The following is a 55,729-nucleotide window of genomic DNA, read 5'->3' as shown; positions in this document are numbered from 1 at the left end:
CACCTCCGCCGGTGGCGGCATGCCCGTGTCTGCGATGACCGTCACCCCGCCCATCGAAAGCCGCTCGTAGCCTGAATAAGGCGCATGCAACAACGGCGCGCCGGCGGTATCGTCGTGGTGGAGGATCGCCGCGACCCGGTCGTGGCTGGTGGCGCCCATGCCGTTGAAGCGCGCGAGCGTGCCGTCCTGATGGCGATAGAAGCGCAGGGCCGGCAGCATGCGCTCGACCGCGCCGATCAGCGCTTCGGGCGGCGCCTCGGCCTGATTGGAATAGGTCTGGCGCAGTGGCAGCAAGTCCGCCAGCAATTCGAGGATGGCTTCCGGATTGCGCGAGATGTGGCCGCCGTCCGGTAGGATCTGCCGCTCCAGTTCGGCTGACAGCAGGCGCGACGCATTGCGCAGGGCCGAAGGCGGGGCAGGCAGCGAGAGGGCCGCGAAGGCAAGCGCGATGCGGGCGCGCAGCTTGTCCTCTCCGTCCGGCATTTCCGGCGCGGTTGCACGCAGATAGCGGATCTGGACGGCAAGCGACTTGAGGAAGGCGCGATAGAACGGAAACTCCGCACCCTGCAGAACGACCGCGGAATGCTGCAGCCATGCGATCACGCGGCGGGCGGTGATGGCGGGGGTCCACGCGACACCACCGATCCGACGGCCGTGCAGGGCGATCCAGTCGCTCACCAGAGCGCGGGCATTGGCGGCCGCAAGTTCCGTTTCGGCAGCGCGCATGTGGCGCAGCCAGCGAAAGCCGTGCAGCGAGGCAAGCCAGGCGGCGCTCGGTATTTCGGCGGCGAAGGGCGATGCTCCGTCCGTTTCGACCATGTAGCCCGCGAACGGGAAGCGACCGTGATAGATCTCGTGGGCGATCTGCGGGTCGGCGAGCCGCAGGTCCGGCGGTGCGATCAATACGCGCTCGGGGGTGCGGCCGGTGAACCGCCATCGGTAAACCGGGCCGACGCGCAACCTGCCGCGCAGCCTTCGCCACATCGTCGATGCGACAAGTGCCCATATTTGCGGGGAATTACCCCTCGCAACCGCCAAGTTGTCCAACCTCCGAATCGCAGCCCCGGACCGCCGAAGTTGCCAATACACTAGATGATTCAAGAATTTATGCGAAGGCTGAAATTCTCTTGGAGATCACCCGCGACGGCGCAGGCGCGCTGCGAAAAAGCCGTCTAGGCCTGACAGGGCCGGCTCGCCGAGATCGAGACCCGCCGGCGTCGTGCGCACGGTTCCATCATCGCCTAGAAACGGGTCGGCAAAGCCAAATTCGCCGGGCTTCACGGGTTCGGGCACGGTGTCCGGGTGCGTTGCAACGAAGTCTCGAAAGAGCGCCTCGCCTTCCAGCGGGTCGAGCGAGCAGTTCGAAAAGACGATGAGCCCGCCTGGCTTCACCATTTCCACCGCGCGCGCGAGCATACGCGCCTGCAGCGCGGCCAGTTTTGCCACATCCTCGGGGCCTTTGGTCCATGGCACGTCGGGATGGCGGCGAACCGTACCGGTCGAAGAGCAGGGCGCATCCAGCAGCACGGCATCGAACGCGGTCGCGGGCTCGAATGCGAAGAGGTCCGAAACGACGATCTCTGCCTCCATCCCTAGCCGCTCCAGATTGGCCGACAGACGGCGAGCGCGGTTGGGCGAGATTTCAAGCGCCGTCACATCGGCGCCGGCGAGCGCGAGCTGCGCGGTCTTGCCGCCAGGCGCGGCGCATAAATCCGCGACCCGAAGGCCGGCGATGTCGCCAAGAAGCTGCGCGGGGATGGCGGCTGCGGCGTCCTGGACCCACCATTCGCCTTCGGCAAAGCCGGGAAGCTCGGTGATGGCCCCCTCGACCTTCCCGAGCCGTATGCCGCCTGTCGGCAAGACGATCCCGTTCAGCCGCTCGGCCCAGTTTCCGGGGTTCGACTTGATCGTCAGGTCGATCGGCGCTTCGAGCCGATGGGCAGCGAGGATCGCTGCCGCCTGCGTCTTGCCATAGGCGGTTTCCAGCCGTTCGACGAACCATGCCGGTGCGTCGACTGCCTTGGCCAGGGCTGCCGGCAGCGCGCGCTCCTTGCGTCGGGCGATCTCGCGCAGCACGCCGTTGACGAGCGCCGCGAAGCGGCTGGTGCGGGGATCGGATTTCGCCTGCGTGACGGCGATGTCGACGGCAGCCGAATCCGGCACGTCGAGAAACAGCATCTGGGCGGCTGCGACGTGAAGCACGTGCGAAAGCGTATGCGCGTTGGCCGGCAGTGGCCGGTCGAGGCGCGCGTCGATCAGGGCCTGGATGGTGCCGCGAAAGCGCAGTGCCGTCGTCAGGATCGCCCGGACCAGCGCGCGGTCGCGCATGTCGAGCGCCAGGAACTGCGGATGGCCGTTCTCGTGATCCGTCAGTCCGTCGAGCGAAGTCCGCGCGTCGACTATCGCTGCCAGCAGGCGGGCAGCCGCCTTGCGCGAAGCAAGGCCGGGCGTGTCGGCGAAGGGGTCTGGCTTGCGGGCCGGGCCGCCGTGAGCGCGGCGACGACCATCCGTCACGACCTGCGGCTCCGCGGGCCCGTCGGATTGCGGCCCCACGGATTTGACTGCGGTTTTTCAGGCGCGGCAGGCGGCGGTGCCGGCGTAGGCCTGCCGCCCCATGGGCCGGCCTGGGTTTCATCACGCGTCGGCCGCGGCTGCTCCTGGGCAGGTTGTGCCGGCTGGCCGCCGCCACCGAACTCCTGGGCCATTGCGCGCAGCGCGGCAATACGGTTCTCGGTATTCGGGTGGGTCGAGAAGAGATTGTCCATCCGCTCACCCGAGAGCGGATTGATGATGAACATGTGGGCCGTGGCCGGATTGCGCTCGGCATCCTGATTGTGGATCGCCTTGGCGTTGCGGGCGATCTTGTCGAGCGCGGAGGCCAGCCATATCGGCTGTCCGCAGATTTCGGCGCCGCGCCTGTCGGCGGCGTATTCACGCGTGCGGCTGATCGCCATCTGCACGATCATCGCGGCAATCGGCGCCACGATGATCGCCAGCAGCACGCCGATAATGCCGAACGGATTGTTGTTGTCGCGGCTGCCGCCCATGAAGAAGGCGAAGTTGCCGAGCATCGAGATGGCGCCGGCCAGCGTTGCCGTTATCGTCATGGTCAGCGTGTCGCGGTTCTGCACATGCGCCAACTCATGCGCCATGACGCCGGCCACTTCCTCGCGGCTCAACCGCTGCAGCAGGCCGGTGGTGGCGGCCACCGCCGCGTTCTGCGGATTGCGGCCGGTGGCAAAGGCGTTGGGCTGTGCGTTGTCGATCAGGTAGACCTTCGGCATCGGCAATTCGGCGCGTGCGGCCAGCTCACGCACGATGCCGTAATATTCGGGTGCGTTGCGCTCGTCGACCTCGACGGCATGATGCATCCGCAGGACCATCTTATCGGCGTTCCAGTAGCTGAACAGGTTCATGCCGGCAGCGATGACGAATGCGATCATCATGCCGCCCGAGCCGCCGATCATGTAGCCGATGCCCATGAAGAGCGCCGTCATCAGGGCAAGGAGCATCGCTGTGCGGATCACGTTCATGCAGAACTCCGGTTTCAGAAACAGGCCATCCCGGGTCGATCCCGCCCGGCGAACCGTCTATATGATGGGCAGCGATCAAAGGAAATTCAATGTTTCGAGGGAAAGCCGCATGCGTGACGCGCCCGTGACCGAACCATCGGAAACCCGGGACGAAACCGCGCCCAGGCCGCTAAGCGATGCCGCGCGCCGTGCACTCGCCGAGGCAGAGGCCCGCCGCGCGCAGTCACTGAAGCGCGAAGCCGAAAGACCGAAGGAGCTCGGTGGACGCGACGGGCTCGATCCCGCCCGCTACGGCGACTGGGAGGTCAAGGGAATGGCCAGCGACTTCTAGGCTCGGGTAACAACCTTGCAGGGGTGCTTGCGCACAGATCATGATAGGAATATGATCCTAAAATGACCTATGCGCGGCTCATATCGATAGCCATTTGTGTTTTCTGGTTGCTCCCAGCGTCAGCTTCCGAACTCGTGGACGGGCCGGTCAAGGCACGCGTGCTGCGCGTCATCGACGGAGACACCTTCGAGGCAGAAGCGCTTGTGTGGCCGGGGCACAGGGTACGGGTTGCCGTGCGTATCCGAGGCATAGACGCGCCTGAGCTGCGCAGCCGCTGCCGCGCGGAAAGGCAAGCGGCCATGGAGGCGAAGGTCGCACTTGAGCGGCTGATCGAGGGGCGGCAGGTGGTGATCTCGCATGTCGGCGGCGGCAAATATTACGGCAGGGTCCTTGCCGATGCGGCAATCGCGGCAGGCCCGTCGATCGCGGAAACCTTGATTACCCAAGGTGTGGTGCGTCATTATGGGAATGGGCGCCGTGTTCCATTTTGCGACAATCGCGATGCCAACAGTGCAAGTTGATCTGAAATGAAACACAAAAATCCCGGATAGCCGACGAGCCGGTTTTCTTTTGTCTCAACGCGTTAACCTGTCACCAACCACGCCGACAGCTTCAGCCAGTAAAAAACAGGACCTTAACGTATTTCGCGCCTTATCGACCGTGATTTCGCCCGCACCGGCCCATCGGATGCAGGGCTATGGCGAACGATGTCACTTGTTGTGAACGGAGACAGGCGATGCGGAAGGTCGGGGGTTTTGGGCGGCTCGGAGCGCGCTTCAGGCGCAATCGAGGCGGTAATTTCGGGTTGATGATGGCTGTGACAGCACCGCTGCTGGTGCTGGCATCGGGCTACGGCCTCAACGTTGCGCAGATATCGATTACGAAGTCGAACCTGCTCGCGGCGCTGGACTCGGCGGTGACATCCACGGCCCGCGATCTGACGACGGGCGTCATCACCAAGGATGAGGCGCGGGGCGTTGTCGAAGCCTTCCTCCTTGCCAACGGACAGCGCGCCTATGCCGAAGAAGGCCGGCTGACGCTGGACAGCATCGTTATCGATCCCGTGGCCCGAACGGTGGAAGCAAAGGCAAGCGTGGAACTCGACCTTGCCTTCGCCCTGTTCGGCACCGCGAACCATCAGAAAGTTACAGCCGAATCCGCAGCGATCTACTCCGACCGCAAGATCGAGATCGCCATGGCGCTCGACTTGACGGGCTCGATGAAAAAGGCCGGATCGGACGACAAGCTCGGCGACCTCCAGGATGCAGCCAAGAATGCGGTCAATCTGCTGTTGAGCGGTAAGAACCTGGACGATCGTGTTCGGATCGCGCTCGTTCCCTACGCCAACTCTGTCAATGTCGGGCCGACCATAGCCTACAAGTCGGTCTACATCGAAAAGAGCAAGTCGGATCGTGGCAGGACCGTTTCCAACACCAATCTGGTCAATCTCGTTTCGGGTTTGCTGCGCCCTGACAACTGCGCGACAGAGCGCAAGGGCATCCATCAATATGAGGATGTCGGCCCGGATGTCGTCATGGTCAACAGGGATTATCTGCTGACCGATTTCGCCAAAGGTTACTACGATCCCAACCTGCGCAAGAACTTTGGGGCAAGCCGCTCGTGTCCGAGCGCGACGATCGTGCCGCTGACAAGCAACGCCAAGACGTTGACCGACGCTATCGGTAAGTTTGCTGCGGAAGGGGGAACCGGGGGCCATATTGGGATCCAATGGGTGTGGTACATGCTTTCAGATAAATGGAAGGACGTCGTCGGAAGCGCGGCCGAGGCCGGACCTTATGATGCCGAGAAAGTCGGCAAGTTTGCGATCCTGATGACGGATGGAGAGTTCAATCTTGGTTTCGATGGGGCCAACGAGGTTTACGAGGCCTATGGTTCGGTCGCCGCCGCGCGATCTATTCCCCACGCCAAGAGACTATGTGCTGAAATGCGCAAGGCGGGAATCAACGTCTTCACCATCGGGTTTAAGTTGCCCAACAATGCTGCGCGCGATTTGATGAAGGATTGTGCGTCGCCCGCGACCAGTGGCGTTACCTTCTTCTACGACACGTCGTCGGGTTCAGAACTCGACCAGGCCTTCAAGGCTATCGTCAAGAACATCGAGAGCCTGGCTCTCACCAAGTAACCGACTTCCTCAAAGGCAAGAAAAAGGGCCGCTCGAAAGAGCGGCCCTCGTGTTTCCGTTCCGTGGCGCGACCCGTGGCGACAACCTTAGCCGAAGCTCAGGTCGCCGGCCGCGCTTCACGCGCCTGTCAGGAAGACTGCTTCCCGAAAGGACGATCCGCCGGGACCACGCTACGGAACATGGAATCACTCGACATTGGATCACCTCCTTTCAGTTCGTTGAACACATGCCCAATGTGGGACAGTCAGGACGTTTTCGCAAGTCCGCGCTTACGCGACGTCACTTCTTCTTGTTTTGTCGGTTCTCGACCAGATCGTCCACCACACCGGGATCGGCGAGCGTCGAAGTGTCGCCCAGCGCACCGAAATCGTCCTCGGCGATCTTGCGCAGAATGCGCCGCATGATCTTGCCGGAGCGGGTCTTGGGCAGGCCGGGTGAGAACTGGATCAGGTCGGGTGAGGCGATCGGGCCGATCTCCTTGCGCACATGGGCGACCAGTTCCTTGCGCAACGCGTCGGAGCCCTGCTCACCGGCCATCAGGGTAACGTAGCAGTAGATGCCCTGGCCCTTGATGTCGTGCGGATAGCCGACGACGGCGGCCTCGGACACCTTGTCGTGGCTGACCAGTGCCGATTCCACCTCGGCCGTGCCCATGCGGTGGCCCGACACGTTGAGCACGTCGTCGACGCGGCCGGTGATCCAGTAGTATCCGTCCGCGTCGCGCCGGCAGCCATCGCCGGTGAAATACTTGCCCTTGTAGGTGGCGAAATAGGTCTGGATGAAACGGTCATGGTCGCCATAAACCGTGCGCATCTGGCCGGGCCAGGAATCGACGATGCAGAGATTGCCGTCGGCGGCACCCTCGAGCACGTTGCCCTCATTGTCGACGAGCTGCGGCTGGACCCCGAAGAAGGGCCGCGTCGCGGAGCCTGCCTTGAGGTCGGTCGCGCCGGGAAGCGGCGTGATCAGGATGCCGCCGGTCTCGGTCTGCCACCATGTGTCGACGATCGGCACCTTCTTCTCGCCGACGACATTGAAATACCATTCCCAGGCTTCCGGGTTGATCGGCTCGCCGACCGAGCCCAGCACCTTCAGCGTCTTGCGCGAAGATTTCTTCACATGGTCGTCGCCAGCGCCCATCAGCGCGCGGATGGCGGTGGGCGCGGTGTAGAAGATGTTGACCTTGTGCTTGTCGACCACCTCCCAGAACCGGCCGGCGGTGGGATAGTTGGGCACGCCCTCGAACATCAGCGTCGTCGCGCCGTTGGCGAGCGGACCGTAGACGATGTAGGAATGGCCGGTCACCCAGCCCACGTCGGCTGTGCACCAGTAGATGTCACCGTCATGGTAGTCGAAGACGTATTGATGCGTCATCGAGGCGTAGACGAGATAGCCGCCGGTGGTGTGCAGCACGCCCTTCGGCTTGCCGGTCGAGCCGGAGGTGTAGAGGATGAACAGCGGGTCCTCGGCCTTCATCTTCTCTGGCTTGCACTCAGGCTTAACCGAGCGCACCTCGTCGTGATACCAGAGGTCGCGGTCGCTCTCCCAGCCGACCTTGCCGCCCGTGCGCCGCACCACCAGCACGTTCTTCACCTTGACCTTTTGCCTTGTGGCGATGTCGATCGCCTTGTCGGTGTTTTCCTTGAGCGGAATGCTACGGCCGCCGCGCAGACCCTCGTCGGCGGTGATGACGAAGGTCGATTCGCAATCGACGATGCGGCCTGCCAGCGCGTCGGGCGAGAAGCCGCCGAAGACGACCGAGTGCACCGCGCCGATGCGGGCGCAGGCGAGCATCGCGTATGTCGCCTCGGGGATCATCGGCATGTAGATGGTGACCCGGTCGCCCTTCTTGACGCCGTGCTTCTTCATCACGTTGGCCAGCCGGCAGACGTGTTCGTAGAGCTCGTTATAGGTGATCTTCTTGTCGTCGTAGGGGTTGTCGCCTTCCCAGATGATCGCAACCTGATCGCCGCGCTTCTTCAGGTGGCGGTCGATGCAGTTGTAGGCGACGTTGGTCTGGCCGTCCTCGAACCACTTGATCGAGACCTTGCCGGAAAACGAGGTGTTCTTGACCTTCGTATAGGGCTTGAACCAATCGATGCGCTTGCCATGCTTGCCCCAGAACTTCTCCGGGTTCTTCACGCTGTCCCGATACCATTTCAGATAGGTGTCGTTATCGATCAGCGCGCCTTTCTTCCACGCCGGCTGGACGCGATGAAGCTTGACGTCGGACATGTTTTTTTCTCCCCGGATTGTTCAGCCCTCCCGCGTGCGCGGGCCGGCAGGCGAAGGATGGTCGCCATTCGCGGCGCATTATTACCAATTCGCGCCGGGCCACAACATTAGACCTTGTGGTCAGGGCATGCACGCGCCACCGTCTATGCCAGACGAGCCCGAGACGCGCTGTCAGCACTCGCGCATCGATGCTGCTAAATTGTTGGAATCGCGTGATAAAACTGTCGTGATCGCGGGTGAATGCGTAGACGGTTAACCAGTTTCCGGGCACACTCCGCACGTGGAGGAGATAACGGCGACGGGAAATCCATCATGTCCGACAACGCGGAAATGGAACTGATGCTCAAGGGCTACGGGCTGACGACGGCTGAAATCCTCTACCACATGCCCGACCACCCCGGCCTGTTGCAGACCTTCATCTGGCAGCACTACGACATCGCGCCGAAATTCCCGGCACTCTACCGGTTCATCGACTTCTGGCAGGAAAAGATAGAGGGTGCGCTGCATTCGGTGGCCTACACCCACCGAAAGCTGATCGCGCCGAACGAATGGCGCAACGTCGCCGGCCAGTTGCAACTGCACTGACCGGCGACGCGTGGGGCCTGATTTCTAGACTGCGGGTGGGTTCAGGCGGGCGAAACCTTCCTGGCGGCGATAGGGGAAATGCGGGTAGGGGGCGGTGACCTCGCTTGCGGCGTCGAGCCTGGCGACCTGCTCCGGTGTCAGCGACCAGCCAACCGCGCCGAGATTCTGCCTAAGCTGCTCCTCGTTACGCGCGCCGATGATGACGGACGAGACGGTCGGGCGCCGCAGCAGCCAGTTGATCGCGACCTGCGGCACGGTCTTGCCCGCCTCGCCGGCCACCTCTTCCAGGGTGTCCACGACGCGGAAGAGATGCTCGTCCTCGACGGGCGGGCCGAAGCTTGCCGTGTCGTGCAGCCTGCTGCCTTCAGGCAGTGGCTGGCCGCGCCTGATCTTGCCGGTCAGGCGGCCCCATCCGAGCGGGCTCCAGACCAACGCGCCGACGCCCTCGTCCCGGCCAAGCGGCATCAGATCCCACTCATAGTCGCGGCCGACAAGGGAATAATAGACTTGGTGAGCCACGTAACGCGGCCAGCCATGCCGGTCGGCGGCGGCCAGCGCCTTCATGATCTGCCATCCGGAGAAGTTGGAAACGCCGACGTAACGGAGCTTGCCGTCGCGAACCAGGGTGTCCAGCGTCGACAGGACTTCCTCGACCGGCGTGCCCGCATCGAAGGCATGAAGCTGGAAAATATCGATCCGGTCGGTGCCGAGCCGGCGCAAGGCGTCCTCGACGCCCTTGATCAGCTTTGACCGCGACGAACCGCCGTCGTTGGGGCCATCGCCCATCGGCAGCGACATCTTGGTCGAGATCAGCACGTCGTCGCGCAATCCCTTGAGAGCTGCGCCAAGCACCTCCTCGGAGGCTCCGTTCGAGTAGACATCGGCCGTGTCGAAGAGGTTCACGCCCGCTTCGAGGCAGATTTCGACAAGCCGGCGCGCTTCGGTGGCATCGGTGTTGCCCCAGGCGCCGAACAGCGGGCCGGCGCCACCGAAGGTGCCTGCGCCGAAGCTGAGGGCCGGTACCTTGAGGCCGGAGGCTCCGAGACGTCGATATTCCATAGTTCGAACTCCTTGCTGGGTCGTTTGTTGGGGAGGGTTTATTCTGCCGCGTCCGGGCAGGCCGGCGCCGGTGGGAGAGGTGCGTCGAGCCGCTGCAGTCGCAGGGCGGCGAGGGCGACGAGCAGCGCTGCCAGCGGCACGAGACCGGCGATCCAAGGGATCGCGCCGAGGCCGGGACCGTGGGCGATTATGAGACCGCCCAGACCGGCGCCGATTGCGTTGCCGAGGTTGAAGGCGGCAATGTTGAAGCTTGATGCCAGGCCCTGACCCGCACCCTCGGCCTTCTCCAGCACCCACATCTGCAACGGCGCGATGGTGGCGAAGGCGGCGGCACCGAGCAGCCCCACGGCGATAACGGCAAGGATGCGGTTGTGGATCGCGAAGGTCATGGCGAGCAGCACCAGCGACAGGACCACGAGGCTGCCAAGCATGGTCGGCACAAGGCGCCTGTCTGCAAGGCGGCCGCCGAGCAGGTTGCCGACTACGAGGCCGCCGCCAAAGACGAGCAGGATCGGCGAGACGGCGGCATCCGAAAAGCCGGTGATCTGCGTCAGGATCGGCGCGATGTAGGTGAAGGCAGCGAAGACGCCGACCCAGCTCAGAACCGTGGTGAGCAGGCCGAGCAGCACAGGGCCGCGACCGAGCACGGCAAGTGCGCCGCCGGTATCTGCTTCGTCCTCCGTTCGCTCGTCGGACGGCACCAGAAAGGCGATCACCGCCAGCGCCGCGATGCCGACCAGCGTCACGGCCCAAAAGGTCGCCCGCCATCCGTAAGCCTGACCGAGCCAGGTGCCGAAGGGGACGCCGAGGATATTCGCGACGGTCAGGCCGGTGAACATGATCGCGATCGCCGACGCCTTCCGGTCGGTCGCGACGAGGTTCGTTGCAACCACAGAGCCGACGCCGAAGAAGGACGCGTGGGCAAAAGCCGTCAGCACTCGCGCGGCCATCAGAGACCAGTAGTCGGGGGCCAGCGCGCAGGCGAGATTGCCGAGTGTGAAGACCACCATCAGGCTCATCAGCAGCGTCTTGCGCGGCCATTTGCCAGTGAAGGCGCCGAGCAACGGCGCGCCGGCCACCACGCCGAGCGCGTAGCCGGAAATGAGCAGGCCGGCCGATGAGATTGTCACGCCGAGATCGGCGCTGACCTCGATAAGCAGGCCCATGATGACGAATTCGGTGACGCCGATGCCGAAAGCGCCGGCGGTGAGTGCATAGAGTGCCAGGGGCATCGGAGGCTCCGTTCGAGACAGGGAATGCGCCTGGGCGGGCGCTTGACCAGAAGATCGTGACCGCGCGCCCTGTGAACCAGCCTTGATGTCGGCATATTTTCTGTGAAATAGATTCCACAATGGCCAGACCCGAGAACAATCGCTCCGGCGAAATGGAAGTGTTCGCGCGCGTTGTGGAGGCGGGCAGCTTCTCCGCTGCCGCCCGCCAGCTCCGCATGACGCCATCGGCCGTCAGCAAGCTGATCGCACGGCTGGAGGCGCGCCTCGGCGCGCGTCTCGTCAGCCGCTCGACGCGCAAGCTGCAACTGACGCCGGAGGGGGCCGGATTCTACGAGAGCGCAACGCGCATTCTGGCCGAAATGCTCTCAGCCGAACGCGAGGCCGCGGCGGGTTCCGCACCGCGCGGGCGGTTGCGCGTCAACAGCTACGTACCCTTCGGCCAGCTCAAGCTGATACCGCTGCTGCCGCGCTTTCTGGAGCGCTTCCCGGAGGTGAGCGTCGACGTCGTGCTGACCGACAATGTGATCGACCTGATGGAGGAGCGCGCCGACGTTGCGATCCGCGCCGGGCCGCTCGGCGAATCAAGCCTGATCGCGCGCAAACTCGGCCAGAGCCCGATGGTGCTGGTGGCGGCTCCCTCCTATCTGGAAAAGCGCGGCGTGCCACAAACGCCGGACGATCTTGCCAGACACAACCTGCTCGCGTTCTGTTTCGTGCGCCATATCAGCGGCTGGCCGTTCGTCGGCGCGCGGGGTGAGACTACGGTGGTCAATCTCTCCGGCAATGCGCTGGTGAGTGATGGCGAGGCGATGCGGCATATGGTGCTTGCAGGCGCCGGAATCGCGCGGCTCGCGCGCTGGCATGTGGGGCCGGACATCGAGGCCGGGCGGCTGGTGGCGCTGCTCGAACCGTTCAACCCGGGCGACACGGAAGTCACCCATGCGGTCTATGTCGGTCAGGGCAAGCACCTGCCGGCGCGCGTACGGGCGTTCCTCGATTTTCTGGTGGAGACGGTGCGGATGACGTGAAGGTGCGGGCCTTCAGCGCGCACCGAAGATGGCCGAGCCGACCCTCACGCTGGTCGCGCCGAAGCGAACCGCCGCCTCGTAGTCGCCGGACATGCCCATGGAGAGCTTTTCCACGCCGGCCTCGCGCGCGAGCTTTTCCAGCAACGCGAAATGCGGTCCCGGATTCTCGTCGAAAGGCGGGATCGCCATCAGCCCCTCGATCGCGAGGCCATGGACGTCGCGACAGCGCTTGACGAAAGCAACCGCCTCCCGCGGGTCGATGCCGGCCTTCTGCTCTTCCAGCCCGGTATTGACCTGAACGTAGAGGCGCGGCGCCTTGCCCTGCTTGTCTATCTCCCTGGCCAACTCGGCGGCGATCTTCTCGCGGTCGACGGTCTCGATGACATCGAAAAGGGCAACAGCTTCCTTCGCCTTGTTGGATTGCAGCGGGCCGATCAGGTGTAGTTCCAGATCGGGGAAGTGCTCGCGCAGCGCCGGCCATTTCGACTGCGCCTCCTGCACCCGGTTTTCGCCGAAGACGCGTTGTCCCGCCTCGATCACGGGTCGGATGTCGTCGGCATCAAAGGTCTTGGACACGGCGACGAGCGTCACCACGCCGGCAGTACGGCCGGCCTCCTGTTCGGCTACCGCGATGCTGGCCTTTACCGTCTCAAGCCGTGAAACCGCCTCGTTCATGGTCCAAATCCGCTGTTTTCATTGCCTGCGCGCCCGCCACGGTTGACGGGTCCGGGAAACCGTGGTGAAGGCATGGCACTTCTTTCAAGCGACCTTCACTTTGAGAAGTGTGAATCCCAGCGTCTTTTAGGTGAAATTCCGGACATGGCAACCGAACGATACAATCCCCGCGCATCCGAACCCAAATGGCAGAAGGCTTGGGACGATGCGAAGCTCTTCGAGACGAAGAACGACGCGCCGGGCGAGAAGTATTACGTGCTCGAGATGTTCCCGTACCCGTCGGGTCGCATTCACATGGGCCATGTGCGCAACTATGCCATGGGCGACGTGGTCGCACGCTACAAGCGCGCGACGGGCTTCAACGTGCTGCATCCGATGGGCTGGGACGCATTCGGCCTGCCGGCGGAAAACGCGGCGCGCGACAACAAGGTCAATCCGCGCGACTGGACCTACGCCAACATCGAGACGATGAAGGGCCAGTTGAAGACGATGGGCCTGTCGCTCGATTGGGCGCGTGAGTTCGCGACCTGCGACCCGTCCTACTACCGCCACCAGCAGAAGATGTTCCTGGACTTCTGGAAGGCCGGGCTGGTCGAGCGCCGCAACGCCAAGGTCAACTGGGACCCGGTCGACATGACCGTGCTCGCCAACGAGCAGGTGATCGACGGCCGGGGCTGGCGCTCGGGCGCGCCCGTGGAGCAGCGCGACCTGACGCAATGGTTCTTCAAGATCACCTCGATGGCGCAGGAGCTGCTCGACGGGCTTGAGACGCTGCCGCGCTGGCCCGAGAAGGTGAAGCTGATGCAGTCCAACTGGATCGGCCGCTCCGAAGGCCTGCAGATCCGGTGGAAGCTGGACCCTGCCTCGGCGCCTGCGGGCGAGAGCGAACTGGAAGTCTACACGACCCGCCCGGACACGATCTTCGGGGCCTCGTTCATGGCGATCGCCGCGGACCATCCGCTGGCGAAGAAGGCAGCCGAGAACAATCCCAAGCTGGCCTCGTTCATCGAGGAGATCAAGCGTGGCGGGACCTCGGCGGCGGAGATCGAGACCGCGGATAAGAAGGGTTTCGACACCGGCATCCGAGTCGTCCATCCGTTCGACGAGAGCTGGACGCTGCCGGTCTATGTCGCCAATTTCGTACTGATGGACTACGGCACCGGGGCGATCTTCGGTTGCCCCTCGGGCGACCAGCGCGACCTCGACTTCGCCAACAAATACGGCTTGCCCGTGGTGCCTGTCGTGATGCCGGAAGGCGCCGACGCGGCGACATTCCAGATCACCGAGGAAGCCTTCACCGACGACGGCGTGATGATCAACTCGCGCTTCCTCGATGGCATGAAGCCGGCAGAAGCCTTCGACGAGGTCGCGCAACGTCTGTCGGGCGTGACCATTGGCGGGCGGCCACAGGGCGAGCGCAAGGTTCAGTTCCGCCTGCGCGACTGGCTGATTTCGCGGCAGCGCTACTGGGGCTGCCCGATCCCGGTTGTCCACTGCGACGATTGCGGTGCGGTGCCAGTGCCTGCCGACCGGTTGCCGGTGCGGTTGCCGGACGACGTTTCGTTCGACAAGCCTGGCAATCCGCTCGACCATCATCCGACCTGGAAGCATGTCGCCTGTCCGAACTGCGGCAAGGATGCCCGGCGCGACACCGATACGATGGACACGTTTGTCGACTCGTCGTGGTATTTCGCCCGGTTCACTGACCCGTGGGACGAGGCCCAGCCGACGGACCTCGCCTATGTGGACGGGCCGAACGGGTGGCTGCCGGTCAACCAGTATATCGGCGGCATCGAGCACGCGATCCTGCACCTGCTCTATTCGCGCTTCTTCGCGCGGGCGATGAAGGTTACCGGCCACCTCAACAGCGTCGAGGAGCCGTTTCAGGGCCTGTTCACACAAGGCATGGTGGTTCACGAGACCTATAGGCTGGGCGGCGGCGCCAACGGAACCTGGGTGACGCCGGCAGAGGTCAAGGTCGAGGAGACCGATGGGACGCGGCGTGCCAGCATGATCGCCTCCGGTGAGGACGTCACGATCGGGCCGATCGAGAAGATGTCGAAGTCGAAGAAGAATGTCGTCGATCCGGACGACATCATCGCCGGCTACGGAGCCGATACGGCGCGCTGGTTCATGCTGTCGGATTCGCCGCCCGAGCGCGATGTGATCTGGACGGAAGCGGGCGTCGAAGGCGCGCACCGCTTCGTGCAGCGTGTGTGGCGACTGATTTCCGAGATCGCGCCCGCGATGGCCGGTGTGGCGCCTGCGCCCTCGCGGGAGGGCAATGCCGCTCCCACCTCGAAGGCCGTCCACAAGACGGTGAAGGCTGTCGGCGAGGACATCGAGAAGCTCGGCTTCAACAAGGCGGTCGCGCGGCTTTACGAGCTGGTCAATGTGCTTTCGCCGCAGGTTGCGGGCGCAGGCGCAGCCGACGCGACCACCAAGGCGGCGCTACGCGAGGCGGTCGAGGCGCTGGTGCGGATGATCGCGCCGATGATGCCGCACCTGGCCGAGGAGTGCTGGGCGGCGCTGGGCGGCGAGGGTCTGGCGGCGAATCAGCCATGGCCGGAATTCGACGCGGCGCTGGTCGTCGACGACGAAATCGTGCTGCCCGTTCAGATCAACGGCAAGAAGCGCGGCGATTTGACAATCGCGCGAAACGCGGATCAATCTGCCGTCGAGGAAGCAGCGCTTGCGCTGGATGTGGTGCGTGCTGCGCTCGAGGGAAAGCAGCCGCGCAAGGTGATCGTTGTGCCGCAGAGGATCGTCAATGTCGTCATCTGATCTGGGACACGCGCACCGCAAGCCCGGTCTGCACAAGCGGTTTGTGACTCTGATTTCCGTCGTGGGGCTGGCGGTTGTCGCCGGCTGCACGGTCCGCCCGCTTTATGGCGATGTGACGTCGGCGACCGGGCCACAGGCTTTCGCATCCGCACGGCTCGAATCGATCGAGATCGCGCCGGTGGACGACCGCGTCGGCCAGGAAGTGCGCAACCACCTCATCTTCCTGCTCGGCGGCGGCAAGGGCCAGCCGGCATCGCCCGCCTACAAGGTGCAGCTTTCCGTACGCGTGACCGACGCGCGCGCGAGTTCGATCAACACGAGCCGCGTGAACCTCGACCCGACATCGGGCATCGTCACCGTTCAGGGCTCGTATGTGCTAACCGATGCCAGCAATGGCGAACGTATTTCAGCCGGTACGCGCTCCGTTCAGGCGCCGTACGATATTCCGCGGCAGGAATTCGCAGCACTCAGGGCCGTCCGCAACGCCGAAGACAGGGCATCGCGCGAGCTTGCCGAAGTGCTGCGTCTGGCGCTTGCCCAGGAGCTGGAGCAATCCACCTCCAAGGTTGCGCCGGCAGACGTTCCCGTAAGTCCCGAGGAAGCCCAGAAGCTGGGGCAGGACGAATCCGAGGAATTGTAGGGCCAGCCGTGAACGGGCTTCAAAACGAGATGGAACCTTTCCCGATGCGTGGCGTTTCAACTTGTGGGAGAGTTCGGCCTGTCACTGCGCTGTCACTTTCCTAAGCCAGTCATGGCCCGACGGAGTGGTTGCCAATGGAATTCAGGTCGATGCCCGGTTCAGTGGTCTCAGCGCTTGAGAACGAACGAGCCGGTTCGGAAGTGAAGCATATCGTCGATCAGCTTATCGCCGAGCGCGCGACCCGGCTTTCCCGCAGTCCACTCTGGCCGGTCCTGCGGCCGATCATCTATCGCACCTTTCACTACCGGCAGGCCGTGTCCATGGCGAACGACATCGGTCCGATGTCCGGCTGGGACGCGTTCGACTATCTGAGTCGCCTGCTTTCGCTGGACGTTACGGCGACGGGGACCGAGAACCTTCCGAAAGAGGGCGCGTTCATTCTTGCGCCTAGCCATCCGACCGGCATTGCCGACGGCATCGCGGTCTTCGACCTGCTCAAGGGATGCCGGCCCGATATGGCGATTTTCGCCAACCGCGATGCGCTGCGCGTGGCGGCGGGTTTCCGCGACCTGATCATCCCGGTGGAATGGCGCCAGGGGGAGAAGTCGCACTCCAAGAGCCGCGACACGCTCGCAATGACCGCGCGCGCTTTCGGCGACGGCAAGGCGGTGGTGCTGTTCCCTTCCGGGCGTATTGCCTACTGGAACGAAGGCAAGCTGACCGAACGGCCGTGGCAGGGATCGGTGGTCGCACTTGCCCGGCGGTTCGGCGTCCCGGTCGTCCCGGCCCGTCTCACGGCGCGCAATTCCGGCCTGTTCTACCTTCTGTCGAAATATTCGACCGAACTGCGCGACATGACCGTCTTTCATGAACTTTTGAACAAGAAGAAGGACGCTTTCCGCATCACCATCGGAAAGCCGATCGCGCCTGACCTTCTCGACGGCGAGCCGGGCGAGGTCGCCGCGCTCCTGCAGCAGCACACGGTCGAAAAAATGGCGGCCGACCCGGCCGCCATCTTCACGCGATCATAATCCGCAGCGAACCGGCTCAGCCGATCTTCTGGCCGGTCTTTGCCCAGTCGGCGAGGAAGGCTTCCAGGCCCTTGTCGGTCAGCGGGTGCTTGACCAGCGCCTTCAGCGTTGCCGGCGGCACGGTGGCGACGTCGGCGCCGATCAGAGCGGCCTGCTTGACGTGGTTCACGGTGCGGATGGAGGCGGCGAGGATCTCGGTGTTGAAGCCGTAATTGTCGTAGATGGTGCGGATCTCGGAGATCAGCTCCATGCCGTCGACGCCCATGTCGTCGATGCGGCCGATGAAGGGCGAGATGAAGGTCGCGCCGGCCTTGGCGGCCAGCAGCGCCTGATTGGCCGAGAAGCACAGCGTGACGTTGACGAGGCGGCCGCCGGAGGTGATCGCCTTGCAGGCCTTCAGCCCGTCGAGCGTCAGGGGCACCTTGATGCAGATGTTGTCGGCGATTTTCGACAGCACGTCGGCTTCGCGCATCATCTCGTTGTATTCGGTCGCCACAACCTCAGCCGAGACGGGGCCTTCGACGATCGAGCAGATTTCTTTGGTAACTTCCGTGATGTTGCCGCCCGATTTGAGGATGAGCGAAGGGTTGGTGGTCACGCCATCCAGAAGGCCCAAATCGTTGAGCTCGCGGATTTCCTTCACATCGGCGGTATCGACGAAGAACTTCATGGTCTCTTTCCCTGACAGTCTGGCGACGGTGGCGCCGTCGCTTCGCATTGGCCCTTGCTCTAACGCACGAAGCGGGCAAGGTCACGTCCGATGAGCGAAGATTCGTCCAGAAACAGAATCGTTCCCGTGCTGGTGCCGATGCCGGCGGAGCGGCCCTATTCCTATGCGGTGCCCGATGGCATGGTTGTCGGCCCGGGGTCTATCGTGCGCGTGCCGCTTGGTCCGCGCGAGGTGGCGGGCATCGTCTGGGACACGCCGACCGACAGGGTCGACGCGAAGAAGCTGCGGCCGATCAGCGAGGTGTTCGACTGTCCGCCGCTGGCCGACGCCGACTGCCGGTTCGTCGATTGGGTTGCGGCCTACACGCTGTCGCCGCCAGGCATGGTCGCGCGCATGTTCCTGCGCGCGCCAGCCGCATTCGACCCCGAGCCGCCGCTGGAAGGGCTGGTCTTTGCCGGCGGCGAACCCGAGCGGGCGACGGCGGCGCGGGCTCGCGTGCTGGAACTGGCGCGCGACGGCATGGCGTGGACGCGTTCAGGCCTGGCGCATGCGGCGGGCGTCTCACTCACGGTTGTCGATGGCCTCAAGGCACAGGGTCTGTTCGAAACCGTCAAGATTCCTCCACCGCCGGTCGTCGCCGCGCCCGACCCAGCCTATGGTGCGGCCGACCTGACGCCCGACCAGCGGGATGCGGCGGGCACGTTGCGCGACAAGGCGCGTGGCGGCTTTTCCGTCACGCTGCTCGACGGCGTGACCGGTTCGGGCAAGACGGAGGTCTATTTCGAGGCGATCGCGGCGGCTGTGGAAGCCGGCCGGCAGGTGCTGGTGCTGGTGCCCGAAATTGCGCTGACGGCGGCCTTCCTCGATCGCTTTCACGATCGCTTCGGCGCCAAGCCTGCCGAATGGCATTCCGATCTGTCGCCAAGGATGCGGGAGCGCGTCTGGCGGCAGGTTGCGGAAGGCCGGGTACGGGTGGTGGCCGGCGCGCGCTCTGCACTTTTCCTGCCGTTCAACGATCTCGGGCTGATCGTCGTCGACGAGGAACACGACCCTGCCTACAAGCAGGAGGACCGTGTCTATTACTCGGCGCGCGACATGGCCGTGGTGCGCGGTCATATCGGCGGCTTTCCCGTGGTGCTGGCATCCGCAACGCCGGCCGTGGAGAGCCGCGTCAACGCCGATCAGGGGCGATACGAGCGCGTCGTCTTGCCGGCCCGTTTCGCGGAAGCCGCGATGCCGGACCTACGCGCCATCGACATGCGCCGCAGCCCGCCGGCGCGCGGCGGCTTCCTGTCGCCGGTCCTGCTGGAACAGGTGGAAAAGACGGTCGCGCGCGGCGAACAGGCGCTGCTCTTCCTCAACCGCCGCGGCTATGCGCCGTTGACGCTGTGCCGCGTCTGCGGCCATCGCTTCCAGTGCCCGAGCTGTTCGAGCTGGCTGGTCGAACACCGGTTTCGCGGGCAGCTCGTCTGCCACCATTGCGCCCATACCGAGCCGCGTCCGGAAGCCTGTCCCTCATGCGGTGCGCTCGACCATCTGGTCGCCTGCGGGCCGGGCGTGGAGCGGATCGCCGAGGAGGTGGTGGGACGCTTCCCCGACGCGCGCACCATCGTCCTGTCCTCGGACATGCTGGGCGGCGTGAAGCGGCTGCGGCTGGAGCTTGACGCGATCGCCAAGGGCGAGGCCGACATCGTCATCGGCACCCAGCTTGTCGCCAAGGGGCACAATTTCCCGAATATGACGCTGGTGGGCGTGGTGGATGCCGATCTCGGCCTGGCAAACGGGGACCCGCGCGCCGCCGAGCGCACCTTCCAGCTCCTGAGCCAGGTGACCGGCCGCGCCGGCCGCACCGGGCGCAAGAGCCTCGGCCTGATCCAGACCTACCAGCCCGCGCATCCGGTGATGCAGGCGCTCGTCTCAGGCGATGCCGAATCGTTCTACGAACGCGAGATCGCCGAGCGCGAACGCGCCGGGCTGCCGCCATTCGGCCGGCTCGCGGCGATCATCATCAGCGCTGCGACCCGCGCCGAGGCCGAAGGTCACGGTCGGGCGCTACGCCGCGCGGCGCCTGCTGCCGCCGACATCTCGGTGCTGGGACCGGCCGAGGCGCCGCTGGCGCTGGTGGCCGGCCGCCACCGTTTCCGCCTGCTGATCCACGGCGAAAGGCGCTCCGACATGCAGGGCTTCGTCCGTGCGATGGTGGCGGCGGCGGAAAGGCCGCGCGGTTCGGTGCGCGTGTCGGTCGACATCGATCCGCAGAGCTTCTTGTGAGGAGGGTGCTAGGACATGCGCGCCGGCATCGTGCACTCCTGCGCGACAGCACCTCCGGCATTCGCTAATGTCGCGTCGCGATTCGATTTGAGGGGATGATCATGGAATTCGCGTTTCCGTGGCCGGTGAGCCAGGGCGAGTGGCTGGCCTGGTCGGCGGCCGCCGTCACTTTGGTGTTCGGTCTGTTGATGCTGTTCGCACCCGGTCTCACGCTCAAGGCGCTGCGCTTGCAGACCATTCCAGAGCATCCGGAGGCCGTATCCGAGGCACGTGCGACGATGTCGGGCTTTTATGTCGGCAGCGGGCTTGCCTGCATCCTGCTCGCCCAGCCGCTGCTGTACCTGTCGCTTGGCCTGTGCTGGGGGCTGACGGCATTCGGCCGCATCATCTCGATGCTCTCCGACGACGGCAACACGATCTATAACTGGCTGTGGCTTGTGATCGAAATCGCGCTCGCGGGGCTGGCTCTGTCGTTTGCGGTGGGCTTCATCGCCTGATTCAGCGCCAGGCTCGCACCTTCGCGCGCTGACTGCGACAAAACTGCCGCAAATCCTTACCTTTCGCCTTGTTGCGAGTCGGGAAAGCCTGTGCTAGACGGCAAGCGACTTTCGGCAGGGGGATGCGGCAAGCCCATAGTTCCGGCTGAGAAATTTCAACAAGGTCAAAGATTTAGCCAGAGTCCGATGCTCCAGCGGGAAATCTTCTGATCTGTCAGGCAGAGAGAAAAGACGGTCCGTGGCACAGTCTGGCTCGATGATCTCCGGAGTGGCCGAACGCTATGCGGGTTCGCTCCATGAACTGGCTTCACAAGCCAACTCCGTGGCCAAGGTCGAATCCGAGCTTTCGCGCTTCGAAACGCTGATCGAAGGCAGCGCCGATATGCGGCGACTGATCGAGAGCCCGGTGTTCTCTGCCGATGACCAGTTCAAGGCGATCTCCGCCATTGTGGACAAGGCCAAGATCACCGGCCTCACCGGCAATTTCCTGCGCGTGGTTGCGCGCAACCGCCGTCTCTTCGCCGTTCCCGGCATGATCCGCGCCTTCCGTCGCATCGCGGCCGAGGCGCGCGGCGAGGTCGCCGCCGAGGTTTCCTCGGCGCACGAACTCACCGCCGCACAGCGCTCCGAACTGACTGCCGCGCTCAAGACGGTGGCCGGCAAGGATGTTGCGGTGAACCTGACGGTGGATCCCACCCTTCTCGGCGGCATGGTGGTCAAGATGGGCTCGCGCCAGATCGACACGTCGCTCAAAACCAAACTCGCTTCGCTTAAGCTCGCACTGAAAGAGGTCGGCTGATGGATATCCGCGCCGCGGAAATTTCCGCAATTCTCAAGGACCAGATCAAGAATTTCGGCAAAGAGGCCGAGGTTTCCGAGGTTGGTCAGGTTCTCTCCGTCGGTGACGGCATCGCCCGCGTCTACGGCCTCGACAATGTCCAGGCCGGCGAAATGGTCGAGTTCCCCGGCGGCATCCGTGGCATGGCGCTGAACCTCGAAGCCGACAATGTCGGCGTCGTTATCTTCGGCAACGACCGTGACATCAAGGAAGGCGACACCGTCAAGCGCACCGGCGCCATCGTGGACGTCCCTGTCGGTCCCGAGCTACTCGGCCGCGTGGTCGACGCCCTCGGCAACCCGATCGACGGCAAGGGCCCGATCAAGGCCAAGGAGCGCCGCCGCGTCGACGTCAAGGCGCCCGGCATCATTCCGCGCAAGTCGGTGCACGAGCCGATGTCGACCGGCCTCAAAGCCATCGACGCCCTGATCCCGGTCGGTCGTGGCCAGCGCGAACTCGTCATCGGCGACCGCCAGACCGGCAAGACCGCGATCATTCTCGACACCTTCCTCAATCAGAAGCCGCTCAACGATGGCGACGACGAGAGCCAGAAGCTCTACTGCGTCTACGTCGCGGTCGGCCAGAAGCGCTCTACCGTCGCGCAGCTCGTGAAGGTGCTCGAAGAGCGCGGCGCGCTGGAATATTCGATCATCATCGCCGCGACCGCTTCGGATCCGGCGCCGCTGCAGTACATCGCGCCGTTCTCCGGCTGCGCCATGGGCGAATATTTCCGCGACAACGGCAAGCATGCGCTGATCGCCTATGACGATCTGTCCAAGCAGGCCGTGGCTTACCGCCAGATGTCGCTGCTGCTGCGCCGTCCGCCCGGCCGTGAAGCCTATCCGGGCGACGTCTTCTACCTGCACTCCCGCCTGCTCGAGCGCGCGGCGAAGATGAACGACGACATGGGTGCTGGCTCGCTGACCGCGCTTCCGGTCATCGAGACGCAGGCCAACGACGTTTCGGCCTACATCCCGACCAACGTGATCTCGATCACCGACGGCCAGATCTTCCTCGAGACCAACCTGTTCTTCCAGGGCATTCGCCCGGCGGTGAATGTTGGTCTCTCGGTGTCCCGCGTCGGCTCGGCCGCGCAAATCAAGGCGATGAAGCAGGTTGCCGGCTCGATCAAGGGCGAGCTCGCGCAGTATCGCGAGATGGCCGCCTTCGCGCAGTTCGGCTCCGATCTCGACGCCGCCACGCAGCGTCTGCTCAACCGCGGTGCGCGCCTGACCGAGCTGCTCAAGCAGCCGCAGTTCTCGCCGCTGAAGACGGAAGAGCAGGTCGCGGTGATCTTCGCCGGCGTCAATGGCTACCTCGACAACCTCGCCATCAACCAGGTGTCGAAGTTCGAGCAGGGCCTGCTGTCGCACATGCGTTCTGACGGTAAGGCGGTGCTCGACGCGATCCGCAAGGAGAAGGCGCTGTCGGACGACCTGCGCGCTAAGCTCAAGGCCGAGATCGACGCCTTCGCAAAGAACTTCGTCTGAGGCTTGCCGGACAAGGGGATAGGGTAGCCTCATGGCTTCACTGAAAGACCTTCGAAACCGCATCGCCTCGGTCAAGGCGACGCAAAAGATCACCAAGGCGATGCAGATGGTCGCCGCGGCGAAGCTGCGCCGTGCTCAGGAGGCGGCTGAGGCCGCGCGCCCCTATTCGGAGCGCATGGCAGCGGTGATGGCCAATATCGGTCAGGCGGTTTCGGCGTCGGATGCGCCGCCGCTGATGGCCGGTACAGGCAAGGACGACGTGCACCTTCTGGTCGTCGCGACTGCCGAGCGCGGTCTGTGCGGCGGCTTCAACTCGCAGATCGCCCGCCTTGCCCGCGATCACGCCCGCAAGCTGCTCGGCGAGGGCAGGACGGTGAAGATCATCACCGTCGGCAAGAAGGGCTACGACATCCTGCGCCGCGACTTCGCCGACAAGATCATCGACCGGGTCGAGCTGCGTGACGCCAAGCAGGTCGGCTTCGTGCATGCAGACGGCATCGCCAAGAAGGTGATCTCGCTCTTCAACGAAGGCGGGTTCGACGTCGCGACCCTGTTCTACTCGCAGTTCAAGTCGGTCATCAGCCAGGTGCCCACCGCGCAGCAGATCATTCCCGCCTCCGCTCCGGCGGTCGAGGGTGAGGCCAACGGCGGCGCCGTCTACGAGTACGAGCCGGAAGCCAGCGATATTCTGGCCGACCTGATCCCGCGCAACATCTCGGTGCAGGTCTTCCGTGCGCTGCTTGAGAACGCGGCCGGCGAGATGGGTGCCAAGATGACGGCGATGGACAACGCCACGCGCAACGCAGGCGACATGATCAACAAGCTTTCGATCACCTATAACCGCCAGCGCCAGGCGCAGATCACCAAGGAACTGATCGAGATCATTTCGGGCGCGGAAGCGCTCTAGCCGCCGACAGGCGCGGGGCCGGGCGGCCCCCGCGGCGACCGACGGACAACAGGAACACGAAAGAGGGTATTCACGATGGCTAAAGCAGCTACCCCCAAGAAGGCCCCGGCGACCACCGCCAAGGCCGCAGCAGCGCCGAAGGCGGCTGCCACCAAAGCGGCTGCGCCCAAGGCGGCTGCTGCAAAGGCTCCGGCCGCTCGCAAGGCCGCTCCGGCCAAGGCGGCAGCAACCAAGACCAGCGCTGCACCGCGCGTCAAGGCAACCGGTGCTACCGGCAAGGTCCGCCAGGTCATCGGCGCCGTCGTCGACGTATCATTCGAAGGCGATCTGCCTCCGATCCTGAACGCGTTGGAGACCGACAACCAGGGCAACCGCCTTGTGCTCGAAGTCGCCCAGCACCTGGGTGAGAACACGGTGCGCTGCATCGCCATGGACTCCACCGAGGGTCTCGTGCGCGGCCAGGCGGTTACCGATACCGGTGCCGCGATCTCCGTTCCGGTCGGCCCCGAAATGCTCGGCCGCATCATCAACGTGATCGGTGAGGCGATCGACGAGGAAGGGCCGCTCAACGCGACCGAGATGCGTCCGATCCACGCGCCCGCACCCGAATATATCGAGCAGTCGACGGAAGCCGCGATCCTCGTGACCGGCATCAAGGTCATCGACCTTCTCGCTCCTTACGCCAAGGGCGGCAAGATCGGCCTGTTCGGCGGCGCCGGCGTGGGCAAGACCGTTCTGATCCAGGAACTGATCAACAACATCGCCAAGGCGCATGGCGGCTACTCGGTGTTCGCCGGCGTCGGCGAGCGCACTCGCGAGGGCAACGATCTCTATCACGAGTTCATCGAGTCTGGCGTGAACAAGAAGGGCGGCGGCGAAGGCTCGAAGGCCGCGCTCGTCTACGGCCAGATGAACGAGCCGCCCGGTGCGCGTGCGCGCGTCGGCCTCACCGGCCTGACGGTCGCCGAGTACTTCCGCGACCAGGGCCAGGACGTGCTGTTCTTCGTCGACAACATCTTCCGCTTCACGCAGGCGGGTTCGGAAGTGTCGGCGCTTCTCGGCCGTATCCCTTCGGCCGTGGGCTACCAGCCGACGCTTGCAACCGACATGGGCGCGCTGCAGGAACGCATCACCACCACGCAGAAGGGCTCGATCACCTCGGTGCAGGCCATCTACGTGCCGGCCGATGACTTGACCGACCCCGCGCCGGCGACCTCGTTCGCGCACCTTGACGCGACGACGACGCTGAACCGCTCGATCGCGGAAAAGGGCATCTACCCGGCTGTGGATCCGCTCGACTCGACCTCGCGCATGCTCGACCCGCAGATCGTCGGCGAAGAGCACTATGCGGTGGCCCGCGACGTGCAGCAGACGCTGCAGCGCTACAAGTCGCTGCAGGACATCATCGCGATCCTGGGCATGGACGAGCTTTCCGAAGAGGACAAGCTGACCGTTGCCCGCGCCCGCAAGATCGAGCGCTTCCTGTCGCAGCCGTTCTTCGTGGCCGAGGTGTTTACGGGCGCCCCGGGCAAGCTGGTCGACCTCGCCGACACCATCAAGGGCTTCAAGGGCCTGGTTGCCGGCGAATACGACCACCTGCCGGAAGCAGCCTTCTACATGGTCGGTTCCATCGAGGAAGCGGTCGAGAAGGCACAGAAGCTGGCTGCGGAAGCGGCTTAAGCTGGGCAATAGCGAATAGGGAGTAGTGAATAGGGAACAGGCTTCTGGTGGATTGGTTCTGAAAACCATTCCCTGTTCGTCTTTCCCTGCTCGCTAATGAGACATGGCTGAACCCTACAAATTCGAACTGGTCTCGCCCGAGCGGCTTCTGATCTCGGAGCAGGTCGAGTCGGTCGTGATTCCGGGGACGGAAGGCGAGATGACGGTCATGGCCAAGCACGCGCCGGTGATGACCACGGTCAAGCCGGGCGTCGTCACCGTCAAGCCGGTTTCCGGCGCCGAGCAGCGCTATGTGGTGTTTGGCGGCTTCGCCGACATCCTGCCGGAAGGCTGCACGTTGCTGGCCGAATCGGCCGTCGCCGTGAAAGACATCGACCGCGCGGACCTGGCACGCCGTATCCAGGAAGCGAAGGAAGACGTTTCCGACGCCAGGGACGACGAGAGCCGTACCAAGGCCGAGCAGTTTCTCGCTCAGCTCACCACGCTCGAAGGCGCTATCCTGCCCGCCTGATTGCTGGCAGCTCCGCCCAAGTTTTGAAAAGGCCGGCTTTGCCGGCCTTTTTTGTTCGACGGACGGTTCGGCTTTGGTGGAGGCGTGCGATCTCATCGACATACGGCGTTCCTCCGGGCCAAGGCCGAGGGCAGGAGTCGAGGCAATGCCGGTTCACGCTTCCTGCGCTTCGCTGGCCTTGCGGGCCATGACGCCCTGATAGGCCGCCTGCAGTTCCTCGCGCACGGTTGGTGAGGCCGGAGGCTGCTCGCCCGGTGCGAGGCCGATATGCTCGGCGCGCAGCTCCTGCATGAAGCGTTCCCACATGACCGGTCCGCCTTCCTCCAGAAGTTGCGCCCGGATGCTCAGTTCCTCGCTGACGGGCAGGTAGCGTCGGCCCCAGGCGCCGATATGCGCGAAGATCGGCAGCAACTCCACGCCGCGCTCCGTCAGGCTGTAGATCGCCTTCTGCTTGTGGCTGGGGTCGTCACGTTTCGAGATCACACCTTGCGCCAGCAGGCGCTTCAGCCGGTCGGCCAGGATGTTCGAGGCGATGCCCTCCTCGGAACCATGCAGCAGCTCACGGAAATGGCGGCGATTGCCGAACATCATGTCGCGAATGATCAGCAGGCTCCATTTGTCGCCGAGGATCTCGAGCGTGAGGTTGATCGGGCAACCCGACCGATGCCGTTCGTTCATGCCAGTCTCCAAAACCGATTGCAATATCGCATCAGTTATGAAATAAGACAACCGATTGCGATATGCAACTGCTTAGACAAGTGGACTGGCGGCGGACATTACGCTGGAGGTTATTGAGGCCTGTCGGCAGGCCGACAAAGGTGCGGTGCCGTCGCTTTCACTTGCAATGGGTCGATCGGACATGCGGGCAGGGACCCAACGGAGGAGGCGAAGGCAATGACGAAGATGATCCCTAGTAGCGATGCGGAACTCGCGACTGAAGCTTTCGGTGACCCGGCGGACCCGCCCGTGCTGCTCATCATGGGCGCCATGGCGTCCATGCTGTGGTGGCCGGAGGCGTTCTGCCGGGCTCTTGCAGCGCGCGGCCGTTACGTCATCCGCTACGACAACCGCGATACAGGACTTTCGACCGGATATGAGCCGGGAAGTGTGTCCTATTCGATGGAAGACATGGCCGACGACGCGTTTGCCGTGCTCGATGCATACGGAATCGACGAGGCCCACGTCGTTGGCATGTCACTCGGCGGTATGATCGCCCAGCTTGCCGCGTTCGGCACCCCTGATAGGGTCAGCACCCTCACGCTTATCAGCACATCGCCGATGGGTGTCGATACGGCCCGCCTGCCGGGCATGAGCGAAGCATACAAACAGCACGGCGCCGACGGCGAGAAGGTGGACTGGTCCGACCTTGGCCAGGTCATCGACTATGTCGTCAAGGATACGCGCATGATCGCCAGCACGAGGCATCCTTACGATGCTGCCGCTGCGCGCCAGTTCGTCGAGCAGGATGTCGCCCGTGCGCGAAACTTTCTCAGCACGACCAATCATTTCCTGGTCGAGGCCAAGCGCGACTGGTCCGGTAGCCTGGCACGGCTGCGCGTGCCGCTGCTCGTGATCCACGGTACGTCCGACCCGCTGTTTCCGGTCGAGCATGGCCGCGAGATCGCGCGGATCGCGCCGCTGTCCCGTTTCGTCGCGATCGAGGGCGGCGGGCACGAGCTCCATCCGCTGGACTGGGCACGGATGATCGACGAAATCGCAGCGCACAGCGCCGCCGAATAAACCGGAAATATGGAGTTGCACCATGACCAGCATAGATCGTCGCAACATGTTCAAGGCCGCAGCCGCCGGCGCCTTTCTGTCCGCCCCTGCACTTGCCGCCAGTGCCGGCGAGCCGGATCGGCAGATAGGCGCGTGGCCAGCTGGCAAGGGCGCTGCGGGGTCTCCAAAGGCATCAAGCGGCAATCTTTCTGCGGAGAGGCTGGAACGAATGCAGGCCAATCTCATGGGCCATGTCGAGCGTGGCGACCTTCCGGGCTTCGTCGCGCTGGTTCACCGCAACGGCGAAACGCATGTTCTTACGGGCGGCAGGCAGGCGCTCGGCGGTACGCCGATGCGGCGCGACACGATCTTCCGCATCGCATCGATCACCAAGCCAATCACGGCCGCGGCAGCCATGATACTGGTGGAAGAGGGAGTTCTGCGGCTCGACGATCCGGTCGATGGGTTGCTGCCGGAGCTTGCGAACAGGCAGGTGTTGCGCAGCCTGGAAAGCGATCTCGCCGACACCGTTCCGGCCAATCGCCCGATTACGCTGCGGGACCTCCTGACACTGCGCTTCGGGCTCGGGGCGATCATGGTCTGGCCGAGCGCATACCCGATCCAGTTCGCCATGGAGGAGCGCGGTGTGGCTCCGGGCGCCGACCTCTTCGACGGCTCGCCGGAAGAATACATGAAACGCCTTGGCGAACTGCCGCTCGCGCATCAGCCGGGCGATGGCTGGCTCTACGATACCGGCATGCATGTCGCCGGCATCCTGTTGTCGCGCGCAAGCGGAAAGCCGCTGGGTGACCTGCTGCGTGAGCGCATCTTCGGCCCGCTCGGCATGAAGGATACCGGCTTCTTCGTACCTGCCGACAAGCTCGACAGGTTCGCCACCTTCTACTACAAGGACCATCAGTCGGGCCGACTGGTCGTGCACGAGGAGCCGGTGGCTGGAGGTTTTGCAAGCCAGCCGGCTTTCGAATCGGGTAGCGGGGGGCTGGTATCCACCGCCGACGACTATCTCGCTTTCAGCCGCATGATGCTTGCCGGCGGCATATATGAGGGCCGACGGCTGCTGTCACGGCCAGCCGTCGCGCTGATGACGCGGGACCATCTGAGCGAGCAACAGAAGTCCAGTCCGCACGGGGCAATATTCTTCAATGGCAATCGTGGATGGGGTTTCGGCATGGCGGTCGATCTGCGCCGCGACGAGATCGAGATGTCGCCCGGGCGCTTCGGCTGGGATGGCGGCTACGGCACCTCGGCCTATGCCGATCCTACCGAAGGCCTGATCGGCATATTGATGACGCAGCGGATGATGGATTCGCCGACGATGCCGCTGCATTTCCGCGATTTCTGGACAGGCGCCTACGCCGCGGTAGACGACTGACGGGGCCTATGCGGCGAGGTGCCGGAAGGCTGCTATGACCTCGTCATAGACCTTGCGCTTGAAGGGCACGATAAGTTCGGGCAGTTCGGCCATCGGCTTCCAGGCCCATGCGTCGAACTCGGCCTCGTGCCCTCCGGGAGGCGGGTTGATGGCGATCTCGCTCTCGTCGCCGTCGAAGCGGAAGGCGAACCATTTCTGTGTCTGGCCGCGATATTTGCCCTTGAGCGCGATGCCTACGAGATCGCGCGGCAGCTCGTAGTTGATCCAGTCGGGCGTTTCCGCCAGCAAGGTGACGCTACGCATGCCGGTCTCCTCGTAGAGCTCGCGAATGGCTGCCGGGAGCGGGTCCTCGCCCTTGTCGATGCCGCCCTGCGGCATCTGCCAGAGCCGGTCGGTTCCCGCCATTTCGCTGTCGCTTAAGGCGATGCGGCGGCCCGCCCACACGAGCCCCTCGCGGTTCAGCGCCATGATGCCGACGCAAGGCCGGTAGGGCAGGCTCTCGGGGTCGACCGTCTTGTTCTTCGTCATGAAAATCAGCCTCTCTCGGGATCTTCCGCGATTGCCGAGATCGGCACGATCTCGATGCCCCGTCGTTTCGCTTCCTCGGCCCACGTGGCAACCGCGTCCACGGTAACCTCGAAAGCCGAGCCGGTCGCGACCGCGAAACCCTTGGCGCGCGCGGTGCGCTCTGCTTCGTCAAGCTTCTTGAGGATAGCGCCGCGGTCCCGTTCGCCGTCGATGGCGATGTCGACGGCGGCAAAGGGAACGCCCTGTCGCCGCGCGGTGTCCGGTGCGATGCTGCGCGCAGAGGAACCGTCGTCGAGATACATCAGGCCGCGCTTGGCAAGCTCGCCGAAGAAGGGCGTCATCGCCGGCTCGCTGGTGACGAAGCGTCCGCCCATATAGTTCATCACGCCGGTGTAGTTGGTGATGCGCGAAAGCGCCCAATGCAGCCGGTCGCGGTTCTCGACCGGATCGGCCTCCACCGTCAGCGTGTTGCGGCCCGGATCCACCGACGGGTAATCGAAGGGCTCCAGCGGCACCTGCATGACGATTTCGTGGCCTTCGCGACGGGCTGACTGCATCCAGCGGTCGAGGCTGTTGCCGCCGCTGGCGAAAGCGAGCGTCACCTCAGGCGGCAGCTTGGCGATCGCCTCCTGCGTGCCGGTCTGGGAGACGCCGAGCCCCCCGATGACGATCGCCACACGGGCGCCACGGGTTCCGGACCACGGGCGCGCATAGACGTCGAAGGCCCTGCGTCCGTCGGCCGCTCTTATCGGCAGCGGGCCAATGTCCGTGTCCTCTATCAGCGCCCTGTCGGGCAGATGTGCGGTGCGCGGATTCTGGCTGAGCGAGGACGGGTCGCGAATGATCACGACGTTGCTGCTCTCGTCAGAATCCGACGGCTCGACCCTGATGATCGAAGGGCCATCCGCAGCCGAACGTTCGGGGTATGCGGCGGCGGTTTCGCTGGCTGTCGCTGTCCCAGCTTCCGGCGTTTGCTCAGGCGTCGATACGACGACCTGCTGCGGTGTGCGGAAAGGATCGTCACCCAGGGCGATAAAGCCGGCAGCTCCGAACAGGCAGAGACCGGCGAGTGCCAGGACGACCCGACTGGCGCGCAGGCGACGGGGGGTTTTCCGGCCGATATCGCGTCTCCCGCCACCCAGGCCCAGCGGCTTGTCGATGTCTTTTTCGGGAGAGGCTTTGTTCACGGGCAGCGAACGTCCTTGCGCGGGTCGATTCGTAAAACCGCGCCGGCGTTCGAGGTGGAACGCCGACGCGGATAACTGGCCAGGACCGGCGGGAAGCCGGAACCGGGATACGCTACTGGTTCAGTACTGCCTGATCGGGATCCGGCGGGAACGCAGGGTCGGTCTTGACGCCGCGCAGCAGGTCGAGCGCGTAGCCAAGCTGTATGTCGTCCTTGGGGTCCGGCGGGACATAAGCGACCGAGCCCGAGCCGGTCTCGTCCTCCTCAGTACCCTTGATGTGGCCCCTCAGATCGGACTCACCGCGCGAGACGTCGCGTCCCTGAAGCTCTTCCGGCAGCGGCTGCTCGACCTTGATGTCGGGCGTGATGCCCTTGCCCTGGATCGACGTTCCGGCCGGCGTGTAATAGAGCGCCGTGGTGAGCCGCAGCGCGCCGTTTTCCGCCAGCGGGATGATGGTCTGCACCGATCCCTTGCCGAAGGACTGCGTGCCCAGGACGGTGGCGCGGCGGTGATCCTGCAGGGCGCCGGCCACAATTTCCGAGGCGCTGGCCGAGCCACCATTGATGAGAATCACCAGCGGCTTGCCGTCGATCTCGTCGCCGGCGCGCGAATCGAAGCGGGTGATGTTCTTAGGGTCGCGGCCGCGCGTCGATACGATCTCGCCACGGTCCAGGAAGGTATCGGTCACGCTGACGGCCTGATCGAGCAGACCGCCCGGGTTGAGGCGAAGGTCGAGCACGTAACCGCGCAGATCTTCCGCCGGCACCTGGCTCTTGATGTCCTCGATTGCCGCCTGAAGGTCGTCGAAGGTCTTTTCCGTAAAGGAATTGATCTTCAGATAGCCGACATTCTCCTCGACGCGATGGCGTACCGCGCGCACCTTGATGATGTCGCGGACGATGCTGATCTTGATCGGTTCTGCCGCGCCCTCGCGCAGGATCGTCAACTCGATCGCGGTGTCGACGGCGCCACGCATCTTGTCGACGGCATCGCTGAGCGACATGCCGCGGACTTCCGTGCCGTCGATCTCCGAGATGAGGTCGCCGGCCAGAACACCCGCGCGTTCCGCCGGGGTGCCTTCGATCGGCGCGATCACCTTGACCAGCTCGCTTTCCATCGTGACTTCGATGCCGAGCCCGCCGAATTCTCCGCGCGTCTGCACGCGCATGTCCTGCGCTGCTTCCGGGTTGAGATAGGAGGAATGCGGATCGAGCGAGGTCAGCATGCCATTGATGGCGCTTTCGACCAGCTTCTTTTCTTCCGGCGGCGTGACGTATTGCGCCCGCACACGCTCGAAGATGTCGCCGAAGATTGCCAACTGGCGATAGGTTTCCGACCCGGCCGCATTCGCCGTCGTTCCGCCGGCGCCGTAGACTACGCTCATGGCGGACGCGCCCATCAGTGCGCCGGCAAGCAGAAGCGACAACTTACGTATCATTTCCTGTCCTTCCAGAATCGCGCTCCGCCCACCATGGGGCCGGATCGACGGGTTTTCCTTCCTTGCGGAACTCTACGTAGAGTTCCGGGCCGGCGCTTGCCTCGGCGAAGGCGACGGCGCTCACCACTCTTGTCTCGCCCATGAGGCCGACCGGCTCTCCAGCGAGGACGGATTGGCCCGGTGAAACGCTAATTCTGCCCATGCCCGCCAGAACGATATGATAGCCGTCTCCCGCATTGAGGATCAAGAGTTGGCCGTAAGAGCGGAACGGACCGGCATAGAGCACCGAACCGTTGACCGGTGCGGTCACGATTGCGGCTGAATGTGTCGCAACCATGTCCCCCTGCAATGTTGAGCCGCTATCGTCGCTTTCGCCGAATCGTTTCGCGACGCGGCCGGCGACCGGCAGGACCACACGCCCCTGCATCTGCGAAAACGGCTCGGTACTGGCCTCAAAAGCCTGGCGTGCGCCGGTTCCGTTCGGCGTATCGGTCGATTCTTCGCGCAGGGAGGCCATGCGGTTCTCTTCGGCGGCCTGTCGGGCGGCGATTTCGATCTCGCCTTCAAGGGCGTCGATCAGTTCGCGCAGAGAGCTGGCCTGTCCCGCCAGCTCTTCGGCGCGCTTCTTTTCGGCGGCCAGCATTTCTTCCGATGTCGCCTGCAGCCGCTGCTTCTCCTCAAGAAGAAGTGATAGCCGTCGCTGCTCGGAGGCCTGCTCCTCTATCGTTGCCAGCAGGCGCGCCTGCTCGCTCTTGATGGTCGCGACAATGCGTGAAAGCTCCCTGAGGTCGCCGATCAGCACCTCGGTCTCGCCGCGCAGCTCGGGCACCACGGCAGCCAGCAGGATGGAACTGCGCACCGAGGCGAGCGCGTCTTCCGGGCGCACCAGGATCGCAGGCGGCGGGTTCAGCCCCATGCGTTGCAGGGCACCCAGAACCTCGGCGAGCACGCCACGCCGCTCGGCAAGCGATTCACGCAAGCCGTTTTCCTGAAGCTGAAGCGTTTCCAGGCGCGCGGCGATGTCGGCAACGTCCTGGCTGAGCTTGCGCTCGGTCTTGGCGGCCTGCACGAGGGCGGCCGAAAGGGACGCGTTGTCCTTGCGTATGGATGCTATCTCGGCTGCGATCTCCGCGGCGCGTTCCTCAGAAAGCGTCAGTGCCTGCGATATGCGCTCGTGTTCGAGGACGCTCGCTGCGCGGCGGGTCTCCAGTTCGGCTGAATCCTGCGCACGCGCGGCTCCTGCCGCTGCGAAGAAGAGCGTCAGCGCCATTGCAAGGATAAGCTGTGTGGTCCTGCCCGTCATGTCTCGCATGTCGATCAAAGTTCGAAGGCTAGCGGGGCTTCGTTAACGAACCATCAACCATGTGATGGCGGATGGCTATCCACCGACGCCGTTCAGCTTCGGTGATAGGGATGACCCGCAAGGATCGTCGCCACGCGATAGAGCTGTTCGGCCAGCATGACGCGTACGAGCTGATGCGGCCAAGTCTGTGCGCCGAACGAGATGACCATGTCGGCAGCAGCGCGCGAGGCGGCATCGTGGCCGTCAGGTCCGCCGATTGCGAACACAGCCTGCCGCCTGCCGTCATCCCGTATTCGCGCGATGCGTTGGGCCAGATCCTCCGAGGTGGGGTTCTTGCCGCGTTCGTCGAGCAGGAACAAAGCTGCGTCGCCGCGATAGGTCTCGAGCAAGGCGGCTTCCTCGCGTCGCCGCTCGTCCACACTTCTGGCGCGGCTTTCGGCAATTTCCGAGATGCCCGAAAATTCCAGTCCGATCGACGGGCCTGCCTTGGCGAAACGCCCGAAATAGCGGTCGACCAACTCCCTCTCGGGGCCGGCTTTCATTCGACCCACGGCGTGAACGCCTATACGCATGCCTGCCTTCCCGCAGGCCCCGCCCTAAGCGGACGGGGACGGCTAGTGGAGCGTCTCGTCCTCCAGGTCGGGAGCCTGCCACATCTTTTCGATGTTGTAGAATTCCCGGACCTCCGGACGGAAGACGTGGACGATAACGTCGCCCGAATCGATTAGGACCCAATCTGCATTGGTGAGGCCTTCGACGCGGGGGAGGCCGAGACCGGCATCCTTCAGCGCCTTGATCAGGTGATCGGCCACCGCCGAAACGTGGCGGTTGGATCGTCCCGACGCGACGACCATGTAGTCGCCGAGGCTGGACTTGCCCTGTATGTCGATTGAGATGATGTTTTCGGCCTTTGAGTCGTCCAGACTGGCAAGGACCGTTTCGAGGGCGCGGGAGGCATCGGCGTTGCCGCTGATCCCGGCCGGCGAAGGCTGGATTTCCGCCTTCTTCCGCAGTGCTGTTCTCAGTGTCTTTCCTTTCCGACAAGAACAAGCTCGCCGCATGCATTCGTGCACCCGGCACCCCTTAGATAGGCAGAGTCGAACAACAGTTTCAAGACATCGGGCGATTAGGGGCTTCGGTATCCGGTGCGACTGTGTCTTCGGTGTCGAAACCGAGTTCGACAGGCAGGGGGACCTGCGCCGTCATCGGCGCGAAACTTCCGGTCTCTTCGGCCGGTACCGCGGGGTTCCGCGCGATACGGACGACCACGAACACGCTGAAGGCAGCACCTATGACGATGGCGATGGCCATGAAGGCGGCCGTGCCGAAGACCGCGGTCAGGGCGGTGCCGAGTGCGGGCACGATGAAACCCGAGACCGACCACGCAAAGAGCATGGTGCTCGAGAGCGCAACGAGATCGTCCTTGGTGGCGCGGTCGTTGGCGTGGGCTGACGAAAGCGAGTAGATCGATTCCGACGCGCCGCTCCAGACCATGTAGATGACGATCATGAGCGGCAGCGCGCTGCCGTCGAAAATGCCGGCCGCGATGCCGGCCACGACAACCAGCAGCGAGGCCGCGACCAGCACATAGCGCCGGTCGATGCGGTCGGACACCCAGCCGAAGGGAAGCTGGAATATCAGCGTTCCGAGCGGCATGGCGAACATCAGCGTTGCAACCTGGCTCTGGCTGAATCCGCTTGCCGTGGCATGAATCGGCGCGAAACCGGCAATCATCATCGAAAGCCCGCCGACGGCCAGCATGCCGGCGACGCCGACCGGCGAGATCGCCCAGGCGCGTGCGAAAGCGACGGAGGCGCGCTCCGGCGGCGGGGGCGGCGGCAATCGCGTCAGGCCCACGGGCAGGATCGACAGCGCGGTGAAGGCGATGCCGATCAGCGGTATCGATGCGCCGGAAATGTCCAGCAGTCCCATGAGCCACGAGCCGACGCCGAGCCCGACGATGTAGCTGACATAGAATATCGCCATCACACGGCCACGAACGCTGTTGGCCACGGCGTCGTTCAGCCAGCTCTGGCCGACGATGAACATGCCGCAGATCGCGAAGCCGTAGAGTGCACGCGCCGCGATCCACAGGACAGGATGGACGCCGGCGCCGATCGAGGCGTTGGACAGCACGATCAGCGCCGAGAAGATCATGAAGGCACGGGCATGGCCGACGCGGCGGACGAGCAGGCCGGTCAGCAGGCAGCCGGCGATGCCTCCGGCCGAAAGACCGGTGAGGATCAGGCCTGCCCAGGTGGGATCGAAGCCAGAAAGGCCGAGGCGCACCGGAATGTAGGCGAACATCAGCCCGTTGCCGACGGCCGCGCAGGCCATGGACATGATGACGCTCGCCACGGCGACGAGCGTCGCCGCGCGGGGAGCTTCGGTGCTGGTTGCGACTGCATCGACCATGCGGCGAAACCTGCACCCGCTTGCGGGCGCTGCGCCGCAGTAAATGCGACACAAAAGGTCTGGTCCGAGACTTCGCCGGTTCTGGATCAGCCCTTTCGGGCGGCGCGGATCGCAGTCGATGACAACAGGGAGCGCGGACCGTGGATGAACGTCCATGCAGGCGGGCGCATGCGTGCCAGCGTCCCGGCCAGCCGCTCCGGTACGCGCGCATGGTCGAAGGTCTTGGCCATCACCGACGACATGAAGGACAGCGTCGAACCGGGGCGGTCGATCACCGCTATCGGCATTGTCAGCGCGATTTCACGCCAGCGCTGCCAGCGGTGGAAATCGGCGAGGTTGTCGGCGCCCATGATCCAGACGAAATCGACCCCCGGATTGCGCGCCCGTACCAGCGCCAGCGTGTCGGCGGTGTAGCGCACGCTATAGGCGGCCTCGAACGCTGTGACCTTGATGCGCGGGTCGGTGGCGATTGCCTCCGACAGCGCGATGCGCTCGGCGAGCGGCGCGATCTCGCGACCCGCCTTCAGCGGGTTGCCGGGTGTCACGATCCACCAGAGCTGGTCGAGGCGCAGGCTTCGCAGCGCAATCTCGGCCACGAGCGAATGGCCGGCATGAGGCGGATTGAACGAGCCGCCGAACAGCCCCACCTGCATGCGCTTCTCGACATGAGGCATGCGCAGGTAGTGGGGAGAAACGCCGTCCAGCAATTACGGCCTTACCTGACCGTTGCCGCGCACGCGGTATTTGAAAGAGGTGAGCTGCTCGACGCCGACGGGGCCGCGCGCGTGCATCCGTCCGGTGGCGATGCCGATCTCCGCGCCCATGCCGAACTCGCCGCCATCGGCGAACTGGGTCGAAGCGTTGTGCAGCAGGATCGCCGAATCGATCTCGTTGAAGAAGCGCTCGACCGTTGCGGGGTCCTCGGCGACGATCGCCTCGGTATGGTGCGATGAGTATGTCTCGACATGGTCGATCGCACCGGTGATCCCGTCGACCAGCTTCACCGAAATGATCGCATCGAGATATTCCGTCGACCAGTCTGCTTCGGCCGCGGGCACGGCCGCGGAAAATGCCGCGCGGACCTCATCTGTCGCACGGATCTCGCAGCCGGCATTGGCCAGCGCCTGCAGGATCGGCACAAGGTGCGTCTGGGCGACCGCGCGGTCGACCAGCAACGTCTCGGCGGCGCCGCAGATGCCAGTGCGCCGCATCTTGGCGTTAACTGCGAGCGGCACCGCCATGTCGAGCTTGGCCGAGCCGTCGATATAGAGGTGGCAGATGCCTTCGAGATGCGCGAAGACGGGCACGCGGGCCTCGTTCTGCACGCGTTCGACAAGGCTGCGCCCGCCGCGCGGCACGATCACGTCGACATTGCCGCCCAGCCCCTTGAGCATCTCGCCAACTGCCGCGCGGTCCGTGGTCGGCACGAGCTGAATGGCATCCTGTGGAAGGCCCGCGGCCTTGAGGCCCTGGACCAGGCAGGCGTGGATCGCGGAGGACGAATTGATCGAGTCCGAGCCGCCGCGCAGGATGACGGCATTGCCGGCCATGAGGCATAGCGCGCCGGCATCGGCCGTCACGTTCGGCCGGCTTTCATAGATCACGCCGATGACGCCGAGCGGCGTCCTGACGCGCTCGATGTGGAGGCCGTTGGGGCGGTCCCACTCGGCGATCACGTCGCCGACCGGATCGCGCAACTCGGCAATGGTGCGGATGCCATCCGAAAGGGCGCGGATGCGGTCGGGCGTCAATTTCAGTCGGTCCATCATCGCAGGCGAAAGCCCAGCTTCCTCACCATTGGCGAGGTCGATGGCGTTGGCTTGCAGCATGGCATCCTCGCCGTGCCGGATCGCTTCGACCATGGCGACGAGTGCGGCATGCTTGCGCTCGGCGGTCGCCAGCGCAAGCGGTCGGGAGGCCGCGCGGGCCCTGCGCCCGATCTCCGCCATCAGGGCGGTGACGTCCTCGCTCTTTGCCTCAGGCACGTTCAGCATGGTCAACCTCCACTTCGGATGCCCGCGCCATGACCATGTCGTCGCGGTGCACCATGGCGGAACGGGCCTCGTAACCCAGTACCGCCTCTATCTCGGCCGTCTTCAGGCCCGCGATCCTTACGGCATCCGGTGCATCGTAGGCAACAAGGCCGCGCGCAATCTCGTGCCCGCCGGGGTCGAGGATCGCCACGGTGTCGCCGCGCGCAAAGCTGCCGGAAACGAGCGTGACGCCCGCCGGCAGCAGCGATTTACCGGATTTCAGCGCCCTGACGGCGCCGGCATCGACGGTGACGCGGCCGGCCGGCTCGAGATTGCCGGCAATCCACGTCTTGTAGCCGCGCACCGGCACGGGCGCGGCGTCGAACCAGGTCGCCCGCTCGCCGGCGTCGATCGCCGCCAGAGGGTGGAGCCTGTCGCCCGCGGTAATCACCATCGTCGAACCGGCAATGGTCGCGATCTTGCCGGCGTCGAGCTTGGTGCGCATGCCGCCGCGGGAAAATTCGGACGCCGCCGCACCGGCCATCGCCTCGATCTCCGGCGTGATGCGCTCGACGCGGGGAATGAAGCGCGCATTTGGGTCGAGCGCGGGCGGAGCGGTGTAGAGCCCGTCAATGTCGGACAGGAGCACGAGCAGGTCCGCGCCCATCATGGTCGCAACGCGGGCGGCGAGGCGATCGTTGTCGCCGTAGCGGATCTCGCTGGTCGCCACCGTGTCGTTTTCGTTGATGACGGGCACCGCGCCCAGCTTGAGCAGCGTCGAGATGGTGGCGCGCGCATTGAGGTAGCGGCGTCGCTCCTCGGTGTCGCCGAGTGTGACAAGGACCTGGCCGGATTTCAGGTTCCTGCGGGCGAGTGCTTCCGCCCAGGCGCCTGCGAGCTCGATCTGGCCAACGGCCGCCGCCGCCTGGCTTTCCTCCAGCCGCAAGGTGCGCGACTGCAGGCCGAGCACGGTCCGCCCCAGCGCGATGGCGCCGGACGATACGACCAACACCTCGGCCCCTGCCGCGGACAGCGTGCCGATGTCATCGGCAAGCGAGGCGAGCCAATCGCGCTTCAATCCTTTCGCGCGGTCTACGAGCAGGGCCGAGCCGATCTTGACGGTGATGCGGCGGAAGGAAGACAGTTTTTTCATTGGACCAACCTGACAGGCCGTGTTCCTTCGCGCCCCCCTCCGTCCTGCCGGACATCTCCCCCACAAGGGGGGAGATCAGCCGGCCGCCAAGCTTTTGCCAAGCGCCACCGTTCCAGCAGACGCAGTGAGGGCACCGAGAGCCGATCTCCCTCCTTGTGGGGGAGATGTCCGGCAGGACAGAGGGGGGCAACGTAGAGCGCAAACATTTCCGGCGCTACTTAATCCAGCGGGTGTCTTCGGCGGGCGCTTCTTCTGAGCGGGCTTCCTCGACGACGGCGATGAGCGCGCGGAGCGTCTCTTCAACGCCTTCGCGGGTGACGGCGGAGAGCAGGATCGGCGCGTGCCCGCAGGCGCGTTTCAAGGCAGCGATCTTCTTCTTGCGCGCGTCGGGGTCCAGCGTGTCGACCTGGCTGAGCGCGACGATTTCCGGCTTCTCCGCGAGCCCGTGGCCGTAGGCCTCGAGCTCTGCACGCACGGTCTTGTAGACCTTGCCCGGATGCTCTTCCTGCGCCGAGACCAGATGAAGGAGAACGCGCGTGCGCTCGACATGGCCGAGGAAGCGGTCGCCGATGCCGATGCCCTCGTGCGCGCCTTCGATGAGGCCTGGAATGTCGGCAATGACGAATTCGCGCGCGTCCACCCGCGCGACACCGAGGCCCGGATGCAGCGTTGTGAAGGGATAGTCGGCGATCTTCGGCTTGGCCGCCGTGACGGTCGCCAGGAAGGTCGACTTGCCAGCGTTGGGCAGGCCGACCAGCCCGGCATCCGCGATCAGCTTGAGGCGCAGCCAGATCGCGCGTTCCTCGCCGGGCAGGCCGGGATTGGCCCGCCGCGGGGCCTGATTGGTCGAGGTCTTGAAATGCTGGTTGCCGAAGCCGCCATTGCCGCCCTTGGCGAGCAGGAAGCGCTGGCCGACCTCGGTCAGGTCGCAGATCAGCGTCTCGTTGTCCTCCTCGAAGACCTGGGTGCCAGCGGGCACCTTCAACGTCACATCCGTGCCCTTGGCGCCGGTGCGGTTGCGGCCCATGCCGTGGGTGCCGGTCTTCGCCTTGAAGTGCTGCTGGTAGCGATAGTCGATCAGCGTATTGAGGCCGTCGACGGCCTCGGCCCAGACATCGCCGCCACGCCCGCCGTCGCCGCCGTCCGGACCGCCGAACTCGATGAACTTCTCGCGCCGGAACGACACCGAGCCGGCCCCGCCGTCGCCGGAGCGGATATAGACCTTCGCCTGATCGAGAAATTTCATCGGATTGACAGTCTGCTTCTTCTTCTGTTCTGGAACGGACCACTAGCGCATGTAATGCGCGGAATCACGCGCGAAAACCAGAAGAGGGGGTCGAAACGGCATGAAATGCGTCAGCTACAACATCCAGTTCGGCTTCGGCCAGGACGCCCGGTTCGATCTGGAGCGCATCATCGGTGCCGTGCGCGGGGCCGATGTGATCTGCCTGCAGGAGGTGACGCGCAACAGCCCGATGAACGAAGGGCGCGACCTCGTCGCCGAAATACGCAGCCTGCTGCCGGACTATTTTGCCGCCTACGGTCCCAATTTCGAGGCCGAGATCGCCAGCCACGTCAAGGATGGCAAGGCTGTCGACGTGCGGCTTCAGTTCGGCAACATGATCCTGTCCAAGACGCCGATCCTGTTGTCGCGCAACCTGCTTCTGCCGCGCACCCGCAGCTACGACAAGGTCAATCTCCAGCGCGGCGCGCTCGAGGCCATGATCGATACGCCGTTCGGCCCGGTGCGGTTCTATTCGCTGCATCTCGACCATCGCGGCGCCGATGAGCGTGCTGCGCAGCTTCGTTTCCTGATGGAGCGCATGCTGTCCTATACGCTGGAAGGTGGGGCGATCAGCGGCATCTCGGAGATGGGCTTCCCCGAACCGCCGACGCCCGAGGCCTATGTGCTGATGGGCGATTTCAACATGCTCGAAGGCTCGCCCGAATATCATATCGTTGCCGGCATGCCCGACCACGAATTCGGCACCCCGCTGGTGGCCCGTTATGCCGTCGATGCCGCGCTGTGCGAGGGCGGAGACAAGCGGCCGACCTGCGTCAATCTCGAAGACCCGGCTGACACCAGCATGCACAAGCGCATCGACTACTGCTTCGTGCATCCGCTGCTGGCGTCGAAGGTGCGTTCCTGCCGGGTCGACACGGAAGCGGTCGGGTCCGACCACCGTCCACTGTGGGTAGAACTGGGCTAGCGCATCGTCTGCGGCAGCCACGTGGCGAGCTGCGGAAAGAACACCAGCAGGACCACGACTGCGAGCGAGGCGGCCACGAAAGGCCAGACGCCTGCGAAGATGCGGCTTGCCGGCACGCCGGTGGCACGCTCGAGCACGAAGACGTTGAGCCCGATCGGTGGCGTGAGCATGGCGATCTCCATCAGGATCGTCAGATAGATGCCGGTCCAGATCGGGTCGTATCCGAGTGCAACGGTGATGGGGAGCACGAGCGGCAGCGTTAGGATCAGCATGCCGAACGTGTCCATAATGGCGCCGAGCAGCAGGTAGACAAGCGCCAGCGCCAAAAGGATCACCTGCGGCGACGCGTCCAGGTCGGAGACGAGGCCGACCACAGCATCCGTCAGTCGGGTCTGGACGAGAAAGCGCGACAGGATGATGCCACCGGTGAGGATCAGGAAGATCGCAGCCGAGGTGCGGATCGTTTCCTTCAGCGCATCGCGCATCATCGCCAGCCCGAGCCGGCGGCTGACAAGCGCGATGACGAGCACGCTCAGAACGCCCACGCCCGAGGCTTCCGTGGGGGTGAAGACGCCGGCATAGATGCCGCCGATGACGATCACGAAAATGACGACCACCGAAACCAGTCCCACGGCATGAGCCGAAAGCGGACGGTCGGCGACACTGGGCTCTGCCTGGGTTGCGGCGGCATATTGGCGACGCTGCAGCATCACGGTCGCGACGAAGGCGGACATAAGGAGGAGGCCCGGTACGATGCCGGCGATGAAGAGCGAGCCGATCGAGGTCTCGCTCCAGACGCCGTAGATGACCAGTGGTACGCTCGGTGGGATGATGATGGCGAGCGTGGCGGCGCTGGCCACCGTCGCCGTCGAAAGCTTGTCGCTGTAGCCGCGCTTGATCATCTGGGGCACGGCGATGTTGCCCATCGTCGCCACGGCCGCGACGCTGGAGCCAGTGACGGCGCCGAAGCCCGCCGAGGCGAGCACCGTCGAGACGCCAAGTCCGCCAGGCAGCCGCCGCAAGGCGCGCTGGGCAAGCGAGAATATGTCTTCGGCCAGCCCGGCGTGGAAGATGAGCTGACCCATCAGGATGAAGAGCGGCACGGCGATGAACAGGAAGTTGGTGCCGTTGTCCCACAGCGCCAGGCCGACCTGCGTGAGGGCCTGGGAGGGGCCGGAAAGCACCGCGTAGCCGATGGTGCCCGCGCCGAGCAGGGCATAGCCGACCGGCAGACCAAGCAGGACGACGACGAGCATGGCGGCAAGCACGACGATGCCGAGTGTCAACGGGTCCATCAGCGGTTCTCTTTGAGCGCGCGGACCGCGCGGACAACCTCGGCCAGCGCCGAAAGGGCGGCTGCCAGCGCGACGAAGGCGGCGAACGGCCAGAAGCTGATGGCGATCATCTCGGCGCGATCGCCATAGCGGTGCATGTCGAGCGCCATCAGCAGCACCGCATAGGCAATCGCAACGGCGACCAACCCGGTCAGCAGGTGGCGCAGCGCGACCCAGAGCCGGCCTGCCTGGTTGCGGAACAGCCGGTCGAGCAAGCCGACGCGGATGTGCTGGTCGGCGAGGCTGACGCCCGGCAGGGCGCCAACGACGACAAGCAGCAGCAACAGCTCCTTGACGTCGTTGCCCCATCGCAACGGCAGGTTCAGCACGTAGCGCAACACCACGTCGGCTCCCACCAGCAAGGCCAGCCCGGGCAGAAGCAGATAGGCGACCCAGCCTTCCAGGAAGTCGACGATGCGTTGCATTTACCGGGCCGCGGGCAGCAGCCCTTCGACGGGCGTGTTGACGGTCATCTCGAAGATTTCCTCCGCGCTCGCATCACCATATTCCGCGCCAAGGCGGCGGATGTCTTCGACCAGTTCGCGGGCCGGCAGACCCTCCGCCTCGCGCGCTTCGATCCAGGTGTCGAGAACCGGCTGCAGAGCATCCTGCCAGGTCTTCTTCTCCTCGTCGGAAAGCTCGATCAGCTCGACGCCGTTGTCGGCATAGGTCTTGAGTGCCTGTTCGCGGAACTCGACGCCGAGGCGCTGGCTCACCGCATGGGCGATATTCTGCTGGAACTGGCCGAAGACCGGCTTCAGCGCATCGGGCAGCTCTGAATAGGCGTCACGGTTGATGCAGGTGTCGATGTGCTGGGCGGTGAGGCCGAGGCTGGTGTGATATTTCGCCAGTTCGTAGATCTTGAACGGCACGAAACCGGGATCGACCCAGATCACCGCGTCGGCGATGCCCTGCTGGAAGGCCGTGTAGATTTCCGGGAAAGGGATGTTCAGCGTGGTGATGCCGAGGGCCTCGGCCGCCTCCGGGGGGAAGCCCTGGGCGATGACGCGCAGGCCCTTCATGTCATCCGGCGTACGGATCGGCTTGTTGCTCATGATATCGGAGACGCCGGCGACAACGGTGTAGCCGTAGAGCACGCCGCGGCCTTCCCATTCTGGCACGAAATATTTCGGCGCCAGCTCCTGGATGATGCGGGTGGCCGCCACCGGATTGGACGGCGTCACGAAGGGCATCTCGATCGCCTTGTGCAGCGGGAAGCCGCTGCCTTCATAGGAGGTGTAGCAGGCCGCATAGTCGCTGACCCTGTTGCGCACGGCGCGCCAGCCGTCCGCAGCGGCATGCAGGGTTCCGCCGTGATATTCCTCGATCGTCAGCTTGCCGTCGGTCGCCTCGTTCAGCCACTTGAAGCCCTTGGTCCAGACTTCCGGCACCAGCGATGCGGCCGGGTTCGGCGAGGAGAATTTCATCGTCACCGGATCGCCGTCATAGGCGATTTCTGGCTCGGCGGCCGGCACCTCGTGCGCCAGCCAGTCGGCGACGGTGAACGCATGGGCGGGCGCGACCGACAACGCCAGCGCGAGGGACAATAAGAGACGACGCATGGGGAACTCTCCTGTAATGGCGTGCTGCCTATGCCCGGTGGCCGGCTACGACAGTGTCGCCGGCGCGGAGCGTGTTGCTGATGGTGCAGATGTCTTCGGCCGCGTGGATCAGGCGATCCTGAACGTCGGTGTCGAGCGGATCGGAGAAGGAGACGGAAGCCTCGAAGCGGCCGAGCCGGCTCGGCTCGTCCTCGGCCTTGATCGCCTCGACCTCGACGTCGATCTCGCCCAGTTGGCCCATATCCATGGCGCGGGCGGCGATGCGGATGCTTGCCGTGATGCAGGCGGCCAGTGCAGCGGCCTGAATTTCGAGCGGCGTGAAACCTTCGGCCTTGGGCGAGAAGACCGCCTCGATCACCTTGTCGCGATCGTTGGTGACGGTGCAGGACGCGGCCGTGGCGCTGTGCGCGCGGACTTTTGCGGATTTGACTGCCACGATAGCCTGTTCCCTTGTTCGAATTTCAGCGGGATAGCAGGCATAGGTCTACAGCCAGAAGAAAAGAAATTCCACGTCCGGCGGAATGTTTGGCACACAGTGGAAAGCACGGTGGGGCGCGAGGTCAGACGGCCCGCGCCACCCAGAGCTGTTCGCGGCCATAAGCGGGCGGCGAACGGTTGAAGTCCGAATAGAGTGCGATCGGCTCAAACCCGCAAAGCTCAAGCAGCCATGCGGTTTCCTGGCGTGTGCTCCAGCGCAGCGTCCACGATGTCTGCTCGGACGTCTCAACGGCTCCGTCGGGCTTCACGACTTCAAAGCGCAGTGTTTCCTCAATGGTCTGCGCGGCACCGTCATGATGTCGGGAAATGACCGTGCGCCGCACGAGCTCACCAGTCTCGGGATTGCGCGCTTCGCGAGGCTTCGGTCCGTCGGCATGGGCGGCCATCAAAAGCTCGAAATTAGGGTCGAACAGGTCGAGGACCAGCGTGCCGCCAGGCGACAGATGGCGGTGCACGCATTCCAGCGTCGCGCGCTGGGCGGCAGGGTCGGTGAGATGCTGGAAGCTGCGCGCCGCTATGATGACGAGGGGGAACTGGCGATCGAGGTTGAAGTCGGCCATGCTCGCTTCCACCAGTTGGGTGCGATCGTCGAAGCCGCGTCCGGCAAGCCGTGCGGCGGCAATGTCCAGCATGGGCCGCGAGAGGTCGAGCCCGACTACGTCGTAGCCGGCTTCTGCAAGCGGTACCAGCAAACGGCCCGTACCTGCGCCGAGTTCGAGGATGGGGCCGCCATACTCTTCAGCGCAGTCCAGATAGAAATCGAGGTCGCCGGCAAGCAGGCCCTGGCCGGTGAAGAGATCGTACATGCCGACGCCAATGCGCGACGTGTAATAGGCATTGGGATCGGCAATCATTTTCCGTTTCCACGATAGTTTACCCCGGCCGCATGCGCGGCCGGGGCGATTGCTCAAACCTGTCCCCAGCTCCTGAGACTGACCCAGGTGGCGCGGTCAAGCGCGTAGCGCTCGGTGGGCACGCGCCCGGCGTAGACGGATTCCAGCATGCCCTGCCCGGAATACTGGAAACCGCATTTGTGGATCACGCGCCGCGACGCGGAGTTGATGACGCGGCAGGAGACGTGCAGACGGTCGATCAGCGTAGCCCGGAAGGCGAGATCGACGAGCGCATGGGCAGCCTCGGTCGCGTAGCCACGGCCCCAGTAGGGCTCGCCGATCCAGTAGCCGAGCTCGAGCCCCTGGCTGCGCGGATGCAGGCCCGCACATCCCAGGAAAGCACCGTTATCGGCCAGCGTGACGGCATAGGTGCAGCCGGCGATCGCGCCATTGCGGGTGCCTTCCAGGAAGGTGTGGGCGTGGTTCTGGGCGTAGGGGTGGGGCATGCGCCCCAGCATCTCGGCGAGTTTGCGGTTGTTGGCGAGCTCGACCAGCTCCGGCACGTCGTCCTTGTGCGGCGGGCGCAGCACGAGCCGCTCCGTCACTAGGACCGGGCAGTCTATGTGCAGACTCTCGTCCTCGACGTCTTCCTTCTCGGCAACCATGGGTCAGTCCTCCAGATGAAAATGAAAAAGGGGAGATGGCGACCCATCTCCCCTGTTCCTTTTTCCGGACTGTCCGGACACCGGTCCCGAGATGGGGCGCCGGTGTCTTGGTGCGGATCCGGCTTACTCCGCTGCTTCCGTAATCGGGTTTACCGACACGTAGGTTCGGCCATTTGCTTTGCGTGCAAAGGAAACGGCGCCTTCCTCGAGTGCGAAAAGGGTATGGTCCTTGCCCATGCCGACGTTCACGCCCGGGTGCCACTTGGTGCCGCGTTGACGGATGATGATGTTGCCGGCCACGACCGATTCGCCGCCGAACTTCTTGACGCCAAGGCGCTTGGACTCGGAGTCGCGACCGTTGCGCGAAGAACCGCCAGCTTTCTTGTGTGCCATCGTAGTGCTCCTTTGCGCCCTGACGAGCGCCTCAATCTCTCAATGCCCGCTTTCGCGGAGAATTTCAATCACCAGGCGAAATTACTTCGCCAGCTCCTTGGCCTGCTCGCGCCAGTCCTTGATCTGGTCGGCGCTGAAAGGCATCGCCTCGTCGATGCGGACGATGTCCTCGTCGGAGAGACCGGCCACCTGCTTGAAGGTGGTGATGCCCTGCTCGTTGAGCTGGCCGGCAGCCACCGGGCCGATGCCCTTGATCTCGGTCAGGTCGTCGCCCTTGCCCTTCGGCGCCTTGAACAGGGGTGCCGCGGCCGTCTCGGCCTTGGCGGCTTCGGCCTTCGGAGCCTCGTCCTTCTTGGCTTCCGCCTTCGGTGCTTCCTTCTTGGCGGCAGCCTTCTTCGAGGGCTTCGCGCCGTCGGTCAGGATTTCCGAGATGCGCACCGTCGTGAGCAACTGGCGATGGCCGCGCGTGCGGCGCGAGTTCTGGCGGCGGCGCTTCTTGAACGCGATGACCGTCGGAGCCTTGCCCTGCGCAACGACTTCGGCGGCAACCGAAGCGCCATCCACGAAGGGCGCGCCGATGGTCACGTTCTCGCCTTCGCCGAAGGCCAGCACGGAGCCGATCGTCACGATATCGCCGACTTCGCCGACCACCTTCTCGATCTTCAACACATCGTCGGCGGCGACGCGGTACTGCTTGCCGCCGGTTTTGATGACTGCGAACATTATTCTGCCTTTCGCTGTTCGTCCGGCCTCCAGCGACCGCAATGCGGTCCGGCCGTCTTTTTGTCAGTCGGTTTCGGGAGTGCGTCCCACAGCGCCATGTTCGCGCAAAGAACGACCGGCGCGGAGAGACTCCACGCCGGATTTGCGGTCCCGATACAGGAGGGGCCACGGCGAGTCAAGATGAAGGCGCTTCAGACGGCGGCGGAATGCCGTGCCGTGCCGCTGGCGAAATAGCGGTCGAAGCGCGCGGCTGCAAGCCGGACCAATGGGCGGCGGGCGGAAGGGATGACGAACCTCTCGCCGTCGCGCAGCAGAAGAGGTTCCGGTTCCTGCGCCATCGCGGCCGCCTCGGCAAGGATGGTCCTTGCGGCAGCGCCGAAACGCGTGGTGGCTTCCGGTACGCTGAAGCCGAAGTCGCACATCAGTCGCTCGATCGTCCAGGCGCGCAGGCGGTCGTCTTCCGACAGGGCGATGCCTCTGGCGATCGCGAGAGAGCCCCCTCGCGCGCGCCGTTCATATTCTGCCGTGGCGGGCACGTTCTGGGCGTAGCCTTCGCGGAAGCGGCTGACAGAGGACGGGCCAAGCCCGATCAGCGTCTCGCAGTCGTCGTCAGTATAGCCCTGAAAATTGCGGCACAGCGATCCGGCCTTTGCGGCCACGGCAAGGGAATCCTCGGGCAACGCGAAGTGGTCGAGACCGATCGTCACATAGCCCGCACGCTCAATAAGGCGGGCGGCCAGTTCGTATTGCGCGAGCCTTTCTTCCGCGTCGGGCAGCGCCGCCTCGTCGATCATCGTCTGGTGCTTCTTGAACCAAGGCACATGCGCATAGCCGAAAAGCGCGATGCGGTCGGGATGCAGTGACAGCACCTTGTCGACGGTTGCGGCGAGGCTTTCCTGTGTCTGGTACGGCAGGCCGTAGAGCATATCGAGATTGACAGAACCGACGCCGCGATCGCGCAAGCCGTCGACCACCGCACGCGTCGCCTCGAAGCTCTGTTCGCGGTTGATCGCCTTTTGCACGCGCTCGTCGAAATCCTGGATGCCAAGGCTGGCGCGGGTCAGGCCGATCGCGGCAAGCGCATCGAGCCTCGGCTCGTCCATGTCGTTGGGATCGATCTCGACGCTGATTGATGCGTCGCCTGCAAAAGCGAAACTCTTCCGCAGAGCCGCCATCAAGGCAACAATGTCGGTGGGTGTCAGCAGCGTCGGCGATCCGCCTCCGAAGTGGAGCGCGGCGACCTGGGTATCGTTACCGGCCAGCGCGCCGACGGTCTCGATCTCCGTGTGCAACGCCTCGAGGAAGGCGGCGACCGGTTCGTAGCGACGTGTCTGCTTGGTATGGCAGGCGCAGAACCAGCAGAGGCGATCGCAGAACGGGATGTGCACGTAAAGCGACACCCTGTCGCCCGAAGGCAGCGCGGCGATCCAACCCTTCACCTCGTCGGCGTCCACGCCTGCATGGAAATGCGGGGCTGTGGGATAGCTGGTGTAGCGGGGCGCTGTATCTGTCTGCATGGCGCGGACCTCCGTTCGACCGCAGATGTCGCGTCACCTCCACTCGCGCGCCTTGACCTGGATCAAGGCGGCGGCAGACGCGTCAGGCGATGGGTGACAGCCGGACGCTCGCGCCATGGGTGCAGCAGCGTTCGCATGTTCATGCCGCCGACGGGGGTCCAGGGAATGAGATTCGGAGCTGCAATACCAGGGATCGGGCTGTTCGCCTTCGTAGCCCTGATAGGAGCCGCCTTCGGCGTTGACGCGCCGTTCAGGCAGCATATGTGGGTGCTGTTCTTCACGCTTGCCGCATTCACGGTGATCCTGATGCGGCGCACCAGCTTCGAGCCGGCCGTGCCGGCCGACCCGTCCGCCTACATGGACGAGCCGATCCGCTACGGTTCGATCGCGACGATGTTCTGGGGCATCGTCGGGTTGCTGGTCGGCGTCGTTGTGGCGCTGCAGCTCGCCTTTCCTGATTTCAACATCGAGCCGTGGTTCAATTTCGGCCGGATGCGCCCGCTGCACACCTCGGCGGTCGTGTTCGCCTTTGGCGGCAACGCGCTGATCGCCACGTCCTTCTATGTCGTGCAGCGCACATCGCAGGCCCGCCTCTTCGGCGGCAACCTCGTCTGGTTCGTTTTCTGGGGTTACCAGCTCTTCATCGTGATGGCGGCGACCGGCTATCTGCTGGGCATCACCCAGAGCCGCGAATATGCCGAGCCGGAATGGTATGTCGACATCTGGCTTACGCTCGTCTGGGTCGCCTATCTCGTCGTGTTCCTCGGCACGATCCTGAAGCGCAAGGAACCGCACATCTACGTCGCCAACTGGTTCTACCTCGCCTTCATCGTGACGATCGCGATGCTGCATGTAGTGAACAACCTGGCGATGCCGAGCTCGCTCCTGGGCTCGCACTCCTACTCGGCCTTCGCCGGCGTGCAGGACGCGCTGACGCAATGGTGGTACGGCCACAACGCGGTCGGCTTCTTCCTCACCGCGGGCTTTCTCGGCATGATGTATTATTTCGTGCCCAAGCAGGCGAACCGGCCCGTCTATTCCTACCGGCTGTCGATCATCCACTTCTGGGCGCTGATCTTCCTCTATATCTGGGCCGGGCCGCACCATCTGCACTACACCGCGCTGCCCGACTGGGCGCAGACGCTGGGCATGGTGTTCTCGATCATGCTGTGGATGCCCTCCTGGGGCGGCATGATCAACGGCCTGATGACGCTTTCGGGCGCCTGGGACAAAATCCGCACCGATCCCATCATCCGCATGATGGTGGCTGCCATCGCCTTCTACGGCATGTCGACCTTCGAAGGCCCGGTGATGTCGATCAAGGCGGTCAATTCGCTAAGCCACTACACGGACTGGACGATTGGCCACGTGCATTCCGGCGCGCTGGGCTGGGTGGGTCTGATCTCGTTCGCCGCGATCTACCACATGGTGCCCAAGCTGTGGGGCATGCCGCGGCTCTACTCCGAACGGCTGGTGATCTGGCACTTCTGGCTCGCGATGATCGGCATCGTCATCTACGCGGCCGTGATGTGGGTGTCCGGCATCATGCAGGGCCTGATGTGGCGCGAATACGACGGGCAGGGCTTCCTGGTCTACTCGTTCGCCGAAACCGTGCAGGCCATGTTCCCCTACTACGTCATGCGGGCGGCGGGCGGCGCGCTCTACCTCGCCGGGGCGCTGGTGATGGCCTTCAACATCGCGATGACCATCCTTGGTCACCAGCGTGAGGAGGAGCCCATCGGCGGCAGCGCCGCGAGACCCGCGCCAGCACTCCAGCCTGCCGAATAAGGAAAACGCATCATGGCTTTGATGGACAAGCACGCGATACTCGAACGCAATGCCACGCTGCTGCTGGCGGGTTCGCTCTTCGTCGTGACGATCGGCGGCATCGTCGAGATTGCGCCGCTCTTCTACCTCGAAAACACGATCGAGAAGGTGGAAGGCATGCGGCCCTATTCGCCGCTGGAGCTGGCGGGTCGCAACATCTACGTGCGTGAGGGGTGCTATGTCTGCCATTCGCAGATGATCCGCCCCTTCCGCGACGAGGTCGAACGCTACGGCCACTACAGCCTGGCGGCGGAATCGATGTACGACCACCCGTTCCAGTGGGGATCCAAACGCACCGGGCCCGATCTTGCCCGCGTTGGCGACCGCTACTCGAACGAGTGGCATGTGCAGCATCTGATCGAGCCGCGTTCCGTCGTGCCGGAATCGGTGATGCCCAGCTACGCCTTCCTGAAGGACACGCGGCTCAAGGTGGACGATTTCTCCACGCATCTCGTCGCCAACCGGCGCGTGGGCGTGCCTTACACGGATGAGATGATCGAGAATGCCGAGGCCGACCTGAAGGCACAGGCCGACCCCAATGCGTCGACGTCCGACCTGGAAGCGCGCTATCCGAAGGCCAAGCTCGGGGACTTCGACGGCAATCCTGCGGCGCTCACCGAGATGGATGCGCTCGTGGCCTATCTGCAGATGCTTGGCACTCTGGTCGACTTCTCGACCTATGACGAAGCCGCCGGTTATCGCTGAGGGAGGGCGCGATGGACACCTACACCGCGATGCGTTCGTTCGCCGATTCCTGGGCGCTGCTCGCAATGACACTGTTCTTCATCGGCGTCGTCGTCTTCGCCTTCCGGCCGGGGAGCCGGAAACAGGCCGACCACGCCGCCCGTATTCCCCTCAAGGACGATTGAGATGAGCGACAAAAAGATCGACGACGTCACCGGCATCTCGACCACCGGCCACGAATGGGACGGGATCAGGGAACTCGACAACCCGATGCCCCGCTGGTGGCTGTGGACGTTCTACGCGACCATCGTGTGGGCGCTTGCCTACACCATCGCCTATCCGGCCTGGCCGCTCATCTCGTCTGCAACGAACGGCATGCTCGGCTATTCGAGTCGGGCCGAACTGCGCACCGAGCTTGACGGCGCCGTGGCCGCGCGCGCCGATTATGCGGCCGCCGTTGCCGCCGCGCCGGTCGAGGATATCATCGCCGACGAAGCGCTTCGCCAGTTCGCGACTTCGGCAGGTGCCGCGGCCTTCAAGGTGAACTGCGTTCAGTGTCACGGTTCGGGGGCTGTCGGGTCCGCCGGCTATCCGAACCTCAACGATGATGAATGGCTTTGGGGCGGCACGCCTGAGGACATTCGCGTCACCATCGCCCATGGCATTCGCTTCGAGGCCGACGGCGAAACGCGGTTTTCGGAGATGCCGGCCTTCGGGGGCATGCTCGGCCGTGACGAGGTGACTGCGCTGGTAACGCATGTGAAGGCGCTTGGCGAGGGCGGTGACCTTTCCGGTCCTGGCGCGGAGCTCTTCGCCAACAACTGCGCGTCCTGTCATGGCGAGGCCGGCAAGGGCGACATCACGCTGGGCGCGCCAGACCTGACCGATGCGATCTGGCTCTACGGTTCGACAAGCGCCGACATCGCCGCCCAGATCCGTGCGCCGCGGCACGGTGTCATGCCGGGCTGGATCGATCGCCTGGGCGAAACCACGGTCAAGGAACTCACCGTCTACGTCCATTCGCTCGGCGGTGGGCAGTAGGCCCCACCTTGGCCATCGCCGAGCGGGGAGCGGGTCCGGCAGGTCGCGGGGGCTTGCCGGACCCGAGCCTTTTCACAGGTGCGGCAAACACTTCGCCGTTGACGTGGATCAAGGCTGTTTCGGTACAGACGCGGCATCTGGTGGGCTGCAATGCCACCGGGAGAATAGAATGTCGGGCACGATAGAGGTCGAGCGGCACGAGGCCGAAGCCGTCAACTCGGCCAAGCTGCGTCAGCCGCTCTATACCGCGCGCCGCAAGATTTTCCCGAAGCGGACATCGGGTTCCTATCGCAGCTTCAAATGGCTGGTGATGGCGGTGACGCTCGGCATCTACTACCTGACGCCGTGGCTGCGGTGGGACCGGGGGGCGCACGCGCCGGACCAGGCGGTGCTGGTCGATATCGCCAACCGGCGCTTCTATTTCTTCTTCATCGAGATCTGGCCGCAGGAGTTCTTTTTGGTTGCCGGCCTGCTGGTCATGGCGGGGCTGGGGCTTTTCCTCGTCACCTCGACAGTCGGGCGCGCATGGTGCGGCTATACGTGTCCACAGACCGTGTGGGTGGACCTTTTCCTGGTCGTCGAGCGCGCGATCGAGGGCGACCGCAACGCGCGCATCAGGCTTGACCAGGCTCCGTGGAGCGCGCGCAAGCTGGGCCTGCGCCTTGCCAAGCACGCGATCTGGATCGCGATCGCGGTCGCGACCGGCGGTGCATGGATATTCTACTTCGCCGATGCGCCGACGCTTTTCGTCGAGCTTTTCACGGCCCAGGCGGCGCCAGTTGCCTACATCACCGTCGCGATCCTCACCGCGACCACATACACGTTCGGCGGCCTGATGCGTGAGCAGGTCTGCACCTATATGTGCCCGTGGCCACGCATCCAGGCGGCGATGCTGGATGAGCATTCGCTGACCGTCACCTACAATGACTGGCGCGGAGAGCCGCGCTCGCGCCATGCCAAGCGCGCGCAGGCAAAGGGCATCAGCACCGGCGATTGCGTCGACTGCAACGCCTGCGTTGTCGTGTGCCCGATGGGCATCGACATCCGCGACGGCCAGCAGCTCGAATGTATCACCTGCGCGCTCTGCATCGACGCCTGCGACGGCGTGATGGACAAGCTCGGTCGCGAGCCTGGCCTGATCTCCTACGCTACGCTTGCCGACTACAACGCCAATATGGCGCTAGCCACCGGCAACGGCGCGCATGCGATCGAGCCCGCCAAAGTGCGCGATGCCGGCGGGGCGCTGTCGGAGGCGGTCGCGCATTTCCACCTTCGCAAGATCTTCAGGCCGCGCACCTTCATCTATTTCGGCGGATGGGCGCTGGTTGGGCTGATGCTGGTCTATGGCCTCGTCACGCGCGACAGGCTCGAGATGAACGTTCTCCCCGACCGCAACCCGCAATTCGTCGTGCTGTCGGACGGGTCGATCCGCAATGGCTACACGGTCAAGCTGCTCAACAAGGTGCCAGAGGTACGAACCGTGCTTGTCAGCCTGCACGACCTTCCGGGTGCCACCATGAACGTTGTGGGCATCGACCTGCCGGACAGCGTCTCGGTTCCGGTGACGCTCGAACCCGACCGTACGAAATCGCTGAAGATCTATGTGCGCCAGCCGCGCGAACTGGGCGCCGGCGGGGTGCAGGCATTGCGCTTCACGGTGGAGGACAGGTCGACGCTTGAGGCGGCCGACTACACCACGAGTTTCGAGAGCCCGGAGTGAATGCCATGAGGACAACCGACAGCGGCAGCCAAGGCGGGTTCACAGGCTTCCATATGCTGGCAATCATGATTGCGTTCTTCGGCGTCATCATCGCCGTCAACGTCACCATGGCAGTGACCGCAAGCACGAGCTGGACGGGGCTGGTGGTGAAGAACACCTACGTCGCCAGCCAGGAGTTCAATCGGAAGGCCCAGGAAGGCCGCGCTCAGGCCGCGCTCGGCTGGACGGCCACGCTGACGGTCAGGGACGGCGCGGTGCGTTTCTCGCTTGCGGATACTGACGGCGGGATGAAGCCGATGCAGGGTGGCACCGCTACCTTTCGCCGGCCGGTCAACGATGTGGAGGACACCGTCGTAACGCTGGCCGCGGAACCCGACGGCAGCCTCAAGGGGCCGGTCGCGCTGGCGGATGGGGCATGGATCGTCGAGGTGCAGGCCGAAGCGGGGTTGGCGCATCCCTATCGCGAAACCCGCCGCCTGAGCGTACGCGACGGAGCCGTCAGATGAGCTGCTGCGCACCGGGGGCCGAAAACGTCGCTGCAAGCCGGGTGGCGCTGCCGTCCGAGGAGGAGCTGCGCTTTGCCGCGCGTGACCTCGGCAATGGTGTTCGCCAGGTGGAGCTGTCGGTTCCGTCGGTCCATTGTGGGGCCTGTATCCGCACCGTCGAACACGCGCTCGACGCGCTGCCGGGTGTCGAGGGCGCGCGGGTGAACCTTTCGACAAGGCGCGTCAGCATTCGCTGGCGCGGCGAGGCTTTGCCTCCGATCGTCGAAGCGCTGGCCCGGGCCGGCTATCCGCCGAACCTCTTCGATGACGGCAGGGAAGAAAAGGACAACACGCTTTCCGAACTGCTGCGCGCGGTCGCGGTCTCCGGCTTTGCGGCCGGAAACATCATGCTGCTTTCGGTGTCCGTATGGTCGGGTGCGGAGGGCGCGACGCGCGACCTCTTTCACTGGGTCTCAGCGCTGATCGCGCTGCCTGCCCTGATCTTTGCCGGACGCATCTATTACCGCTCGGCCTGGAGCGCGCTGCGGCACGGGCGGATGAACATGGACGTGCCGATCGCCATCGGCATCACATGCGCCTACGTGCTCAGCCTCTATGAAACCGTCAATAGCGGCCATCACGCCTACTTCGATGCTGCCGTGACGCTGCTGTTCTTCCTGTTGATCGGCCGCACTCTCGACCACGTGATGCGCAACAAGGCGCGCACGGCCGTGATCGGTCTGGCGCGGCTGTCGCCGCGAGGGGCGCTTGTGCTTCAAGCCGACGGTACGCGCGGCTACCTCTCGCTGGAGGAGATCGAGCCGGGCATGCGGATGCTGGTGGCGGCAGGCGAACGTATTCCCGTCGATGCGCGGATCGCGCAAGGCAGCTCGGATATCGACTGCTCGCTGGTGACCGGCGAAAGCGCGCCGCAGGCGGTGTCGGCGGGCGAGAGCGTGCGCGCCGGCATGCTCAACCTCACCGGGCC

Annotated in this window: 54 protein-coding genes (2 of these 54 running past the window's edge); 25 read left to right on the top strand and 29 right to left on the bottom strand. The window is 64.5% G+C overall.

What is annotated here, in order from left to right; all coding sequences use genetic code 11:
* From ACVJNE_RS06095 to htpX, 3 genes are all read right to left on the bottom strand, one after another.
* A protein-coding gene (locus ACVJNE_RS06095; protein WP_499564174.1) for a heparinase II/III family protein crosses the window boundary here: on the bottom strand, positions 1-984 show its 5' portion. 663 nt of this gene lie to the left of the window's left edge; only the first 984 of its 1,647 coding nucleotides appear in the window; its start codon is at positions 982-984; its stop codon lies off the left edge, out of view.
* A gap of 150 nt (positions 985-1,134) precedes the next feature.
* Positions 1,135-2,514 carry an RsmB/NOP family class I SAM-dependent RNA methyltransferase gene (locus tag ACVJNE_RS06090; protein ID WP_499563853.1) on the bottom strand — a complete coding sequence of 460 codons (1,380 nt, stop codon included), beginning with the start codon at positions 2,512-2,514 and terminating at the stop codon, positions 1,135-1,137.
* Complete coding sequence (gene htpX, locus ACVJNE_RS06085; protein WP_499563851.1) at positions 2,511-3,533, bottom strand: zinc metalloprotease HtpX; 1,023 nt, start codon at positions 3,531-3,533, stop codon at positions 2,511-2,513. Before htpX ends, ACVJNE_RS06090 begins: the two co-directional genes overlap by 4 nt.
* A 109-nt stretch (positions 3,534-3,642) precedes the next feature.
* On the opposite strand from htpX, the gene ACVJNE_RS06080 reads away from it, so the two are divergent.
* From ACVJNE_RS06080 to ACVJNE_RS06070, 3 genes are all read left to right on the top strand, one after another.
* The gene (locus ACVJNE_RS06080) at positions 3,643-3,864 is read left to right on the top strand and encodes a DUF1674 domain-containing protein (protein WP_173188997.1); all 222 of its coding nucleotides are present in this window, start codon (positions 3,643-3,645) and stop codon (positions 3,862-3,864) included.
* A 62-nt stretch (positions 3,865-3,926) separates the two neighbouring features.
* Positions 3,927-4,385, top strand: coding sequence for a thermonuclease family protein (locus ACVJNE_RS06075; protein WP_499563849.1), 459 nt, complete (start codon positions 3,927-3,929; stop codon positions 4,383-4,385).
* A gap of 287 nt (positions 4,386-4,672) precedes the next feature.
* Positions 4,673-6,007 (top strand): vWA domain-containing protein, encoded by a 1,335-nt coding sequence (locus tag ACVJNE_RS06070; RefSeq protein WP_499563847.1) that lies wholly within the window; start codon positions 4,673-4,675, stop codon positions 6,005-6,007.
* Positions 6,008-6,286: 279 nt separating this feature from the next.
* On the opposite strand, the gene acs is transcribed toward ACVJNE_RS06070, so the two are convergent.
* Positions 6,287-8,242: an acetate--CoA ligase gene (acs, locus tag ACVJNE_RS06065; protein WP_499563845.1), complete on the bottom strand. Its 1,956-nt coding sequence runs from the start codon at positions 8,240-8,242 to the stop codon at positions 6,287-6,289.
* 312 nt (positions 8,243-8,554) lie between these two features.
* Here acs and ACVJNE_RS06060 point away from each other — a divergent pair, with 312 nt between their 5' ends.
* Entirely contained in the window at positions 8,555-8,827 is a 273-nt protein-coding gene (locus ACVJNE_RS06060; RefSeq protein WP_499563844.1) for an usg protein, read from the top strand.
* Between the two features lie 24 nt (positions 8,828-8,851).
* Here ACVJNE_RS06060 and ACVJNE_RS06055 read toward each other — a convergent pair whose 3' ends face one another.
* Together ACVJNE_RS06055 and ACVJNE_RS06050 are read right to left on the bottom strand one after the other, a co-directional pair.
* Positions 8,852-9,886 carry an aldo/keto reductase gene (locus tag ACVJNE_RS06055; RefSeq protein WP_499563842.1) on the bottom strand — a complete coding sequence of 345 codons (1,035 nt, stop codon included), beginning with the start codon at positions 9,884-9,886 and terminating at the stop codon, positions 8,852-8,854.
* A gap of 38 nt (positions 9,887-9,924) precedes the next feature.
* On the bottom strand, positions 9,925-11,118 hold the full coding sequence (locus ACVJNE_RS06050) for an MFS transporter (protein WP_499563840.1): 1,194 nt from the start codon (positions 11,116-11,118) through the stop codon (positions 9,925-9,927).
* 119 nt (positions 11,119-11,237) lie between these two features.
* On the opposite strand from ACVJNE_RS06050, the gene ACVJNE_RS06045 reads away from it, so the two are divergent.
* Entirely contained in the window at positions 11,238-12,146 is a 909-nt protein-coding gene (locus ACVJNE_RS06045) for a LysR family transcriptional regulator (RefSeq protein ID WP_499563839.1), read from the top strand.
* Positions 12,147-12,158: 12 nt separating this feature from the next.
* Here ACVJNE_RS06045 and ACVJNE_RS06040 read toward each other — a convergent pair whose 3' ends face one another.
* Positions 12,159-12,821 (bottom strand): YggS family pyridoxal phosphate-dependent enzyme, encoded by a 663-nt coding sequence (locus ACVJNE_RS06040; RefSeq protein ID WP_499563837.1) that lies wholly within the window; start codon positions 12,819-12,821, stop codon positions 12,159-12,161.
* A 144-nt stretch (positions 12,822-12,965) separates the two neighbouring features.
* Here ACVJNE_RS06040 and leuS point away from each other — a divergent pair, with 144 nt between their 5' ends.
* From leuS to ACVJNE_RS06025, 3 genes are all read left to right on the top strand, one after another.
* Complete coding sequence (gene leuS / locus ACVJNE_RS06035; RefSeq protein WP_499563835.1) at positions 12,966-15,605, top strand: leucine--tRNA ligase; 2,640 nt, start codon at positions 12,966-12,968, stop codon at positions 15,603-15,605.
* Entirely contained in the window at positions 15,592-16,245 is a 654-nt protein-coding gene (locus tag ACVJNE_RS06030; protein WP_499563833.1) for an LPS assembly lipoprotein LptE, read from the top strand. The genes leuS and ACVJNE_RS06030 overlap by 14 nt, the downstream gene beginning before the upstream one ends.
* 134 nt (positions 16,246-16,379) lie before the next feature.
* The gene (locus ACVJNE_RS06025; protein WP_499563831.1) at positions 16,380-17,276 is read left to right on the top strand and encodes a GNAT family N-acetyltransferase; all 897 of its coding nucleotides are present in this window, start codon (positions 16,380-16,382) and stop codon (positions 17,274-17,276) included.
* A gap of 16 nt (positions 17,277-17,292) precedes the next feature.
* Here the strand turns inward: ACVJNE_RS06025 and fsa are convergent, their stop codons facing one another.
* The gene (gene fsa, locus ACVJNE_RS06020) at positions 17,293-17,946 is read right to left on the bottom strand and encodes a fructose-6-phosphate aldolase (RefSeq protein WP_173189016.1); all 654 of its coding nucleotides are present in this window, start codon (positions 17,944-17,946) and stop codon (positions 17,293-17,295) included.
* 90 nt (positions 17,947-18,036) lie between these two features.
* On the opposite strand from fsa, the gene ACVJNE_RS06015 reads away from it, so the two are divergent.
* The 7 genes from ACVJNE_RS06015 to ACVJNE_RS05985 all read left to right on the top strand — a co-directional run bounded on the left by ACVJNE_RS06015 (position 18,037) and on the right by ACVJNE_RS05985 (position 26,140).
* A complete protein-coding gene (locus ACVJNE_RS06015; protein WP_499563829.1) occupies positions 18,037-20,217 on the top strand; it encodes a primosomal protein N' in 2,181 nt (726 codons plus the stop codon).
* A gap of 101 nt (positions 20,218-20,318) precedes the next feature.
* The gene (locus ACVJNE_RS06010; protein WP_499563827.1) at positions 20,319-20,714 is read left to right on the top strand and encodes an AGROH133_08824 family phage infection protein; all 396 of its coding nucleotides are present in this window, start codon (positions 20,319-20,321) and stop codon (positions 20,712-20,714) included.
* Positions 20,715-20,970: 256 nt separating this feature from the next.
* Positions 20,971-21,513, top strand: a complete 543-nt coding sequence (locus tag ACVJNE_RS06005; RefSeq protein ID WP_379014438.1) for a F0F1 ATP synthase subunit delta — start codon at positions 20,971-20,973, stop codon at positions 21,511-21,513.
* Positions 21,513-23,042: a F0F1 ATP synthase subunit alpha gene (gene atpA / locus ACVJNE_RS06000; protein ID WP_173189020.1), complete on the top strand. Its 1,530-nt coding sequence runs from the start codon at positions 21,513-21,515 to the stop codon at positions 23,040-23,042. Before ACVJNE_RS06005 ends, atpA begins: the two co-directional genes overlap by 1 nt.
* A 31-nt stretch (positions 23,043-23,073) precedes the next feature.
* Positions 23,074-23,949 carry a F0F1 ATP synthase subunit gamma gene (locus tag ACVJNE_RS05995; RefSeq protein WP_499563825.1) on the top strand — a complete coding sequence of 292 codons (876 nt, stop codon included), beginning with the start codon at positions 23,074-23,076 and terminating at the stop codon, positions 23,947-23,949.
* 75 nt (positions 23,950-24,024) lie between these two features.
* Positions 24,025-25,629, top strand: a complete 1,605-nt coding sequence (gene atpD, locus ACVJNE_RS05990; protein WP_499563823.1) for a F0F1 ATP synthase subunit beta — start codon at positions 24,025-24,027, stop codon at positions 25,627-25,629.
* Between the two features lie 103 nt (positions 25,630-25,732).
* A complete protein-coding gene (locus ACVJNE_RS05985; RefSeq protein WP_173189026.1) occupies positions 25,733-26,140 on the top strand; it encodes a F0F1 ATP synthase subunit epsilon in 408 nt (135 codons plus the stop codon).
* Between the two features lie 153 nt (positions 26,141-26,293).
* On the opposite strand, the gene ACVJNE_RS05980 is transcribed toward ACVJNE_RS05985, so the two are convergent.
* Positions 26,294-26,818, bottom strand: a complete 525-nt coding sequence (locus tag ACVJNE_RS05980) for a winged helix-turn-helix transcriptional regulator (RefSeq protein WP_499563821.1) — start codon at positions 26,816-26,818, stop codon at positions 26,294-26,296.
* 225 nt (positions 26,819-27,043) lie between these two features.
* Between ACVJNE_RS05980 and ACVJNE_RS05975 the strand changes: the two genes are divergently transcribed.
* The gene (locus tag ACVJNE_RS05975) at positions 27,044-27,880 is read left to right on the top strand and encodes an alpha/beta fold hydrolase (protein WP_499564172.1); all 837 of its coding nucleotides are present in this window, start codon (positions 27,044-27,046) and stop codon (positions 27,878-27,880) included.
* Positions 27,881-27,902: 22 nt separating this feature from the next.
* Entirely contained in the window at positions 27,903-29,252 is a 1,350-nt protein-coding gene (locus ACVJNE_RS05970) for a serine hydrolase domain-containing protein (RefSeq protein WP_499563819.1), read from the top strand.
* Between the two features lie 6 nt (positions 29,253-29,258).
* Here ACVJNE_RS05970 and ACVJNE_RS05965 read toward each other — a convergent pair whose 3' ends face one another.
* From ACVJNE_RS05965 to obgE, 11 genes are all read right to left on the bottom strand, one after another.
* The gene (locus ACVJNE_RS05965; protein ID WP_499563817.1) at positions 29,259-29,780 is read right to left on the bottom strand and encodes an RNA pyrophosphohydrolase; all 522 of its coding nucleotides are present in this window, start codon (positions 29,778-29,780) and stop codon (positions 29,259-29,261) included.
* Positions 29,781-29,785: 5 nt separating this feature from the next.
* Positions 29,786-30,967 (bottom strand): divergent polysaccharide deacetylase family protein, encoded by a 1,182-nt coding sequence (locus ACVJNE_RS05960; RefSeq protein ID WP_499563815.1) that lies wholly within the window; start codon positions 30,965-30,967, stop codon positions 29,786-29,788.
* Between the two features lie 112 nt (positions 30,968-31,079).
* Positions 31,080-32,405 carry a S41 family peptidase gene (locus ACVJNE_RS05955; RefSeq protein ID WP_499563813.1) on the bottom strand — a complete coding sequence of 442 codons (1,326 nt, stop codon included), beginning with the start codon at positions 32,403-32,405 and terminating at the stop codon, positions 31,080-31,082.
* On the bottom strand, positions 32,395-33,708 hold the full coding sequence (locus ACVJNE_RS05950) for a murein hydrolase activator EnvC family protein (RefSeq protein WP_499563811.1): 1,314 nt from the start codon (positions 33,706-33,708) through the stop codon (positions 32,395-32,397). The genes ACVJNE_RS05955 and ACVJNE_RS05950 overlap by 11 nt, the downstream gene beginning before the upstream one ends.
* Before the next feature lie 92 nt (positions 33,709-33,800).
* Positions 33,801-34,280, bottom strand: a complete 480-nt coding sequence (rlmH, locus tag ACVJNE_RS05945; protein WP_499563809.1) for a 23S rRNA (pseudouridine(1915)-N(3))-methyltransferase RlmH — start codon at positions 34,278-34,280, stop codon at positions 33,801-33,803.
* Between the two features lie 42 nt (positions 34,281-34,322).
* Positions 34,323-34,769, bottom strand: a complete 447-nt coding sequence (gene rsfS, locus ACVJNE_RS05940) for a ribosome silencing factor (protein ID WP_499563807.1) — start codon at positions 34,767-34,769, stop codon at positions 34,323-34,325.
* A gap of 49 nt (positions 34,770-34,818) precedes the next feature.
* On the bottom strand, positions 34,819-36,123 hold the full coding sequence (locus ACVJNE_RS05935) for an MFS transporter (protein WP_499563805.1): 1,305 nt from the start codon (positions 36,121-36,123) through the stop codon (positions 34,819-34,821).
* An 86-nt stretch (positions 36,124-36,209) separates the two neighbouring features.
* Positions 36,210-36,797: a nicotinate-nucleotide adenylyltransferase gene (locus ACVJNE_RS05930; protein WP_379014440.1), complete on the bottom strand. Its 588-nt coding sequence runs from the start codon at positions 36,795-36,797 to the stop codon at positions 36,210-36,212.
* A gap of 33 nt (positions 36,798-36,830) precedes the next feature.
* Positions 36,831-38,117: a glutamate-5-semialdehyde dehydrogenase gene (locus ACVJNE_RS05925; RefSeq protein ID WP_499563803.1), complete on the bottom strand. Its 1,287-nt coding sequence runs from the start codon at positions 38,115-38,117 to the stop codon at positions 36,831-36,833.
* Positions 38,101-39,249 (bottom strand): glutamate 5-kinase, encoded by a 1,149-nt coding sequence (gene proB / locus ACVJNE_RS05920; protein ID WP_499563801.1) that lies wholly within the window; start codon positions 39,247-39,249, stop codon positions 38,101-38,103. The genes ACVJNE_RS05925 and proB overlap by 17 nt, the downstream gene beginning before the upstream one ends.
* 214 nt (positions 39,250-39,463) lie before the next feature.
* The gene (gene obgE / locus ACVJNE_RS05915) at positions 39,464-40,495 is read right to left on the bottom strand and encodes a GTPase ObgE (RefSeq protein WP_499563799.1); all 1,032 of its coding nucleotides are present in this window, start codon (positions 40,493-40,495) and stop codon (positions 39,464-39,466) included.
* Between the two features lie 100 nt (positions 40,496-40,595).
* On the opposite strand from obgE, the gene ACVJNE_RS05910 reads away from it, so the two are divergent.
* The gene (locus tag ACVJNE_RS05910; protein ID WP_499563797.1) at positions 40,596-41,459 is read left to right on the top strand and encodes an endonuclease/exonuclease/phosphatase family protein; all 864 of its coding nucleotides are present in this window, start codon (positions 40,596-40,598) and stop codon (positions 41,457-41,459) included.
* Here the strand turns inward: ACVJNE_RS05910 and ACVJNE_RS05905 are convergent.
* From ACVJNE_RS05905 to hemN, 9 genes are all read right to left on the bottom strand, one after another.
* Complete coding sequence (locus ACVJNE_RS05905; protein WP_499563795.1) at positions 41,456-42,754, bottom strand: TRAP transporter large permease; 1,299 nt, start codon at positions 42,752-42,754, stop codon at positions 41,456-41,458. The genes ACVJNE_RS05910 and ACVJNE_RS05905 overlap by 4 nt on opposite strands.
* Positions 42,754-43,218, bottom strand: a complete 465-nt coding sequence (locus ACVJNE_RS05900; protein ID WP_499563793.1) for a TRAP transporter small permease — start codon at positions 43,216-43,218, stop codon at positions 42,754-42,756. Before ACVJNE_RS05900 ends, ACVJNE_RS05905 begins: the two co-directional genes overlap by 1 nt.
* Positions 43,219-44,355 (bottom strand): TRAP transporter substrate-binding protein DctP, encoded by a 1,137-nt coding sequence (dctP, locus tag ACVJNE_RS05895; RefSeq protein WP_499563791.1) that lies wholly within the window; start codon positions 44,353-44,355, stop codon positions 43,219-43,221.
* Between the two features lie 28 nt (positions 44,356-44,383).
* Positions 44,384-44,791, bottom strand: a complete 408-nt coding sequence (locus ACVJNE_RS05890; RefSeq protein ID WP_499563789.1) for an OsmC family protein — start codon at positions 44,789-44,791, stop codon at positions 44,384-44,386.
* Between the two features lie 124 nt (positions 44,792-44,915).
* A complete protein-coding gene (locus ACVJNE_RS05885; protein ID WP_499563787.1) occupies positions 44,916-45,707 on the bottom strand; it encodes a class I SAM-dependent methyltransferase in 792 nt (263 codons plus the stop codon).
* 53 nt (positions 45,708-45,760) lie between these two features.
* Positions 45,761-46,351 (bottom strand): GNAT family N-acetyltransferase, encoded by a 591-nt coding sequence (locus tag ACVJNE_RS05880; RefSeq protein WP_499563786.1) that lies wholly within the window; start codon positions 46,349-46,351, stop codon positions 45,761-45,763.
* Positions 46,352-46,474: 123 nt separating this feature from the next.
* Positions 46,475-46,744: a 50S ribosomal protein L27 gene (gene rpmA / locus ACVJNE_RS05875; RefSeq protein WP_173189055.1), complete on the bottom strand. Its 270-nt coding sequence runs from the start codon at positions 46,742-46,744 to the stop codon at positions 46,475-46,477.
* A gap of 81 nt (positions 46,745-46,825) precedes the next feature.
* Positions 46,826-47,467 carry a 50S ribosomal protein L21 gene (locus ACVJNE_RS05870; protein ID WP_499563783.1) on the bottom strand — a complete coding sequence of 214 codons (642 nt, stop codon included), beginning with the start codon at positions 47,465-47,467 and terminating at the stop codon, positions 46,826-46,828.
* 191 nt (positions 47,468-47,658) lie between these two features.
* Positions 47,659-48,984: an oxygen-independent coproporphyrinogen III oxidase gene (gene hemN, locus ACVJNE_RS05865; protein WP_499563781.1), complete on the bottom strand. Its 1,326-nt coding sequence runs from the start codon at positions 48,982-48,984 to the stop codon at positions 47,659-47,661.
* A gap of 165 nt (positions 48,985-49,149) precedes the next feature.
* On the opposite strand from hemN, the gene ccoN reads away from it, so the two are divergent.
* The 7 genes from ccoN to ACVJNE_RS05830 all read left to right on the top strand — a co-directional run.
* Positions 49,150-50,772, top strand: a complete 1,623-nt coding sequence (gene ccoN / locus ACVJNE_RS05860) for a cytochrome-c oxidase, cbb3-type subunit I (RefSeq protein WP_499563779.1) — start codon at positions 49,150-49,152, stop codon at positions 50,770-50,772.
* Between the two features lie 12 nt (positions 50,773-50,784).
* Complete coding sequence (gene ccoO, locus ACVJNE_RS05855) at positions 50,785-51,516, top strand: cytochrome-c oxidase, cbb3-type subunit II (RefSeq protein WP_499563777.1); 732 nt, start codon at positions 50,785-50,787, stop codon at positions 51,514-51,516.
* 11 nt (positions 51,517-51,527) lie between these two features.
* Positions 51,528-51,680 (top strand): cbb3-type cytochrome c oxidase subunit 3, encoded by a 153-nt coding sequence (locus ACVJNE_RS05850; RefSeq protein WP_173189065.1) that lies wholly within the window; start codon positions 51,528-51,530, stop codon positions 51,678-51,680.
* A gap of 1 nt (position 51,681) precedes the next feature.
* Positions 51,682-52,536, top strand: a complete 855-nt coding sequence (gene ccoP / locus ACVJNE_RS05845) for a cytochrome-c oxidase, cbb3-type subunit III (protein WP_499563775.1) — start codon at positions 51,682-51,684, stop codon at positions 52,534-52,536.
* 169 nt (positions 52,537-52,705) lie between these two features.
* Positions 52,706-54,256, top strand: coding sequence for a cytochrome c oxidase accessory protein CcoG (gene ccoG / locus ACVJNE_RS05840; RefSeq protein ID WP_499563773.1), 1,551 nt, complete (start codon positions 52,706-52,708; stop codon positions 54,254-54,256).
* 5 nt (positions 54,257-54,261) lie between these two features.
* Positions 54,262-54,762, top strand: coding sequence for a FixH family protein (locus ACVJNE_RS05835; protein ID WP_499563771.1), 501 nt, complete (start codon positions 54,262-54,264; stop codon positions 54,760-54,762).
* On the top strand, positions 54,759-55,729 hold the beginning of the coding sequence (locus ACVJNE_RS05830) for a cation-translocating P-type ATPase (protein ID WP_499563769.1). The gene runs 1,261 nt beyond the window's last position; only the first 971 of its 2,232 coding nucleotides appear in the window; the start codon lies at positions 54,759-54,761; its stop codon lies off the right edge, out of view. The genes ACVJNE_RS05835 and ACVJNE_RS05830 overlap by 4 nt, the downstream gene beginning before the upstream one ends.

This window comes from Mesorhizobium sp. DxT, from assembly GCF_058448885.1.
The sequence above is the reverse complement of the archived record's forward strand: the minus strand, read 5'-3'. Positions and strand labels throughout refer to the sequence as shown.

Excerpts from the sequence above, each read along its gene's own strand:
- ACVJNE_RS05850 (WP_173189065.1), top strand. The coding sequence starts at position 51,528 with ATGGACACCTACACCGCGATGCGTTCGTTCGCCGATTCCTGGGCGCTG.
- ACVJNE_RS06060 (WP_499563844.1), top strand. The coding sequence starts at position 8,555 with ATGTCCGACAACGCGGAAATGGAACTGATGCTCAAGGGCTACGGGCTG.
- ACVJNE_RS06045 (WP_499563839.1), top strand. The coding sequence starts at position 11,238 with ATGGCCAGACCCGAGAACAATCGCTCCGGCGAAATGGAAGTGTTCGCG.
- ACVJNE_RS05985 (WP_173189026.1), top strand. The coding sequence starts at position 25,733 with ATGGCTGAACCCTACAAATTCGAACTGGTCTCGCCCGAGCGGCTTCTG.
- ACVJNE_RS05935 (WP_499563805.1), bottom strand. The coding sequence starts at position 36,123 with ATGGTCGATGCAGTCGCAACCAGCACCGAAGCTCCCCGCGCGGCGACG.
- ACVJNE_RS05900 (WP_499563793.1), bottom strand. The coding sequence starts at position 43,218 with ATGCAACGCATCGTCGACTTCCTGGAAGGCTGGGTCGCCTATCTGCTT.
- ccoP (WP_499563775.1), top strand. The coding sequence starts at position 51,682 with ATGAGCGACAAAAAGATCGACGACGTCACCGGCATCTCGACCACCGGC.
- ACVJNE_RS06070 (WP_499563847.1), top strand. The coding sequence starts at position 4,673 with ATGATGGCTGTGACAGCACCGCTGCTGGTGCTGGCATCGGGCTACGGC.
- dctP (WP_499563791.1), bottom strand. The coding sequence starts at position 44,355 with ATGCGTCGTCTCTTATTGTCCCTCGCGCTGGCGTTGTCGGTCGCGCCC.
- proB (WP_499563801.1), bottom strand. The coding sequence starts at position 39,249 with ATGAAAAAACTGTCTTCCTTCCGCCGCATCACCGTCAAGATCGGCTCG.
- ccoN (WP_499563779.1), top strand. The coding sequence starts at position 49,150 with ATGAGATTCGGAGCTGCAATACCAGGGATCGGGCTGTTCGCCTTCGTA.
- ACVJNE_RS05930 (WP_379014440.1), bottom strand. The coding sequence starts at position 36,797 with ATGCCTCATGTCGAGAAGCGCATGCAGGTGGGGCTGTTCGGCGGCTCG.
- ACVJNE_RS05995 (WP_499563825.1), top strand. The coding sequence starts at position 23,074 with ATGGCTTCACTGAAAGACCTTCGAAACCGCATCGCCTCGGTCAAGGCG.
- ACVJNE_RS05925 (WP_499563803.1), bottom strand. The coding sequence starts at position 38,117 with ATGCTGAACGTGCCTGAGGCAAAGAGCGAGGACGTCACCGCCCTGATG.
- ACVJNE_RS05905 (WP_499563795.1), bottom strand. The coding sequence starts at position 42,754 with ATGGACCCGTTGACACTCGGCATCGTCGTGCTTGCCGCCATGCTCGTC.
- ACVJNE_RS05975 (WP_499564172.1), top strand. The coding sequence starts at position 27,044 with ATGATCCCTAGTAGCGATGCGGAACTCGCGACTGAAGCTTTCGGTGAC.
- obgE (WP_499563799.1), bottom strand. The coding sequence starts at position 40,495 with ATGAAATTTCTCGATCAGGCGAAGGTCTATATCCGCTCCGGCGACGGC.
- ACVJNE_RS05885 (WP_499563787.1), bottom strand. The coding sequence starts at position 45,707 with ATGATTGCCGATCCCAATGCCTATTACACGTCGCGCATTGGCGTCGGC.
- ACVJNE_RS06080 (WP_173188997.1), top strand. The coding sequence starts at position 3,643 with ATGCGTGACGCGCCCGTGACCGAACCATCGGAAACCCGGGACGAAACC.
- ACVJNE_RS06005 (WP_379014438.1), top strand. The coding sequence starts at position 20,971 with ATGATCTCCGGAGTGGCCGAACGCTATGCGGGTTCGCTCCATGAACTG.
- htpX (WP_499563851.1), bottom strand. The coding sequence starts at position 3,533 with ATGAACGTGATCCGCACAGCGATGCTCCTTGCCCTGATGACGGCGCTC.
- ACVJNE_RS06075 (WP_499563849.1), top strand. The coding sequence starts at position 3,927 with ATGACCTATGCGCGGCTCATATCGATAGCCATTTGTGTTTTCTGGTTG.
- ACVJNE_RS05870 (WP_499563783.1), bottom strand. The coding sequence starts at position 47,467 with ATGTTCGCAGTCATCAAAACCGGCGGCAAGCAGTACCGCGTCGCCGCC.
- ACVJNE_RS06030 (WP_499563833.1), top strand. The coding sequence starts at position 15,592 with ATGTCGTCATCTGATCTGGGACACGCGCACCGCAAGCCCGGTCTGCAC.
- rpmA (WP_173189055.1), bottom strand. The coding sequence starts at position 46,744 with ATGGCACACAAGAAAGCTGGCGGTTCTTCGCGCAACGGTCGCGACTCC.
- ACVJNE_RS06050 (WP_499563840.1), bottom strand. The coding sequence starts at position 11,118 with ATGCCCCTGGCACTCTATGCACTCACCGCCGGCGCTTTCGGCATCGGC.
- ACVJNE_RS05880 (WP_499563786.1), bottom strand. The coding sequence starts at position 46,351 with ATGGTTGCCGAGAAGGAAGACGTCGAGGACGAGAGTCTGCACATAGAC.
- ACVJNE_RS05970 (WP_499563819.1), top strand. The coding sequence starts at position 27,903 with ATGACCAGCATAGATCGTCGCAACATGTTCAAGGCCGCAGCCGCCGGC.
- ACVJNE_RS06055 (WP_499563842.1), bottom strand. The coding sequence starts at position 9,886 with ATGGAATATCGACGTCTCGGAGCCTCCGGCCTCAAGGTACCGGCCCTC.
- ACVJNE_RS05955 (WP_499563813.1), bottom strand. The coding sequence starts at position 32,405 with ATGATACGTAAGTTGTCGCTTCTGCTTGCCGGCGCACTGATGGGCGCG.
- ccoO (WP_499563777.1), top strand. The coding sequence starts at position 50,785 with ATGGCTTTGATGGACAAGCACGCGATACTCGAACGCAATGCCACGCTG.
- ccoG (WP_499563773.1), top strand. The coding sequence starts at position 52,706 with ATGTCGGGCACGATAGAGGTCGAGCGGCACGAGGCCGAAGCCGTCAAC.
- rsfS (WP_499563807.1), bottom strand. The coding sequence starts at position 34,769 with ATGCGGCGAGCTTGTTCTTGTCGGAAAGGAAAGACACTGAGAACAGCA.
- ACVJNE_RS05835 (WP_499563771.1), top strand. The coding sequence starts at position 54,262 with ATGAGGACAACCGACAGCGGCAGCCAAGGCGGGTTCACAGGCTTCCAT.
- ACVJNE_RS05965 (WP_499563817.1), bottom strand. The coding sequence starts at position 29,780 with ATGACGAAGAACAAGACGGTCGACCCCGAGAGCCTGCCCTACCGGCCT.
- hemN (WP_499563781.1), bottom strand. The coding sequence starts at position 48,984 with ATGCAGACAGATACAGCGCCCCGCTACACCAGCTATCCCACAGCCCCG.
- atpD (WP_499563823.1), top strand. The coding sequence starts at position 24,025 with ATGGCTAAAGCAGCTACCCCCAAGAAGGCCCCGGCGACCACCGCCAAG.
- ACVJNE_RS06010 (WP_499563827.1), top strand. The coding sequence starts at position 20,319 with ATGGAATTCGCGTTTCCGTGGCCGGTGAGCCAGGGCGAGTGGCTGGCC.
- ACVJNE_RS06040 (WP_499563837.1), bottom strand. The coding sequence starts at position 12,821 with ATGAACGAGGCGGTTTCACGGCTTGAGACGGTAAAGGCCAGCATCGCG.
- atpA (WP_173189020.1), top strand. The coding sequence starts at position 21,513 with ATGGATATCCGCGCCGCGGAAATTTCCGCAATTCTCAAGGACCAGATC.
- acs (WP_499563845.1), bottom strand. The coding sequence starts at position 8,242 with ATGTCCGACGTCAAGCTTCATCGCGTCCAGCCGGCGTGGAAGAAAGGC.
- ACVJNE_RS06025 (WP_499563831.1), top strand. The coding sequence starts at position 16,380 with ATGGAATTCAGGTCGATGCCCGGTTCAGTGGTCTCAGCGCTTGAGAAC.
- ACVJNE_RS06015 (WP_499563829.1), top strand. The coding sequence starts at position 18,037 with ATGAGCGAAGATTCGTCCAGAAACAGAATCGTTCCCGTGCTGGTGCCG.
- leuS (WP_499563835.1), top strand. The coding sequence starts at position 12,966 with ATGGCAACCGAACGATACAATCCCCGCGCATCCGAACCCAAATGGCAG.
- ACVJNE_RS05950 (WP_499563811.1), bottom strand. The coding sequence starts at position 33,708 with ATGACGGGCAGGACCACACAGCTTATCCTTGCAATGGCGCTGACGCTC.
- rlmH (WP_499563809.1), bottom strand. The coding sequence starts at position 34,280 with ATGCGTATAGGCGTTCACGCCGTGGGTCGAATGAAAGCCGGCCCCGAG.
- ACVJNE_RS05910 (WP_499563797.1), top strand. The coding sequence starts at position 40,596 with ATGAAATGCGTCAGCTACAACATCCAGTTCGGCTTCGGCCAGGACGCC.
- fsa (WP_173189016.1), bottom strand. The coding sequence starts at position 17,946 with ATGAAGTTCTTCGTCGATACCGCCGATGTGAAGGAAATCCGCGAGCTC.
- ACVJNE_RS05980 (WP_499563821.1), bottom strand. The coding sequence starts at position 26,818 with ATGAACGAACGGCATCGGTCGGGTTGCCCGATCAACCTCACGCTCGAG.